Consider the following 57,671-nt stretch of genomic DNA (forward strand, 5'->3'; position numbering starts at 1 on the left):
ACGACAAGGTGTAGCAGCGCGACACCGTCTCCCCGTTGATCACTGGCGAGACGGTGAGGAACTGGCCCGGCTCGTAGGCCAGCGAAGGGTAGTCCGGGCAGTGGAAGGTAAACGTCTTCACGTCGTGGGTCTCGTCCACGACGCTCAGGCATTCGATGCGCTTGCTATCGCCGCTGGCCCATTGGGCGCCGTGGGCGGCCCAATGGTCGGTATCGGCGAAGCGTTGATCAGCGCGCAGGCTGGCGATATTTTCAAACATGCTCATCACCGTACTCACACGCCATGAGCCGCGAGGCGGGCCGCGTACCAACGGGAGAACTGATCGACGTAAGGCTCGGTGAAGGACGAGAAGGGGCCCGGGATGTAGCCTGGGTCCTGGGTGCCGCTGTGGGTGATGGCAACCAAGCTGGCATCCTGCTGGTTGGTGGCGATCCAAACCTCGGTCAGCTTCTGCAGATCGTAATCGACACCCTCCACGGCATCTTTGTGTACCAGCCATTTAGAGCGGACCAAGGTCTTGTCCGGGGCCAGCGGTATGATCCAGCTGATGATCGCGTGGTCGCTCATCACATGGGTCCAGGAACTGTGGGTCCACATGTGGGTATCGCCCAGGTCGCGGCGCGTCAGGTTGCCGAGCAGTTTGGTGCAAGCGACCTTGGTATCGAGAGTCTGCGACTCGCCGCAGCCGGCGATGATCATGCGCTGGGTGCGGAACTGGGTGACAGCGTCTTCATCCAAACGCTCGACGGTGGCATAGAGCAGACCTTCGCTCTCCCAGTTTTGTTCGATCTCGGCCTTGCGTTTCTTGTACTCGTCAAAGGCCAGCAGCGATTCTTCGTTCATCTCCTCCAGGCTGACGCCAAGGTCTTCGGATAGGAACGACACGATCAGCTCTGGGTGGGTACCCGCGCAGTGATAGCACTCGCGGTTGTTTTCCATTACCAGCTTCCAGTTGCCGTTTTCGATGATTTCGGACTCGTAGGCGACTTTGGTGTTGGTCAGGTCATACGGCGCGAAACGCGGCAGCATGGTTTCTTCCAGCAGCGCGATGTCTGCGGGTGGGTTGTCGCTCAAGCAGACAAACACGTGCGTGCCGACCACTTTGCAGTGCACGGGAATCAGGCTGCGGCATTCCGGGTCGAAGCTCTTGCCCATATGGCTTGCGTGCTTGAGGCTGCCATCCAAGTCGTAGGTCCATTGATGGTAGGGGCAGACCAGCATGCCGACGGTGGACTTGCCAGCGTCTTTCAAGCGGGCTCCGCGGTGGCGGCATACATTGCGGTAGGCGCGCACCTGATCATCATCATCGCGCACGACGATGATGGATGACTTACCAATGTCGATGGTATAGACATCACCAGGCTCGGCGACGTCGGCCGTGACGGCGACGACAATCCAATGTTTGGTGAAGAAGATATCCATGTCGTTGTCAAAGATATCCTGGCGACCGAAAAGTTCGGCATTCATGCCAAAACCCGGTTGACGCGAGGCAACTAAATCACCGTGGGATTTAATAGGCGCAATGTTCATTTCTACCTCAGGCACTTTCTTGTTAGGACATCGCGAGGATGGCGTGCCTAATTATTTAAGGGGCCTTAAATAGCGTCAATGCGCCTATTTCTACCAGGGGCATTACTTGAAGTTATGAAGCCCTGTTCAACTGTTTACTGGTGGTAACTTTTCCTGCAGCCAGCGCGTCAGCGCGCGAATTTCAGGCGTACTGCTTCGGCCATTTGGAATAACGATGTAATAAGCGTCCTCAGGGCGCACTACAAAGGGTTCCAACCGCACCAGTTCACCGGTTGCCAACGCATCTTCAACAAGCCTTCCCCAGCCCAGTGCGATGCCGAATCCGCGCATGGCGGCAAGGACATTATCGGTATGCACATTGCAACGCAGCGCAAAGTTGAGCTTGGGAGTGTTCAAGCCCAGTTCCCTGAACCAGCCCTGCCAGTCCATCCATCCTTCTGAAGTCGAACCGGCATCCAGCAGATCGGCACTTGCCAGCTCCTCCAGTGTTACCGGCTGTCGGTTTCTGGCCAGCCAAGACGGTGAACACACCGGAAAAATCTCCTCTTCAAACAGCAGCGTCGCGGAGCCATCGCTCCAGCGGCCGCTTCCATAACGTACTTCCAGATCAATTTCTTGCGCCCGCAGGTCGCCTGTGAACATCTGGGTAGCAAGACGCAATGTCACATTGGGCAATACGTCACGCAGCGTGACGAGCCTGGGCATGACGCGAAACTGGGAGAAAGCAGCGGTTGTCCCGAGCACGATTTCTTGCCTGCGCGGCCCTAGGGCCTTGCGGTCGAATACCGTGGCAATCTTCTGGAATGACTCGGATATCGCCGCATACAGATCATGACCGTCATCGGTGAGCTGTATGCCCTTGGGGGACCGGAGAAACAGCTGCATGTCGAAGTTTTCTTCAAGCATCTTGACCTGCTTGCTGACGGCCGCCTGGGTTACCCCCAGCTCCCTCGCTGCCTGGGTAAAGCTGTTCAGGCGGGCGACCGACTCAAACTGCAGTAGGGCTGTCATGGAGGGGATAATCCGACGGTATCCCTTGTGTTTGCTGCCGGTGCTTTGGCTCATCATTGTTATTCCGGAAACGAAGCTTCTCGCGATGCTGGCAGGAAAATTACTATGTTCTAGGCAGGAGCGCCTGCAAAAAGAAATCGGAGGGGTTAGGACCGTCCGCTAGCCCAGCTTGGGTAAAGTGCCTGAACTGGTTTTCGGACGCCGCCAGCCAGCAACCAACCGGGCAATATGGGCGGCCTCGCGATCATTAGTTCGAGCCAGCGCAGCTTGGTGGAACGCTCTTTGTCGGTCAGTGTGCGCCAGGCCGGCAGGGCCTTGTAGACGGCTTCGATGGTGCGACGGGCTTCCGCGGCGCTCTTCTTCGGCACTGTGCCAATGATTTCACCGGTGGCAGGGTTGGTCACGTTGATCGTCTGGACGCTGTCCGCATCCAGCCACTCACCGTTGATGAAGGCCTGCTGGTGGAACAACGTTGAGTCGTTCAATTGCATCGATTGGCTTCCTGTGCATGCATTGCTCGAACAATGCCTGGTGCAGCGGAACATCACCATTACAAGACAGACAATTGGCAGGAGAAATGCCAAGGCGCTAGACGCTGCTAAGGATTCGATTCAACAACAAGAGCAAAGCTCTTTCGGATAATAACTTAGCCTGCGAACAACTTTAAGGCCATACCCCATTACCTGGGCTCATAGGATTGTTGTCGGCGCATTCTTGTCATATAAATTGGCATAGATATCCAATGCGGCTTGCACTTATCGAGTTAAATTTCAATTATTGAAAGCTCGTCCTGCCCGTGCTCGCCGATGCGCCGCAAAAATAACGACGACGCGCGATAGCCAGGATTTTCATCCTATTGATCTGCCGTATTCCAAGACAACAACCACAAAAAGGTACGCGAAGATGTCGGATTCAAAGTTCAGCAATCTCTTTCTGCAGTGCGCCTCAACCGTAATGCTCACCTTGGCTTGCCTTCACGCCAGTGCTTCGGCTGAAAAGCCGGGGGAGGGCGTAAAGATCACGCCGGCTTTCCCGACCGTAGATGAAGAGCGCTTCCGTGGTGAAGTGGCTTTGGAGGGCCTGCGAGAACTGGGCTACAACGTCCAGCAACCCAAGGAAACCGAATACGCCACCATGGTGCTCGCAGTCGGCTTCGGTGATGCCGACTTCACCGTCAATTCGTGGGACAAGCTGCACGCGAGCTTCTACGAGAAGGCCGGTGGCGATGAAGCCATGATCAAGGCCGGCAACATAATACCGGGCATCCTGCAGGGTTATCTGATCGACAAGAAGACCGCCGATCAATACCACATCAAGTACATCACCGACCTGAAAAAACCCGAGATCGCCAAGCTCTTCGACGCCGACGGTGACGGCAAGGCCGACATGACAGGTTGTAACCCAGGCTGGGGCTGCGAGCTGGTCATCGCCCACCAGATGAAAGCCTACGACCTGGAGAAAAGCATTCATGTGAACCAAGGTTCGTACTTCGCGCTGATGGCCGACACCATTACGCGCTTCAAGGAAGGCAAGCCCGTCCTGTACTACACCTGGGTTCCGCAATGGGTGGCAGGGGTGTTGGTCGAAGGGCGTGATGTGGTCTGGCTGGAAGTGCCTAAGACCGACCTGCCAGACGGCAACAACGACGTCGATACGACCTATCAAGGCAAGAACCTTGGCTTTGCCCTGGACAAGGTCGAAGCACTGGTGAACCGCAAGTTCGCCGAGAAGAACCCGGCTGCCGTGAAGTTCCTGTCGCTGATGCAGATTCCGGCGGCGGATGAGAGCGCGCAAAACCTGAAGATGCAGAACGGTGAGAAATCACTCGTCGATATCAAGCGCCACACCAAGGAGTGGATCGCCGCGCACCGCGAGCAGTTCGATCAGTGGCTGCAAGCTGCGCGAACCGCAGCCATGCAAGCCAGCAACTGACCCGCCCAAATGTGGGCAAGGTGGAAGGGGAGGGGGACGGAATAAAGCTGAAAACCAGGCTGCCGGTCACCGGGACCGGCTGCGAGGTACTGATCCGCTAGCCGTTCGAAGAAAGCTTCCTGCGTGATTGAAGCGGTTGATGCCTCTGCGAAGATCGGCAGCCTGAGCATGCACTTGAGTTCGATGCAGGCGTATCGAAGAAATTCTTGATCGCCCCACACCGTACCTTCTCCTGAAACAGGCTAACCCCCACACGGGGCTGGACAGCGACAGCAGATGAAGAAATAGAGGTTCCAGTCGCGACGATAGCGGCGAACTGGAGCCTGTGTAGCCCGAGGAGATGAAATGAACGAGCAAGTCAGTTTTGCCGGGAGGCAGCCGCTGCATACCGCAAAAGCGCGGGTGCTGGTCAGCGGTAGCGCGCAAGCGCCTCTGCGTGCCACCCGCAACATGATCAGTTTCTGGGGCGGTTACGACCCGGCCAGCGGGGTGATCATCGACCGCCACCACCCGCTGAGTGGCGAGAACCTGACCGGTAAGATCTTCGCCCTGCCAAAGGGCAAAGGGTCGAGCACTGGCAGTGCGGTGCTGCTCGATGCATTGCAGTCGGGGCATGCTCCGGCCGCAATCATCCTTAACAAGGTCGATGAAATCATCGCGCTAGGCGTAGTGGTTTTCGAAGAGTTCTTTGGACAGAAAATTCCGGTGGTGCAACTGGACGATGCCGATTTCGAAGCGGTGTTCTCGGCCAGCGGTGCGAGCATTTCGGAAGATGGAACGGTGGCACTGTATGAATGACTTCATGAATCAGATCGAACTCTCCGAACGCGACAAGGCAATGCTGGCCGGTGAGGAAGGCCGCGCGGTGCAGATCGCCATGCGCATCGTGCTGCGGATCGCGCAGATGCAGGGCGCGAAGAAGCTTGTAGACATCACCAGCGTGCATGTGGGCGGTAGCATCTATACCGGCCAGGCGAGCCTCAAGGTCATCGAGGCCCTGGCCGAAATGGGCGCACGCGTGCGGGTGCCGACATCGATCAATGCAATTTCCATTGATCGCAAACGCTGGCAGGAGCAGAACATCGACCCCGAATTCGCAGGCTATGCCGACCGCCTGGCCCAAGGTTTCGAGCAGATGGGCTGCAAGCCTATCTTCTCTTGCACGCCTTATGTCTTCCCCGAAACCCCAAAAGTCGGTGATGACATTGTCTGGGCCGAGTCCAACGCCATTGTTTACTCCAACAGTGTGCTGGGCGCGCGGACCAACCGCCAGGGCGACTTCCTCGACATCTGCGCCGCAATCGTCGGCCGCGCGCCTTATTGCGGGCTGCACATGGAAGAGAACCGCAAGGGCAACTTCGTTATCAATATCCCTCGCCTAGCCAATGTGGACAGCTCGTTCTACACCGTTCTGGGTTACCTGATCGGCAAGCATGCCGGTACCGATATCCCCGTGATCTGTGGCGTCGAAGAAAAACCGACCCTAGAAGACCTGAAATACCTCAGTTCTACGCTGGCCACTTCGGGCGCGGTCGGTCTGTTCCACATGGTCGGCGTCACGCCTGAGGCGCCGACGCTGGAAGTGGCGCTGGGTGGTAAGGCACCTACCCGGACCTTGGACATCACCCAGGAAGAGCTGCTGTCGGTGTTCGAGAAACTCTCGACCACCCAAGAGGAGAAGCTGGACCTGGTGCTACTTGGCAGCCCCCATTTCACCCTCGGCGACTTCAGGGAACTGGCCGAACTGGTGGAAGGCCGACAGTCCAGCAAGGACTGCGACTTCCTCATCACCACCAGCCAGTATGCCTATGAGCAGGCTCAAGGGGCCGGGTATCTGGAACGGATCGAACAGTTTGGCGCGCGGGTCAGCACCGACATCTGCCTGTGCATGCTCAATGCCGACATGTTCCCTGCCAGTGCTAAAACAGCGATGACCAACTCGGGCAAGTTCGCGCACTACGGGCCAGGCCTGATTGGCAAGGGCGTGTCCTACGGCAGCCTGCTTGACTGCGTGAACTCTGCCGTGGAGGGCAGGCGCATCATTGGCAGACCTCGCTGGTTGTAGTAATCAACCTTGATCGGGATAGTGATCGCGCAGAAAGCGAAGGCCGCAAGCTCGACACTTACCCTGTGGGCGCGGGCCGAACCGCGAACAAGGGTGGAGCTTTCACCATCCTCCGCAGTGTGATCTTCGCGGGCAGCCCGCTCCCACAGGTTCCTGCTGAATCAAGTCTTTAGGATTTGCCCTAGAAGGTTGTGGGCACTGGGGAATGCTGTTGTCTTTCGCTAGTGCCCTGTCTATTCGCCGCACTACAGGACTACACATGAAAATCGTCTCAGCAGAACAGATACATGCCGTACTCAACTGGGAGGGCGTGCTCGACGCCCTACGGCACGTGCATCGGGGCGTTCGCCCGAGCATCGATGACTACTTCCTGGGCGATAGCGAGTACGGCTTGTTCAGCCGCGGGGTGATTCTTCCCGGTGTCGGTGCTGGCGTGAAGATAGCGTCGATCTTCCCCGCCAATCTGCAGGCCACCCCACCTCGCCCCGCCGAGCAAGCTGTGTTCGTGGTCATCGATGAACAGACCAAGGCCGTCAGTGCCATCTTCGATGGGCCAGCCATAACCGCGTGGAAAACCGCAGCCGATTCGGCACTGGCGGCCGAGAAGCTGAGCCGCGAAGACAGTGCCGTACTTCTGGTGCTCGGCGCAGGCCCTATTGCTCGTGCCTTGACTGAAGCCTACCTGCACATCAGGCCCAGCATTCGCGAGGTGCTGTTGTGGAACCGCACTGCGGCCAAGCTGCAGCACGTGGAGGAGGAGCTCGACCAGCGTGGCATCAACGCGCGCATCGTAACTGATCTGGACGGTGCCGTCGCACAGGCGGATATCGTCGTATCGGCCACGGCTTCGTCTTCACCCTGCGTGAAGGGTCAGTTTGTTCGTGAGGGTACGCATGTCGACCTGGTTGGAGGCTACCGGCCGGATATGCAGGAGGCTGACCAAGGCCTATTCGCCGTTGCCCGACTGTTCGTCGATGACCGGCAAAGTGCGCTGAATTCCGGCGACCTGCAAATCCCTCTGCAAGCCGGGATCATCAGCGAAGAAACCATCGAGGGTGATCTTTTCGAACTCTGCCAGTCGTCCTCGTTCGTGCGACAAGCGTCCGACATCACAGTTTATAAAAATGCCGGTGGTGCGCACCTGGACTTGACTGTTTGCCAGCACGTTCTGCGCCAGCTGAGTCACTGAATTCAAAGGCATGCAACCGATTCATGATCTTTGATGATCAGCGATCTGCAGCAAATGTTGATGCTTTTGTGCCATGGGAAAGCGGTGAATAGTGCCGATCGCCAGGGTTTACGTTGTCTTTTAGAGCATGGTGGATTGGTCTCTCGCCAGCCACCAGTTCTGTCGTAAGTTTTCCAGTTAAGTGGCACACAACCGGTTTGGGGGTTTGCGCTATCCGTCGATCCATGAACGCCGACTGCGCCGGGGGCGCGATCAGGACTTGTTGGATCAGCGCGTTCTGCTCCAGGTGCCGGGGCGTCGGATCGATTGCCTGCGTTGTGGGCGGGCGACTGAGCGGATCGACTGGCTCGAGAGCTTGCTGCAACTGTTCCCCACTAGTCATGTCAGCCGCCCCACCGGCCTGCATTAGCGCACCCTCAAGACCCCCGATAAACTCCGCTTGGAAGCTGAAGTAGGGACCTTCGAGCTGGGCGAAGTATGCCGCCAAGTCTTGGACGAGTTTGTCCTGCAAGGGCCATCGCCACGCTACGGGGATCATGGATACCGATCGGATGCGGGTGATGGGTGGCCAAGGCAACAGCCGTGGGGCGATCCGCCCATTGGGTTGCTAGGCAAACACTGCCAACGGATCGAGGCGGACGCGTCGGCTTTCGATCTAGAGGCGAAGCGGCATTGCCCGCAGGCCGAGGTGATATGCGACCTGTTTCATGTGGTGGCGCGTTACGGCCGCGAGGTGATCGACTGTATCTGCGTCGATCAGGCTAAGCTCCTGCGCGAGGACAAACCGACGCGCAAGGTGGTCAAGCAGAGCCGCTGGCTGTCGCTGCACAATCGCGAAACCTCAAGGACCGGCAGGCCGTGCAGCTGCAGGATCTGCTCGCGGCCAACCAGCCAAGCGTCCATACAGATAAGAAGAAGCCGCTGCGGGTCCAGGCGACCGGCAGCGGCTTAACAGGTGAAGCGATGAAGTTAGAGCTGGCCGAATGCCTGGATCTCAATCCGATATTCCGGCGTGGCCAGAGCCGCGCCGACACAGGCACGGACGGGGGGCTGGTCGCCCACCCAGGCGTCATACACTTCGTTCATCGTCGCGAACTCGGACATGTCCGCCAGCCAGATCTGCATCCGAGTCAAGTTGGCCTTGCTGGCACCGATTTGCGCCAGCCACTGCTCGAGTTGGTCGAGTACGCAACGGGTCTGCGCGGCAATGTCGCCTTGAGGTGCGAGAGCGACGATGCCGGAGGTCTCGATGCGGCCGTCCACCAACACCATCTGGCTGGCGCGGTGGCCGGGATTGATACGTTCGATCATCAATAGCTCCTTCAGAACAGCACGTAGGTCTTGCGCAGGGTTTCGCGGATGTCCCATACACCCTCACAGTTCTCCGGGAACAGCACGGCATCGCCGGCACGCAGCTCGACCGGCTCGCCGCCGTCAGGAGTGAAAGTGCACCAGCCGCTGACGATGTGGCTGAACTCGCGGTTCTTCAGATGGCGACGGAACACACCCGGGCTGCTTTCCCAGACGCCGATGCTGGCACCAACCGAGTCGTCGGTATGGTGCTGGCCAGTGGCGGCATGGGCGATGATCTCGCCGACTGGCAGGCGTGCCGGGGCAGTTTCGCCCAGCGGCGACTCGGCGGCGTTGCGGACGACGGTGAGTACTTGGCTCATAGGGGCTCCTTCAGGTTTTGCGAGCGAGAGATCGGGAAGTGGAGTTGGGCGCTGCTTGCTTGCCGCTGTCACCCAGGGCGGCGGCCTGTTGCAGGTCGAGCTTGCTGGTTTCCGGTGCCAGCCACCAGGAGATCAAGGCGCCGAACAGCGACACGCCGGCGGCGATGAACATGGTGTCGGCGATACCCAGGGTGCTCAGCGACATCGGCACTAAGTAGGTGCCCAACGCTGCGCCGACCCGCGATAGGGAGGTGGCCAGGCCCACTGCTGAGGCGCGGATCTCGGTGGGGAACAGCTCGTTGGGGTACACGTACGTCAGCACCTGGGCGCCGCCGATCAGCACCGCGTAGGCGCCAAAAATGATCAGCACGGTCATCGGCGCGCTATCCGGAAACTGTCCCAACAGCATCAGCGCCAGCCCCGACCAGAGGAAGCTGTGAATCAGCATCCGGCGCCGGCCCATGGCGTTGATCAGTTTGGTCGCACCCAGGCAGCCGATGGTGAACAGGAAGGTAATTGCCAGCGAACCGTAGCTTGCCCAATCACCTGTAAGATTCAGCGCCTGAAGCACCTTAGGTGCGAAGGCGTAGATGGCGAACAGCGGGACAATAGCGCAGGTCCAGAACAGAGTAATGAAGGCCATGCGCTTGCCATAGCCGGAGTGGAACAGTGACCACACCGAAACCTGGCGCTGGTTGGCTGGCTCGGGCAAGTCAGCGACCGAGTAGTTCGAGCCGTAGACCCGTTTGATTACCGCGTCGGCCTCAGCCACACGGCCCTTGCTCAACAGCCAGCGTGGCGACTCCGGGGTGCCACTGCGCGCCAGCAGGAACAGCCCACCGGGCACCACGGCACTGGCCAGTACCCAGCGCCAGGCATCGTCGCCGGCCACCCGCAACAGGATCTCACCGACCAGATAGGCTACCGCGGCACCGGCGAACCACATCAGCACCATAGCCGCCAGCAGCGGCCCGCGGTGCTTGCGCGGCAGGAACTCGGCCAGCAGCGAAGTGGCGATCGGATAATCGGCGCCGACCGCCATGCCGATCAGCAGTCGCCAAACAAGCAATAGCCACGCCGACTCGACCCAGAACTGCGCCAAGGAGAAACCGACGATGGCGATCAGGTCGACTAGGTAGAGGATCTTGCGGCCGTATTTGTCGGTGAACCATCCACCGAGGAAACCACCGAGGAACACGCCAACCAGTGCTGAGGCGGCGATCAGACCTTCCCATAAGGCCGACAGTTGTAGGGCGGAGCTGATCTGCATCATCACCACGCCGATGATGCTCAGGACGTAGCCGTCAAGGAACGGCCCACCGGACGAATAGACTGTGAGTTTGCGGTGAAACGCGTTCAGTGGAACATCTTCGATGGAGCGTTTGGAACTGGGCATTGAAGCAACCTCATTGTTGTTATTGCGCACACGCAGTCATCGTCAGCAACGGATCGCCGATTCGACGGTGAGACTAGGTGTTTGTCAGAAGGACGCCTATGCCCGATCGAGTCGCAGCGCCCCTGCTGTCAATGAGTATCGCATCGGATTTTACGGTTGATATATAACGTACGGGACGTGTCGTCTTATATTTTGCTTCGACAGAAAGGGCAAACGGAGCCAGAGTTTCGTCATTGACTATGCGTGGAGGACATCGACTTTGTTTGAATCCGACATGCAATTTGTAACATCTAGGATTTAGTCGGAAATTGAAAGGCCACGAGCAGAAAAAGGACGGAGCGCCTAACAGCGATCTAGGTCGCTGAGGGGGGCGTTCGAGTCGCACGGCGCTGACACCGAGAGACGGGGCGCCTCCTTTCTACGCTTGGCAGCCCCGGGTTATCTGGCTGCTGGGCCGGCTTTCCTTGGCCGCAGCGCCGAGGGCGCAAGGGGCGGGCGCCGAAATACTATAAATTGACGCTCTTATCCTATTCCGGCATGTGGTGGAGGGCTACAGTTCAGTTAGTCCTTCGATAATTACATCTACCTGTACTTTTATGTTGGCGTTGTTTGTTGGCTGTCCAGGCATATCAACAGGCATGATGCGAAGAGTAAGAAGAAGCGCCGTACATTAAATTTTACGGAGGCGGTCTTTGATTTCGCAGCCACCTAAAGAGGGTGCGGACTTGAAGAAAAAGATATTTCTATCCTGACTCGCTCAATTTTATGAGCGGCCTGCCAATTTGGTGTCAGCAGCTTTTTTCGAAAAAACGAAATGGGCGCTGAGTATTTATTGGTCATAAGTATAATAAAGAGGGTCGTATGAGCAATGCCGATGAAATTCTTTCGGTGAACCACATCTACAAGGTGTTCGGTCCCAAACCGGACCTAGCCATGGAGATGCTCCGCAAGGGTGCCGACAAGAACGAGATATTCAGCAAGACCGGCCACGTCGTCGGCGTGTTCGATGCAAGCTTTTCCGTCAAGCGTGGTGAGATCTTCGTGATCATGGGACTGTCCGGCTCGGGCAAGTCCACCATGGTGCGGCTGTTCAATCGTCTGATCGAGCCCACTTCCGGCAGCATCCACCTGAATGGGCGCGAAATCACCGGTCTGTCGGACAAGGCGCTGCTCGACGTCCGTCGCAAGGACATGGGCATGGTCTTCCAGTCCTTCGCGCTGATGCCTCACATGAGTGTCCTGGAGAACACCGCCTTCGGCCTGGAGATCTCTGGAGTGGGTGAGGGCGATCGCCATGCCCGAGCAATCGAGGCACTACGCCAGGTGGGTCTGGCCGGGCATGAATACAGCTACCCGCACCAGCTTTCCGGTGGGATGCAGCAGCGTGTCGGCTTGGCCCGTGCGCTGGCCAACGATCCCACCATCCTCCTCATGGATGAAGCCTTCTCCGCCCTCGACCCACTGATCCGCAGCGAGATGCAGGGCGAGCTGATCCGTCTGCAGGCCGAGCAGAAGCGCACCATTATTTTCATCTCCCACGACATCGAGGAAGCCATCCGCATCGGCCATCGCATCGCGATCATGGAAGGCGGCCGGGTGGTGCAGATCGGGACGCCTCAAGAGCTAATCAACCAGCCGGCGAACGACTACGTGCGCACCTTCTTTAAGAGCTTCGACAGCTCGCGGGTGCTCAAAGCCGGGGACGTGGCCCAGTTCGATCCGGAAGTGGTCTGCCGAGTCAACGGCAAGGCACCGCGGTTCAGGGCCGGCGTACCGTTCGGCTACCTGGTCGACGAGCACGGCCAGTTCCTCGGGGTGGTCGATACCGATCCCAGCGGTGCGTCCTCGAGCGACCGCTACAGCCAGCACGAGAAGCAGCCGGTGTACACCGACACGCCGCTGCACGACGTGCTGGGCATCGCTGCCGCGCTGCCCTACCCGGTGCCGGTGCTCGACCGTGCGGGTGCCCTCAAGGGAACCCTGTCGAAGAACCAGCTGCTGCAGACCCTGAGTCGCCACTGAGCGCGCCCGTCGCGTCGTTCACCAAGCGTTCGCGGTCTTTAGAAAGAGGTAAGCCACGATGTCCGAGTTCAATCTTCTCGATCCGTTCCAGGCCGCCACCATCCCTCTGGGCGACTGGGTAGAAAGCACCCTCAATTACCTGGTGCACAACTTCCGTGATGTATTCCGTGCCATCCGCTGGCCGATCGACCAGGTGCTCAATGGCATCGAGTTCGCCCTACAGAGCATCCCCCCGAGCATCGGCATCCTCCTGTCGACGCTGTTGGGCTGGCAGCTGGCCGGCAAGCGCATGGCGCTGCTGTGCTTCGTCACATTGACAGCACTCGGCCTGATTGGCGTTTGGTCCGAGTCCATGACCACCCTGGCCCTGGTACTCACCTCGGTGTTCTTCTGCGCCCTAATCGGCATTCCGCTGGGCATCCTCTGCGCCCGCAGCGACCGGCTGGAACGCATGATCCGGCCGCTACTTGACGCCATGCAGACGCTTCCTGCGTTCGTTTACCTGGTTCCGGTGGTGATGCTGTTCGGCATCGGCAACGTACCCGGCGTCCTGGTGACCATCGTCTTCGCCCTGCCACCGCTGGTGCGCCTGACCAACCTGGGTATCCGTCAAGTACCGGAAGACAAGATTGAGGCTGCCCGCGCGTTCGGCTGCACCCCGCGCCAGATGCTGATGCGCGTGCAGTTGCCGCTGGCCACCTCGACCATCATGGCCGGTCTCAACCAGACCCTGATGCTGTCGCTGTCGATGGTGGTAATCGCCTCGATGATCTCGGTCGGTGGTCTGGGCCAGATGGTCCTGCGCGGTATTGGCCGCCTGGACATGGGGCTGGCCACCGTCGGCGGTGTAGGGCTGGTACTGCTGGCGATCTTCCTCGACCGCCTGACCCAAGCCATGGGGGCACGCACCAGCGCCGACCCGAGCCTACGTTGGTACCACACCGGCCCCGTCGGCATCGTGCTGCGCCTGTGCGGTGTCGGGCGCACCGCAGGGCGGTCCAAGACCGCCTGAGGCATGCCGTTCTAACTGTTGCACTCCAAGACAAAAACCAGAAAAGGTACGCGAAGATGTCCGAGTTCAAGTTCTCCCGCAGTCTCCTGCAATGCGCCTCGGCCGTGGCGCTCACCGTGGTTACCTTGCATGCTGGCGCTTCTGCGGACAAACCGGGGGAGGGCGTGAAGGTCACGCCGGCGTTCCCCTCGGTGGCCGAAGAACGCTTCCGTGGCGAAGTGGCCATGCAAGGCCTGCGCGAGCTGGGCTACAAAGTCCAGGAACCGAAGGAAACCGAGTACGCCACCATGGTCCTGGCAGTCGGCTATGGCGACGCGGACTTCACAGTGAACGTCTGGGACAAGTTGCATGAAAGCTTCTATGAGCGGGCCGGTGGCGACGAAAGCATGGTCAAGGCCGGTGACATCCTGCCTGGTGTGCTGCAGGGGTACGCGATCGACAAGAAGACCGCCGAAGCCCACGGTATCAAGTACATCACCGACCTGAAGAAGCCGGAGATCGCTGCGCTGTTCGACACTGACGGTGACGGCAAGGCCGACCTGACCGGCTGCAACCCTGGCTGGGGCTGCGAACTGGTAATCGCCCACCATGTGAAGGCTTATGGCCTCGAGAAGACCGTCCATGTCAACCAGGGCTCGTACTTCGCGCTGATGGCCGACACCATTACTCGCTACAAGGAAGGCAAGCCAGTCCTCTACTACACCTGGGTACCGCAGTGGGTCTCAGGCGTACTCGTCGATGGCCGGGACGTAGTCTGGCTGGAAGTGCCCAAAACCGATCTACCTGACGGCAAAAACGATGTCGACACGATGTACCAAGGCAAAAATCTCGGCTTCGCCGTGGATAAGGTCGAGGCAGTGCTGAACAGGAAATTCGCCGAGGAGAACCCGGCCGCCCTGAAGTTCCTTTCTCTGCTGCAGATCAGCAGCGCCGATGAGAGCGCCCAGAACCTGAAGATGCAAGAGGGCCAGAACAAGCCCGCTGACATCAGCCGCCATGCTCAGGAGTGGGTGGCTGCTCATCGCCAGCAGTTCGACGAGTGGCTCAAGGCGGCCCGCGCCGCAGCAGCCCAGGCGAGCAACTGACCCGTCGGTTCTAGCGTCTGCCGCCCGCTCCGGCCGGGCGGCTCATAACAAAAATAAAATGGATGGCCGTTGATCATGATGACTTCACCGTTCTCAATACCTGCGCACTCCCGACGCATCGATCCTTCGCGGAATAGGGCGGCAGCGCTCAAGGCCGATGGCTCAGTCGATGACAACGACCGGGTGGAGATCGGCCCGACGCCCCTGGCCTTCGCTGAGTGGGCGCGCCTGGGTCTGCAGCCGCCGAACCTGCCGGCCATGCGCGAATACCGCCTGCAGCGCATCCGCGAGCAACTGGTGGCTCGGGACCTCGCCGGTGTGCTGCTGTTCGATCCGTTGAACATTCGATACGCCACCGACACCACTAACATGCAGCTGTGGACCACCCACAATCCGGCGCGGGCCTGCTTCGTTGCCGCCAGTGGCCATGTCGTGTTGTGGGACTTCCACGGTTGCGACCATCTGTCCAGGCACCTGCCTCTGGTCAGCGAGCTGCGTAGCGGAGCCTCGTTCTTCTACTTCGAGACTGGCAACCGCACTGACGAACATGCTCGACGCTTCACTGCCCAGGTCGATGACCTGCTGCGTACCCATGCCGGGACCAACCGGCGCCTGGCGGTGGACCGCATTGAGGTAGCCGGCCTGCGCGGCCTGGATGCGCTGGGCATTGAGGTGCACAGCGGCCAAGAGGTTATGGAGTTCGCTCGCCTGATCAAAGGCCCGGACGAGATCCTTGCCATGCGCTGCGCGGTGGCATCCTGCGAGGCGTCGGTAGCGGAAATGTACCAGGCCATGCGGGCTGGAGTGACGGAGAACGATGTGTGGGCAGCACTGCACGCTGGCAACATCCGGCGGGGCGGGGAGTGGATCGAGACGCGGATTCTCAACTCCGGGCCGCGTACCAATCCCTGGTATCAGGAGTCCGGTCCTCGCGTGCTCAGCGACGGCGATCTGCTGTCATTCGACACCGACCTGATTGGTGTCTACGGGTTCTGTGTGGACATGTCGCGCAGCTGGATCTGCGGCGATGTGGAGCCGACCGCAGAGCAGAAGCGTCTGTACCGAATCGCCCATGAGCACATTGCCTTCAACACCGAACTGATCCGCCCCGGCGTGCGCTTCACCGAGCTCACTACCAAGGGTCACCGTTTGCCTGAATCCTGCCGCGCCCAACGCTATGGCGTGATGTTCCATGGGGTGGGGCTGTGCGACGAATACCCGTGCATCCGCTACCCGGAAGACCTGCAATCCCATGGCTACGAAGGGGAACTGCAGGCCGGCATGGCCTTGTGTGTGGAGGCATATGTGGGCGAGGTGGGTGGTCGCGACGGGATCAAGCTGGAGAACCAGCTGCTGGTTACCGAGGAAGGCTATGAAGTGCTCACCCAATATCCTTTCGAGGCGTGCTTCCTGCGGGACTGAATTGCTCATTGCATTTATAGACACTCAGATTTTTCAACGGAGGTAAGCATGAGTGCAAGCAACAGAGGTGTAGTGTATCTCGGCGCTGGTAAGGTCGAGGTGCAGAAGATCGACTATCCGAAGATGCAGGATCCCCGCGGCAAGAAAATCGAGCACGGGGTGATCCTGAAGGTGGTCTCCACTAACATCTGCGGCTCGGACCAGCACATGGTGCGTGGCCGTACCACCGCGCAGGTCGGCCTCGTGCTCGGCCACGAGATCACTGGTGAGGTGATCGAGAAGGGCCGTGACGTGGAAAACCTGCAGATCGGCGACTTGGTTTCCGTACCCTTTAACGTCGCCTGCGGCCGCTGCCGCTCCTGTAAAGAAATGCACACCGGCGTGTGCCTGACCGTCAACCCGGCTCGCGCCGGCGGGGCCTACGGCTATGTCGACATGGGCGACTGGACGGGCGGCCAGGCCGAGTACGTGCTGGTGCCGTACGCCGACTTCAACCTGCTGAAACTGCCGAACCGCGACAAGGCCATGGAGAAGATCCGTGACCTGACCTGCCTCTCCGACATCCTGCCCACCGGCTACCACGGCGCCGTTACCGCCGGCGTTGGCCCGGGCAGCACCGTCTACGTCGCGGGTGCCGGCCCGGTGGGCCTGGCCGCTGCCGCCTCCGCCCGCCTACTGGGCGCCGCGGTGGTCATCGTCGGTGACCTCAACCCCGCCCGCCTGGCCCACGCCAAGGCGCAAGGTTTCGAGATCGCCGACCTGTCGCTGGACACCCCGCTGCACGAGCAGATCGCCGCGCTGCTGGGCGAGCCGGAAGTGGACTGCGCGGTGGATGCGGTGGGCTTCGAAGCCCGTGGTCACGGCCATGAAGGCGCCAAACACGAGGCCCCAGCCACCGTGCTGAACTCGCTGATGCAGGTCACTCGTGTGGCCGGCAAGATCGGCATCCCCGGCCTCTACGTCACCGAAGACCCGGGCGCAACCGATGCCGCGGCGAAGATCGGCAGCCTGAGCATCCGCTTTGGCCTCGGCTGGGCGAAATCCCACAGCTTCCACACCGGCCAGACCCCGGTGATGAAGTACAACCGCGCGCTGATGCAAGCGATCATGTGGGACCGCATCAACATCGCCGAAGTGGTGGGCGTGCAGGTGATCAACCTGGACGATGCGCCACGCGGTTATGGCGAGTTCGATGCCGGCGTGCCGAAGAAGTTCGTGATCGATCCACACCGCTCCTTCTCCTGAGCCTTCACAAGCGCTGGCTCGCCCCAAGCGTCGAACGGTGAAGACTGAAGAACGTCAACCTCCTCCCTGGCGGCGGAGGTTGACGCTTCCCCCGACAGCCCAGTTAGCAACTGACGCACGTACCGTCTCGCAGACAGTTCCGCGGGTTTGCATCAGCTTTGGTCCGCGGAGATGAAATGAACCATCAAGACAGTTTTGAATGCTGGCGGATCTTGCGGACAGTAAGAGGTCGAGGGGTGGTCAGTACCGAAGCAGGCAAATGCGCCACAAGCAGCATGCTGAGTTTCTGGGTCGGATCTGCCAGCACGTCTTGCGCAGATTAAAAGGTTGAAGCAGTACACCCGAGAGTGTGCTTCTCAATGGGGACACATCGGTGATCGACAGTCGATCGCCCCAGGGGAAAGAACCCATGCACACCAAAACGGCCATCAATAACGCACCCCATGCCGACACTACCCGACTGGGGATCGTGCTATGCCTGCTTTCCATGTTCATCTTCGCGTGCCAGGACGGCATCACCAAAACACTGGTCAAAGACCTTCCCGTTGTCGAACTGGTAATGGTTCGCTACTGGGTGTTCGTGGTGTTCGCGCTAATTCTCTGCAGCATCCGTGGCGGGGTAAGGCAAGCCATTAAGAGCACAAGCCCTTGGCTGCAAATCGTTCGCTCACTGCTCGGCATCCTTGAGATCGCCTTGTTCGGTCTGGCGTTACGCTACCTAGGCCTGGCCGAAACCCATGCCTTGTATGCGGTATTCCCGCTCATTACGTTGGCGCTGGCCAGGGCGTTTCTTGGCGAGCGGCTGGTGACACGCCAGTGGCTGGCCGCGACTGTCGGCTTTGCTGGGACCCTGCTAATACTGCGCCCTGGAATGGGCGTATTCGAACTGGCTGCGTTCATTCCGTTGCTTTGCGCGCTGACCTTCGCTTTCTTCAACATCCTGTCCAGGCGCATAGGTCAATCCGATTCGTTTGAAACCAACACGCTGTACATGGCGGTATTTGGAGCGATAGCGGTCAGCGTGTTCGGCATTCCTGCCTGGGTGACGCCGACAGTCAAGGAGTTTGCACTGATCGCCATTCTTTCCATCAGCGGTGTTCTGGCACAGCTGCTGCTGATCCAGGCCCTAAAGCATGCGGAGGCCTCGACGCTTCAGCCGTTCAATTTTTCCTTGCTGGCATTCGCCACCTTGATCGGGATATTCATATTTGGCGAGTCGCCCGATATCTGGACCATTACCGGTGCAATGTTCATTCTCCTCGCTGGGCTGTACGCCATAAGAACCAACTGATGGGATTCGGGGCTGAGACAGCCTCGAAGTGGTCGGCGCGCACGTCATCGATGGCAGGCGGCGCCATCCTTACCGACGTGTTCTGCGAGGCTGAATTGAGAGATTCCGGCCCGCGTGACGTCCGTTTTGCTCACCCCCGGCTGCATAACCTCACAAAACTCGTCTTGCCTGTTATATGTCGCTCCACTTGGGGCTGGGATAGTGACCCAGACTAAGTCATTTGGCTCATTCTCAAGCGGTTGCTTGGAGCCTGATCCCCGCCCTTGATCGCAGGCCCCGGTGCAAACTGATCTGGCCTGAGGTACTTCTGTTTATGTCTAGCCAGACCCAGTATGCATTTCACCTGACCGAGGATGCCAAGGCTCGCCGAAATCGCGGAATCGGATTGTGCTTGCTGGCTATGGCGGTATTTGCTTCCCAAGATGGGATCACCAAATTCCTTGTCAAGGATTTCACCATCGCGCAGCTTCTGATGGTGCGCTATTGGGTGTTTGCCGCGGTAGCCGTTGTCTTTCTGGCAGCGAGAGGAGGTATAGGCGCTGCAGCGCGAAGTACTACGCCCTGGCTTCAGGTTATTCGCTCACTGCTGGCAATTGCCGAAGCAGCCTTATTCGGTTGGGGGCTGAAGTATCTGGGGCTCGCCGAGAGCCACGCTCTCTTCGCGGTGTTTCCGCTACTGACGCTGGCATTGGCGGGGCTGCTCCTGGGGGAATTTATTAGTCTTCGCCATTGGATTGCAGCGATTGTGGGATTCGCCGGCACCTTGGTCATTTTGCGGCCTGGCGTTGGCATTTTTGATCCCGCCGCTTTGATTCCGCTGCTGGCTGCTTTGACTTTTGCTGCCTACAACCTGCTTTCTCGTCGGATCAGCCAGACCGATTCGTTCGGCACAAATGTGTTCTACATGGCAGTGGTCGGGATCGTTGCTTCCACCTGCTTCGGCCTTCCTGAGTGGGTATCGCCTACTCCTATGGAGTGGGGGTTGCTTGGTGCCTATTCACTCGCTGGGGTACTTGGGCACCTGCTTCTGATCAAGGCGCTGGAATATGCCCCTGCTACAGTCTTGCAACCCTTCAACTACACCCTCCTGGTTTTCGCTACGCTGGTTGGCTTCATTGTGTTCGACGAGGTCCCCGACAACTGGACTATGGCGGGGGCGACTCTGGTGCTTGCTGGAGGCCTATACGCCGTTAGAGTGAGGTAGGGGTGCATCCAGTACGCCGCTCCAGTTCATCAGTGCGGATATCTCCTGGGCCGTGATGATTCGCATCGTATTACCCCTTTTCGGCATGCTGCAGCTGTCGTGCAGTCATCCGAAACTAAAGAGCGCCACCGTATCAACCAGATGCGCGCTCGAAGGGGGCGGGGCGCAGCTCCATGTGGGAGCTGCGCCAAATGGTCGCAGTGATGCTTATGCCCAGATGTCACCGATGGTGAAGCCTTCCGGGAACGGATCATCGTGTTCCAGCACCAGGGTGTTGAGGCCGTAGATCCAACTCTTACCAGTGATGGTTGGGACAACCGCCTTCTTGTCGCCAATTCGCGTTTCCTCTACGAGGCGACCGGTGTAGATGTTGCCCATCAGGCCCTGATGCCGGAAATCCTGATTTATCGGCAACTCTCCTTTCGCATGGAGCGTGGCCATCTTGGCGCACGTACCGGTCCCGCATGGGCAGCGATCCAGCGCACCGGTCCAGGTCGCGGGGTCATCCCAGGAGAATTCGCCGGAAGCCATGGTCACGGCATTTTTCCAGTCGGCGTTGGGGTCATCACTCGGTCCAGACAGCTGAGAAATAGTGATGCCGACACCCGGGTAGTCAGGATGCGCGACCGGCAGTTGCTCAATGGCAGCCTGGCGAATCATCGAAGAAATGCGGGCAATTTCAGCGCCGTTCTGCGGGATCAGCTCCAGGCCCTTGAACTGACGGACGTCGGCGATGACGTAGAACATGCCGCCCCAGCCGACATCAACCTTTACCTTGCCGAGGTGCGGGACATCGATGGTCGCGTCCAGATGTGCGGCGAACGCCGGGACGTTCTGGAAGGTGACGCCCTTGACCTTGCCGTCCTTGCACTCTGCTTTGATGCGGATCAGGCCAGCAGGCGCTTCCAGGACAAGCTCGGTGACAGGTTCCTTCATTGGCAGCATGCCCATTTCGAGCAGCACGGTCACAACGGAGATCGTGTTACCACCAGACATCATCGGATACTCGATCTGCTCCAGGATAATGTAGCCAGCGTCTGCTTCCGGGTGAGTAGGCGGAACGATGATGTTGCAGCAGTGAGCCGGATAGCCCCGTGGCTCGCGCAGCAGCAGCTTGCGCAGCTGGTCGTCGTTTGCCTCCATCCATTTCATCTTTTCATGAACGGTGTTGCCGGGAATGTTGGGGATCCCACCGGTTACGACACGCATCGGAGTGCCGGCGTGGGTATCTACAGTATGAATCGTTCTTTTGAATGCCATATCTCTACCTACTCACAATGTGCGGAACCTGCAGGTAAGGCTTCCGGTTTGCTTATTGAGGCGCTGGCCACGCATGCCCGCTAGAGGTGCGGGTGGCCCTGCAGATGGACCATTTGGTGTGCACTCAAATGCTAAAGGCCGGTGATGGCGATACCTATCTCGCCACCACCGGCCTTTCAGACGATTTGGCTTATCAAGTCGTTAGACGCCAAGGCACAGGTACTTCACCTCCAGGTAGTCCTCGATGCCGTACTTGGAGCCCTCACGTCCCAGACCAGAGGCTTTGATCCCACCGAAAGGCGCCACTTCATTGGAGATCAGACCGGTGTTGATGCCCACCATGCCGTACTCCAGGGCTTCGGCTACGCGGAACACACGACCCAGGTCACGGGCGTAGAAATAGGAAGCCAGGCCGAACTCGGTATCGTTCGCCATGGCGATGACGTCGGCCTCGTCCCTGAAGCGGAACAGCGGAGCCAGCGGACCGAAGGTTTCTTCCTTGGCCACGGCGGCGTTCTTCGGTACGTCGACCAGGATGGTCGGCTCGAAGAAGGTGCCACCCAGGCTGTGCGGCTTGCCACCGGCAACCACTTTGGCGCCCTTGGAAACGGCGTCGGCGATGTGCTCCTGGACCTTGGCCACGGCCTTCTCGTCGATCAGCGGGCCAGTGGTGGTGCCATCTTCCAGGCCGTTGCCGATCTTCAGCTTGGCCACGGCGGCCTTCAGCTTCTCGGCGAAGGCTTCGTAGATGCCGTCCTGCACGTACAGGCGGTTGGCGCAGACGCAGGTCTGGCCGTTGTTGCGGTACTTGGAGATCAGCGCGCCTTCTACGGCGGCGTCCAGGTCGGCGTCATCGAAGACGATGAAGGGCGCGTTACCACCCAGCTCCAGGGACACTTTCTTGATGTCCTTGGCGCATTCGGCCATCAGTTGGCGACCGATTTCGGTGGAGCCGGTGAAGGACAATTTGCGCACCACCGGGTTGTTGGTCAGCTCGCCACCCACATCGCCGGCGCTGCCGGTGATCACACTGAATACACCCTTCGGAATACCGGCGCGAGAGGCCAGTTCGGCGAGGGCCAACGCGGAGTAGGGGGTCTGCGACGCGGGCTTGAGCACCATGGTGCAGCCGGCGGCCAGAGCAGGGCCGGCTTTACGGGTGATCATCGCGGCGGGGAAGTTCCACGGGGTGATCGCCGCAGTCACGCCGATCGGCTGCTTGATCACGATCAGGCGCTTGTCGGGCTGGTGGCCGGGAATCACATCGCCGTAGACGCGCTTGGCTTCTTCAGCGAACCATTCCAGGAACGAGGCGGCGTAGACGATCTCGCCCTTGGCTTCGGCCAGCGGCTTGCCCTGCTCGGTAGTCATGAGTCGCGCGAGATCATCCTGGTGCTCAATCATCAGTTCGAACCAGCGACGCAGCTTGTTGGCGCGTTCCTTGGCGGTTAGCGCACGCCAGGCCGGTAGAGCTCGCTCGGCAGCCTCGATGGCGCGGCGGGTTTCTGCGGTGCCCATCTTCGGCACGGTGCCGATGATTTCGCCAGTGGCCGGGTTGTTGACCTTGATAGACTGGCCGCTGTCAGCGCCCAGCCAGGTGCCGTCGATATAGGCTTGTTGACGGAACAGAGAGGAATCTTTCAGTTGCATACGGGCTCCTGAGAATTAGTGGCACAGCTGCTCCGCAGCAGTTTGATGTACTTGCTGCTGCAGAGCGCAGACTTGTCAGACTTGCGCGCTACGCGTCCTGAGTTCTGTGTTGAGGATTTGGTCGTTTTCGGAGTAGTCGACCGGACAGTCAATGACATGTACCCCGGGCGTGCTGAGACAGTCCAGCAGCAGCGGCAGGAAACCTTCGGCGCTTTCTACTCGATGGCCGTGGGCACCGTAGGATTGCGCGTACTGGACGAAGTCCGGGTTGCCGTAGTCCAGGCCGAAATCGCTGAAGCCCATGTTCGCCTGCTTCCAGCGGATCATGCCGTAGCCGTCGTCGCGCAGGATGATGACCGTGAGGTTCATCTTCAGGCGTACCGCGGTTTCGAGTTCCTGGCTGTTCATCATGAAGCCGCCATCACCGCACACGGAGATGACTGGACGATCCGGATGTACCAGGTGCGCCGCCATGGCCGATGGCAGGCCGGCGCCCATGGTCGCCAGAGCATTGTCCAGCAGCACGGTGTTGGGCTTATGGGCTTTGTAGTTACGGGCGAACCAGATCTTGTAGATGCCATTGTCCAGGGCAACGATGCCCTCAGACGGCAGTGCGCGACGGATATCGGCAACCAGGCGCTGCGGGTAGACCGGGAAGCGGTTGTCATCGGCGCCTTCGGCGATCTGCGCTTCGTTCGCCTCGCGGATCGCCATCAGGCGGGTGAAGTCCCAATGCGAAGTGTCATTCAACACTTCGCCGATCTGCCACACGGCGTTGGCGATATCGCCAATCACTTCGACCTGCGGGAAGTACACGGCATCGACTTCGGCGGAGCGGAAGTTGATGTGAATGACTTCGGTGCCGCCCCGGACCATGAAGAACGGCGGCTTTTCGATCACATCGTGGCCGATGTTGACGATGAGGTCGGCGGCCTCGATGGCGCGGTGCACGAAGTCGCCGGACGACAGCGCGGCGTTGCCCAGGAAGCGCGGGTGGCGCTCGTCGACCACGCCCTTGCCCATCTGGGTGGTGATGAACGGGATGCCGGTCTTGTCGATCAGTTGGTGGAGGACCTTGGCGGTCATCTTGCGGTTGGCGCCCGCGCCAATCACCAGGATCGGGCTGCGCGCGTTCTGCAGTTTCTCGACGGCCGCTTCGATGGCCTTGTGCTCGGCCAACGGGCGGCGGTGCAGGCTTGGTGGGATCGGCAGGCTGTCCGTCTGCTCGGCAGCGATGTCTTCTGGTAGTTCCAGGTGCACGGCACCCGGCTTCTCTTCTTCGGCCAGGCGGAAGGCTTCGCGCATACGGGCCGGGATGTTGTCGGCCGAGGCGAATTGGTGCGTGTACTTGGTGATGGGGGCCATCATGCCGCACACGTCGATGATCTGGAATCGGCCCTGCTTGGACTTCTTAATCGGCTTCTGGCCGGTGATCATTAGCATCGGCATGCCACCGAGATAAGCGTAGGCGCTGGCGGTCACCAGGTTGGTTGCGCCAGGACCCAGGGTCGACAGACTTACGCCGGTCTTACCGGTCAAGCGGCCGTAGGTGGCAGCCATGAAGCCCGCCGATTGTTCGTGGCGAGTCAGGACCAGCTTGATCTGCGACTTGCGCAGGGACTCCAGCAGGTCAAGGTTTTCCTCACCAGGAATGCCGAACACATACTCGACACCTTCGTTTTCCAGGCATTGCACAACGACATCGGCGGCCTTGGCCATCTTGCTTTCTACCTCGGTTTCTTGGGGGGTGGTTAAGGGCGTAAGTGCCACGGTCTGTAGATGAAAGCTGCGTGTTCAGCGTCAGCGAATGGTCTGGAGGAGGGTCTTCTCACTCTGGAAGCCGAAGTCCACAATGATTTGGCTTTCAGCAAGACCTTCAATCTAGTTTTCGAGCCTTCGGGGTGGACCAATGGGGTTCCAATCAAATTCTTTGCGCGCACGTGATCCCATCGGCCATCAACGACCGATTGGAACATCCTGATAAAGAGCTAGTGGCGCTGGCGGGTCGACTGCGCCTGCAATGCATCCAGCACTAGTTCACAAGCCGCTCCCCAAGAGGCGCCTGCTGGCTGGTGATTGAGAATGTCGAGACCAAAAGCAGTGAAGGTGCCTGGTGTGGCAATGGCTTGCCCCAAGGCCATTAGGCTAACGCTGGGCTGGCTTTGTGCGCTGGCCACACAATCCTGTACGTTGCCTAGGATCAGGTCCCTGGCCTTGTCGAAAGGCAGACCTCTATCTGTGAGCCACTGCTGCAGATCGTGAAGCAGAAAGTAAAACCAGCCATTCATGCATGCTGCGACGGTTGCGAGTTCGAAGGCCTCTTCATCGTCAAGCACCACCAGGGTCCCCAGTGAGCCCAAAATCTTTTCTGAGGCGGCGTCTGGCGGGCAAACCACGACCATTGACTGATTGATCTGGGCCGCATAAGACAGCATTACTCGAATGCTCCGAGTGCCGGGGAACAGCTCAGTCAGCAAAGACAAGCCTACTCCTGCGATAAGCGACATCACGAGCTTACCTGGCGGCACTGTCACCTCTCGAGCCAGAGCGTCCACATCCTGCGGGCGGACCCCCAGCAGCAAAAGGTCTGCACTATCGACAACAGCCTGATTGCTGTCCGATATCTGACAATGGCATTCGGCAGCCAGTCGAGCAGAGCGCTCGTGGTTTCGTGGCGAGAGAAAAATCACACCTTCGAAGCCACTGCGGCGGAGACCGCGGACCACTTTTTCGGTCAACTCACCGACACCCAGAATGCCTAGGCTTTGCATTATTTTTCCCTCGGCGGATCTGCGCCAGTTACGGCCTCGGGCCGATCGTACAGGCTAACAAAAACACACTCAGCTCCGTGGCGCCTCCGGTACGGAAGTAACGCAGAGCGCTGGGCTATGTAGTTCGTCGTACTTTTCAGCTGATGTAATGATTCACTGCCACGCCATTGGTGCGGAGGCAGCCGAGCTGCACGATGCATTCACTGTCTCACGGGCGGATCGCGGTGCCATATAACGGGCGGGACAAGTCATGTGAGGTTCTGGCTTGATCGCGTGAAAATGCGCCTATAGCTTCATACGAAGCTTTTCTGAGGTGGTGAATGACGCGGGCGCAGATCTTAAGGAGAGCAATTGAGATGCCGCGCTTGCGGCCGAGCAAAGTCGTTCGGCTCACGCTCATCACATGTGGGACTTTGCTGCGACTCGATGTCCGCGCGGGGTTTCGAGGCATACATGGCATAAGCTACTGCGGTGGCTTCATGCAGCCGGCTGCCGACAATGGTTGCCACGAGAATTGTTGCGAATAATTCACTGGTGCATCAGTTCGCTTGACCACACTCAATCAGCGACGGAAGGCATGAGCTGCCTGTTTCTTCAGGGGCCTACCTTAGATATTTGCCACCTAGAGCATGGCGCCTCGACAGGGTGGGGAATCCTGCTGGCAATCGTCATTTTCTTTATAGGCGTACAGTGCGCTCCGCCGCAAAATCGACTCACACCTTGGAGAGTTGAGCGTCGTGAAAATACAAGAACTCCCTGCTGACGATAATGGCTGCGGCTGGTTTCACCTCAGCAAGAAACGCCCCGTCCGTCCCGCCCACTCCGGCCATACTCGTGCCCGCTGGGCCGTTGTGGGGGCTGGCCTCACTGGCCTTGCGGCCGCGAGACAGCTCGCCCTGAATTTCCCTGATGACGAAGTTGCGTTGGTCGAAGCTCAGGTGGTGGGCTACGGCGCTTCGGGTAGGAACTCCGGATTCGCCATCGACTTGCCGCATGATATCGGCGCGCCCGATTACATCGGTGATCCGGCAACAGCTCGCATGAACCTGAAGCTCAACCTCGCCGCGCAAGCAATCATCAAACGACTGGTTTCCCAGCACGGGATCGATTGCCAACTGAGTCCGATTGGGAAGTATCAAGCGGCGATTGAGGACAAGGGACTGCGTGTGCTGGAAGCCTACAAGAGCGGCCTGGATAAGCTCGGGCAGGCATATGAAATCATCGAAGGCAACGACTTGCCTGATCATTTCGGTACATCGTTCTATCGCCGTGCCTTGTTCACCCCAGGCACAATCCTGCTGCAACCTGCAGCCCTCGTGAAGGGGTTGGCGGATAGCCTGCCAAGCAATGTTTCGCTGTTCGAAGAAACTCCCATCACCGAAGTCGAGTACGGCAACCCGATTGTCCTGAAGCACGCTAAGGGCAGCATCACTGTCGACAAGCTTGTGCTCGCAAACAACGCCTTCGCTTCAAATTTCGGCTTCCTCAAGGGGCGTCTGCTGCCTGTCTTCACTTATGCCAGCATGACCCGTCAGTTGACCGAAGAAGAGCAGTTCCGTCTGGGCGGCAAGCGTGCCTGGGGCATTATCCCTGCGGATCCTTTCGGAAGCACCCTGCGACGTACGCCCGATCAGCGCTTGTTGGTGCGCAATAGCTTCAGCTTTAACCCCAACGGCAAGACCACCAATAAGCTCCTGCGCAGAGTCGCCGCGACTCACCGCCAGTCCTTTGAGCGACGTTTCCCCATGCTTGCCAGCGTAGGGTTCGAATACACCTGGGGCGGGGCGATGTGCTTGTCGCGCAACCATACTTCGCACTTTGGGGAGCTGGCAAAGAACGTCTACGGCGCACTTTGCTGCAATGGGCTCGGTATTACCCGTGGAACCATCACAGGATCCCTGCTTGCTGACTGGCTGGCCGGCGACAGAAATGAACTCATCGATTTCCTTCTCTCTTCGAGAGGCCCCAACCAGAACCCGCCGGAACCGTTCCTTTCAGTTGGTGTAAACGCCAATTTGAGATGGGGACAGTATCGGGCAGGTCTGGAAAGCTAACGCAACCCCAAAAACATCAGGTGGTGCTGGAGTTAGAGGGCGGACGACCTGGCCCCAGGTTCTGCTGTCGTCGGTTTCTTGTCGCCCATTCAGTGCCGAAAACGCCTCGCATACTGGGCCGTATCCGCGTTCAACGGGAGGGCTTCGGGGCCCTCCAACTTCGCAGCATTTGCACTATCAGGAAGGGGGCTTTGCAACGAACCTTCCTTGGTAATTCGTAGGACACACAGCATGATTTCCCGCCTCTCTGCCCGACATCAGCTTGCCAAGGAATACTGCACATTCCTGGATCAGTTGCGTACTGCTGGCTTTCGGGGGGAGATAACCCCTGACTATGCAACGCGCACGGTTCTCTCCACCGACAACTCCATCTACCAGCGCCTGCCGCAAGCCGCGGTGTTTCCACTGGACACGGTCGATGTCGAGTGTCTGGCGGAGCTAGTTGCGCAACCTGAGTACCGCGGAATCGTCCTTACACCACGAGGAGGCGGAACCGGTACCAACGGACAATCGCTAACCGAAGGCATTATCGTCGACCTGTCTAGGCATCTGACGAAGATCCTTGAGATCAACGTGGAGGAGCGTTGGGCCCGGGTGCAAGGCGGTGTGGTAAAGGATCAACTCAATGCCGCGCTGCGTCCTCATGGGCTGTTTTTTGCGCCGGAACTTTCCACGTCCAACCGCGCCACTATCGGCGGCATGATTAATACGGATGCAAGCGGGCAGGGTAGTTGCACCTATGGTAAGACCAGGGATCATGTGCTCGAGCTGCAGACCGTGCTGTTGGGGGGAGAGGTGCTGCGCAGCCAGGTAATGGAGGAGCGCGAGTTGGAGTCGATTATGCTCCGCTCGGATCGGCGTGCTGCAGTTCATCGCTGCGCACGCGATATCGCCGACTCCCAGGCAGATCTGATCAAGGCTCGCTTTCCGAAACTGAACCGCTGCCTCACCGGCTATGACCTGGCCCATCTGCGTGAGACCGATGGGCGTTTTAACCTCAATAGTGTGTTGTGCGGTTCGGAGGGCACGTTAGGCTTCATCGTGGAGGCGAAGCTGAATCTGCTGCCCATTCCCAAGCATACGGTGCTGGTGAACGTACGCTACGCCAGCTTCATGGCCGCACTCCGGGATGCCAAAGCTTTGATGGAGCTGAAACCCCTTTCTATTGAAACGGTGGATTCAAAGGTGCTCCTGCTGGCCATGAAAGACATCGTCTGGCATGGCGTATCGGAATACTTCCCCGAGAACCCGGATACCCCGACCCTGGGCATTAACCTCATTGAGTTTTGCGGAGACGATTGGGCGGAGCTTGAACAGCGCGTGCACGACTTCGTCGAGCACTTGAAGTCCGATCCTGATGCTCAACGTTTGGGGCATACCCTTGCCATCGGCGAAGAGGCAGTAAAGCGTGTCTACGTCATGCGCAAACGCGCGGTCGGACTGTTGGGAAATGTCGAGGGGCAGGCAAGGCCGCAGCCATTTGTTGAAGACACAGCAGTGCCTCCGGAGAATCTGGCAGACTTCATCTCAGAGTTCCGTTCCCTGCTAGACGGGCTGAATCTGCAGTATGGGATGTTCGGCCATGTAGACGCAGGGGTGCTGCACGTCAGGCCCCTGTTGGATATGAAGGATCCGTTACAGGCTTCGTTGATCCGACCGGTATCCGATGCTGTCGCGGACCTGACCCTCAAGTACGGCGGTCTGCTCTGGGGAGAGCATGGGAAGGGACTCCGCTCAGAGTACGCGCCGACATACTTCGGGGAGCTTTACCCAGCGCTTCAATCCCTTAAAGCAGTGTTCGACCCTCACAACCAACTGAACCCAGGGAAGATCGCAACCCCTGCAAGCGTTCCCGCTGCGCGGCTGACCGGTGTGGACGAGGTAGTGCTGCGCGGTGAGCTGGACAGGAAAATCGACGAGCGCATCTGGCAAAGCTACGACACGGCGGTTCAGTGCAACGGCAATGGTGCGTGCTACAACTTCGATCCCAATGACGCCATGTGCCCGTCTTGGAAGGCAACACGCGATCGCACCCAGTCGCCAAAAGGCCGTGCATCACTGGTTCGCGAATGGCTGAGGCTCCAGGGGGAAGAGGGCGTGGATGTGCTCGCGGAGAGCACCAAAATACGTGAGCGTTTCAATCTTCTTGGGCCGCTGCGTCGACTCAGGAATACCCTGGGCAAGCAATGGGGCGAGGATGATTTTTCCCATGAGGTCTATGACGCCATGGCCGGGTGCCTTGCCTGCAAGTCTTGCGCGGGCCAATGCCCGGTCAAGGTCAACGTCCCTGAGTTTCGCTCGCGCTTCCTCGAGCTGTACCACGGACGCTACCTTCGCCCATTGAAGGATTACCTGATCGGCTCACTGGAGTTCAGCATTCCCTTTCTGGCCCGATTCCCCAGGCTGTACAACAGTTTGATCGAGTTCGCGCCAGTACGTTTCTGCCTGGAACGATATGCCGGAATGGTCGACAGTCCGACTCTCAGCTACGTGAATTTCCGCGCAGCTTGCAAGCAGTGGGGCGTCAAACTCGCTAGCCCCGACGCACTTGCCAAACTGACGGTTGAGGAACGCAAGCGGAGCGTGGTCTTCGTCCAGGACGCGTTTACACGCTACTTCGAAACGGGCGTGGCGATTGACTGGATCGAGCTAGTTACGCGGCTAGGCTTCCAGGTTTATCTGGCGCCGTTCGCGCCCAATGGTAAGCCGCTGCATGTTCAAGGTTTCCTCGGCGCTTTCGAAAAGGCAGCACGGAGAAATGGAAGAATGCTGGCGGCGCTGACCAAATCCGATGTGCCGCTGGTGGGCCTGGATCCTGCCATGACACTGGTCTATCGGCAGGAATATGCAAAGGTCATGGGGGCCGACGCTGCGCCGAATGTTGCATTGATCCAGGAATGGCTGCTCAGTGTGCTACCTCAGGCGCCAAAACCTGAAGGCGTGGCAGTGCAATCCTATCAATTGCTTGTGCACTGCACAGAGAAGACCAATGCACCTGCCAGCGTGGGGCAGTGGCAACAGGTCTTCGAGCGTCTAGGGCTCAAGCTTTCCGTTCTTGCCAGCGGCTGCTGCGGCATGTCCGGAACCTACGGCCATGAGACTCGCAACCTACAGACCTCCAAAGCGATCTATGCACAGTCGTGGGGACCCTTGGTCGACGCCGACAACGGCAGTGGTCGGCTATTGGCCGACGGCTACTCCTGCCGCAGCCAGGTGAAGCGAATGGAGGGTCGTCCCTTGCCCCATCCCTTGCAAGCACTACTTGGGCACCTGCGAGAAGTGCAAGCGGCATAAGGACTCGGATCACGATGACGGCCAATGCGCCGTTATCGTGGTTCAACACACGAGGATGGCGAATACGCCTTGCGCTGTTGGTCATTCCGGTGACCTGCTTGAGCGGCAGCCATTTGTTCGCCGGGCACTGGTACTGGTCGTTTTCTGCGTCGTAAGTAAAGGTCGTGACCGTGAGGAACGCTGTATGCCTGATGAGACGCTTCACCTGCCTCTGATTCACAGCGTGCTGGAGCGCGAGAAGGACACCCCCGGTGCCCTGCTGCCGATCCTCCACGCCATCCAGGAGGGCGCTGGGTACATACCCGACGTCGCCATCCCCGAGATCGCCCACGCCCTCAACCTCAGCCTGGCCGAGGTGCGCGGGGTGATCAGCTTCTACCACGACTTCCGCACCACGCCACCGGCGCGCCATACCCTGCGCCTGTGCCGCGCCGAGTCCTGCCAGAGCATGGGCGCAGAGGGCCTGGCCGCGCAGCTGCGCGAGCAGCTGGAACTGGACGACCACGGCACCAGTGCCGACGGGCGCATCAGCCTGCGGCCGGTCTACTGCCTGGGCGCCTGCGCCTGTTCGCCGGCCCTTGAACTGGATGGTCGCGTGCACGCCCGGCTTACCCCCGAGCGCCTGCGCTCCCTGGTGAACGGTTGCCTGGAGGACGGCTCATGCTGAGGCTGTGCATCCCCTGTGATTCCGTCGCCCGCGCTGTCGGGGCCGACGAAGTGGCGGCTGCGTTCGCCCATGAGGCCGACAAGCGCAACCTGCCGCTGGAAATCCAACGAACCAGCTCCCGAGGCCTGTATTGGCTGGAGCCGCTGCTGGAACTGGACAGCGCCAATGGGCGCCAGGGCTTCGGCCCGGTTGCACCGCAAGACGTGCCGTCGCTACTTGACGCGTTGCAAGGCGATGCCAGTGCCCATCCGCTGGCCCTGGGGCCGGTGGAGGAAATCCCCTACCTGAAGAGCCAGCAACGCTTGCTCTTCGCCCGTGCCGGCATCACCCGGCCGCTGTCGCTGGACGATTACCGCGCCCACGGCGGCTTCGAGGGACTGACCCGCGCGATCGGCCAGAAGGGCGAAGACATCGTCGCCGCCGTGCTGGATTCCGGCCTGCGTGGCCGGGGCGGCGCGGCCTTCCCGGCCGGCATCAAGTGGCGAACCGTGCGCGACGCCAAGGCCGAGCAGAAGTACGTGGTCTGCAACGCCGACGAGGGCGACTCTGGCACCTTCGCCGACCGTATGCTGATGGAAGGCGATCCCTTCCTGCTGATCGAAGGCATGGCCATCGCCGGCCTCGCTGTCGGCGCCACCAAGGGCTACATCTACGTCCGCTCCGAATACCCACAGGCTGTGGACAACTTGAACGCCGCGCTGGCCGTCGCCCGTGAGGCCGGCTTCCTCGGCGCCAACGTCGGCGGTAGCGGCCTGGCATTCGACCTAGAAGTGCGCGTCGGTGCTGGTGCCTACATTTGCGGTGAAGAAACCGCCCTGCTGGATTCGCTCGAGGGCAAGCGCGGCACTGTGCGTGCCAAGCCGCCGCTGCCAGCGCTGCAAGGCCTGTTCGGCCAGCCGACCCTGGTGCACAACGTGCTGACCCTGGCGTCAGTGCCGGCGATCCTGGCCCGTGGCGCGCAGTTCTATCGCGATTTCGGCATGGGCCGCTCGCTGGGCACCATGCCCTTCCAGCTCGCCGGCAACATTCGCCACGGCGGACTGGTGGAGCGCGCCTTCGGCCTGACCCTGCGCGAGCTGGTGGAAGGCTACGGAGGAGGCACCGCCAGTGGCCGTCCGCTCAAGGCCGCGCAGGTGGGCGGCCCGCTGGGCGCCTGGGTGCCGCCGTCGCAATTCGATACGCCGCTGGACTACGAGGCCTTCGCCGCCATGGGCGCGATGCTCGGCCACGGTGGCGTGGTGGTCGCTGATGACTCCCTCGACATGGCCCACATGGCCCGCTTCGCCCTGCAATTCTGCGCCGAGGAATCCTGCGGCAAGTGCACGCCGTGCCGCATCGGCTCCACCCGTGGGGTGGAAGTCGTGGACCGCCTTCTGGCGGCGACCGACGCCAAGGCGCGGGGCGAGCAGGTGATCCTGCTCAAGGACCTCTGCGACACCCTGACCTACGGCTCGCTCTGCGCCCTGGGCGGCATGACCGCCTACCCGGTGACCAGCGCTCTCAAGCATTTCCCCGCCGACTTCGGTCTGGAGACCTCGGAGGCCGACCAATGATCAACATCTTCGACCCCGCCAGTGACATCGACCTCGGCACCCCCGCCCGCGAAAGCGAGGTGCAGGTCAGCCTGACCATCGACGGTCGCGAGATCAGCGTGCCGGCTGGCACGTCCGTCATGCGCGCCGCCGCGCTGCTCGGCACCACCATTCCCAAACTGTGCGCCACCGACAGCCTGGAAGCCTTCGGCTCCTGCCGCATGTGCCTGGTGGAGATCGATGGCATGCGCGGCTACCCAGCCTCCTGCACGACGCCAGTGAGCGAGGGGATGGTGGTCCACACCCAGACGCCCAAGCTCGCCACGTTGCGCCGCAACGTCATGGAGCTGTACATCTCCGACCACCCGCTGGACTGCCTGACCTGCTCGGCCAACGGCAACTGCGAGCTGCAGACCGTGGCCGGCCAGGTGGGCCTGCGCGAGGTGCGCTACGGCTATGAAGGCGCCAACCACCTGGACGAACAGAAAGACGTCTCCAACCCCTATTTCGACTACGACCCGAGCAAGTGCATCGTCTGCAACCGCTGCGTGCGCGCCTGCGAGGAAACCCAGGGCACCTTCGCCCTGACCATCAGCGGCCGTGGCTTCGAGTCGCGGGTGAGCGCGGCGGGCGGCGAGAACTTCCTCGAATCCGAATGCGTCTCCTGCGGGGCCTGCGTACAGGCCTGCCCGACCGCCACCCTGATGGAAAAGAGCGTGGTCGAGCTGGGCCAGCCGGAGCGCAGCGTCATCACCACCTGTGCCTATTGCGGCGTGGGTTGCTCCTTCCGTGCCGAGATGAAGGGCGACCAGTTGGTGCGCATGGTCCCGGACAAGAACGGTCAGGCCAACCACGGCCATTCCTGCGTGAAAGGCCGTTTCGCCTTCGGCTACGCCACCCACCCGGATCGCATCACCAAGCCGATGATCCGCAAGCACATCGAGGCCCCCTGGCAGGAAGTCAGCTGGGACGAGGCGGTGACCTACGCGGCCAGCGAATTCCGTCGCATCCAGCTCAAGTACGGGCGCGACTCCATCGGCGGCATCACCTCCAGCCGTTGTACCAACGAAGAAACCTACCTGGTGCAGAAGCTGGTACGTGCCGGCTTCGGCAACAACAACGTCGACACCTGCGCGCGGGTCTGCCATTCGCCCACCGGCTACGGTCTCAAGCAGACCCTGGGCGAGTCGGCTGGCACCCAGAGCTTCGACTCGGTGATGCAGGCCGACGTGGTGCTGGTGATCGGCGCCAACCCCACCGACGCCCACCCGGTGTTCGGCTCCCAGCTCAAGCGCCGTCTGCGCGAGGGTGCGCGGCTGATCGTCATCGACCCGCGCCGTATCGACCTGGTGGATTCGCCCCACGCCCGCGCCGAGCTGCACCTGGCGCTGCGTCCGGGCACCAACGTGGCCATGCTCAACGCCCTGGCCCACGTGATCGTCAGCGAGGGCCTGGTCAACCAGAGCTTCGTCGACGCCCGTTGCGAGGCGGCGGACTTCGCCCGCTGGCGCGACTTCGTCAGCCTGCCGGAAAACTCGCCCGAGGCCATGGGGCCGATCTGCGGCGTACCCGCCGAACAGATCCACGCCGCTGCGCGCCTCTATGCCACCGGCGGCAACGCGGCCATCTACTACGGCCTCGGTGTGACCGAACACAGCCAGGGCAGTACCGCGGTGATGGGCATCGCCAACCTCGCCATGGCCACCGGCAACATCGGCCGCGAAGGCGTCGGCGTGAACCCGCTGCGCGGGCAGAACAACGTCCAGGGCTCCTGCGACATGGGCTCCTTCCCCCATGAGCTGCCCGGCTACCGCCATGTCTCCAACGACGCGGTGCGCCACCAGTTCGAACAGGCCTGGGGCGTGACCCTGCAGCCCGACCCGGGCCTGCGCATTCCCAACATGTTCGAAGCGGCGCTGGCCGGCAGCTTCAAGGCGCTCTACTGCCAGGGCGAGGACATCGCCCAGAGCGACCCCAACACCCAGCACGTCACCGCAGCCCTGGCGGCCATGGAGTGCGTGGTGGTGCAGGACATCTTCCTCAACGAGACCGCCAAGTTCGCCCACGTCTTCCTGCCGGGCAGCTCCTTCCTGGAGAAGGACGGTACCTTCACCAATGCCGAGCGGCGCATCTCCCGCGTGCGCAAGGTGATGGACCCGCTGGGCGGCAAGGCCGACTGGGAAGCCACCGTGGCCCTGGCCAACGCCCTGGGCTATCGCATGGACTACAAGCATCCGTCCGAGATCATGGACGAGATCGCGCGCCTGACCCCGACCTTCACCCGCGTCAGCTATGCCGAGCTGGACCGTCACGGCAGCCTGCAATGGCCCTGCAACGACGCCGCGCCGGACGGCACCCCGACCATGCACATCGAAGAGTTCGTGCGCGGCAAGGGGCGTTTCATGCTCACCGGCTACGTGCCCACCGACGAGAAGGTCAACAGCCGCTATCCGCTGCTGCTGACCACCGGGCGCATCCTCAGCCAGTACAACGTCGGCGCCCAGACCCGGCGCACCGACAACGTCGCCTGGCACGAGGAGGACCGCCTGGAGATCCACCCGACCGACGCCGAGAGCCGTGGCATCGCCGAAGGCGACTGGGTGGGCGTGGGCAGCCGCGCCGGACAGACGGTGCTGCGCGCCAAGGTCAGCGAGCGGGTGGCGCCCGGGGTGGTCTACACCACCTTCCACTTCCCTGAGTCGGGGGCCAACGTGATCACCACCGACAATTCCGACTGGGCCACCAACTGCCCGGAATACAAGGTGACGGCGGTGGAGGTTGCGCGGGTCTACCAGCCCTCCGAATGGCAGAAACGCTACCAGGAGTTCAGTGACGAACAGCGGCGCCTGCTCAAGGAACGCCGCAGGACCGAGAGAGCCGAGGTACGCCGATGAGCACCGACAACCTGATCAAGATGGCCAACCAGATCGCCCAGTTCTTCGCCTCCGAACCGGACCGGGAGCAGGCTATACGCGGCGTCAGCCAGCACCTGCAGAGCTACTGGACCCCGGCCATGCGCATCGAGCTGATGGCCTTTCAGGTGGAACACCGCGGCGCGGCCTTGCACCCCTTGGTGCAGGAGGCGCTGGTTGAGCAGGGGATCTGTTCGAGGCGGTAGAGCGGAAGGATCGAGGAACTTGCTGAACAGTACCCACGTTATCAGACCGGGAGCGACCAGGCCGCTGTCGATCACCGCTAGCGGCACCCGCACGGCGGTGATGCTTGCGCACCGGCGGCAGCCGTAGCTGTCTCGCGGAACAGATCCCACTGCGCCGGCAGAAGGGCTTCGGTTTTTACGTTTGTTTAATATTGGAGGAAATTATGAAGGGTTACTGGATCATTCTAGGTGCTGATGTCACTGACCCGCAGGCCCAGCAAGAATACGCTCGGTTGTGGGCTCCGATTGGCGAAAGATATGGCGCCGTCCTGAAAGTGCTGGACGCCGAGGCTTTAAAAGAGGCCCGCGATAGTAGAAGGGTACTCGCCGTGGAGTTTGCGTCTTATGCGCAAGCCAAGGCTTGCTACGAAGATCCAGCCTATACGGAGGCCAAGGCATTCGCGCTGCGCGCGGCAAACCGTCAACTGATCATCATAGAAGGGGTGCTTGCATAGCGCTGCAGCTGCTCTTATGCAGCTTTCCGTAGGCGGTTCCTGCTTCGTCGCCTTGCGATAGCTCAGCATCCGGTCATGCAGCATTTGATGATCGGAGTTGCCTTCTCTTACGTATTAACGTTGGAGCCTGGCCATCTCGGTGTTAATCGCTTTCGCTTGAAAACTCGCGGGCACGACAGCCCACGATGCTGGAACTCGGATGGACTCCCACGCCCATCGAGGCAGTGCAGAAAGTCAGCCACGACGAGCATCCTTGCTCGTCTTACGCATGCTGTCAGGAGGAGGGCGGACCTTAATGTCCGGTGTTGAGGAGCTTCTCGACGTCATGGCGACGCTTACGGAACGAGCTGGGGGTCTCGCCGAACTGTTTGCGGAACCAAAGGATGAAATGCGATGCATCCGAGAAACCAGTAGCGTACGCAATTTGGGTGACGTGCTGGCTGGTGTTCATCAACAATTTCTTCGCATGATCCAGGCGAAGCTTGCGCCAATACTGCGCAGGCGACTCATTGGTATTGGACATGAATGCGCGATGCAGCTGGCGTTCGTTGGTGCCAATGCTTTCTGCAACCTCCCGCAAAGAGCTGGGTGCATCCATGTGTGTGCACATATAGGCGATCGCGCGTTCGACCATATCATTCTTGTAGATGTGCAGCTCAGTCACGCGGGATTTTTCGTTAGGCGCCTGACGTTGGATTTCTTCATCGTCTACGAGCAAGTACTCGAGGCCTTTTTGCGCGCGAATCGCTCCGCAGTGACGACTGATCAGGTTCGCTGCGAGATCGATTGCTGTACCACCAGGGCAGGTAATGATGCCATCGTCGTCGACGTAACTCTTGTCCACCAGCACCTCAGCGCTCGGGTAGCGCTGCTTGAACTCGTCGCGGATGGTGAAGTGCACCGCACAGCGGCGTCCATCGAGCAAGCCGGCCTTTCCGAGGACAAAAGAGCCGGAGCAAAGCGCAATGATCGGAGTCTTCGCGGCATGAAGCTCGCGAAGGAGGTCGAGCAACCACTCCGGTGGATCGCGAGTCTCGTCAAGCAGTCCTCCGGCCAGCACTACATAGTCGTATTGCCCGATGACGCCCAAAGGCTTGGTCGGGGATACCGGCATTCCACAACTGGCCGTGACCGGTTGATCATTACAGGTCATCCAGTCCCATTTGCAGAAAATCTGCTGGCTGCGGAATGACTTATCGGCGGCGAAGCGGAGGGAGTCCACCAAACCGGCGACCGGGACAAGGGTGAAATGATTCATCAGGATGAACCCGACGCGAAGATCGGGTTTCACAGGGATTTCCAATCCCTCATCGGCCGGTGTTTCGTATGCGCTTGAAGTCTTCATTATTGTTGTCCTCGCGTCCTCGTGTTTCGGTGGGCGACGATGAGGGCTGGACCCGAACCGGCGCTACAGTGCGCATGTGAACGCCACATGACAGACTTTCCACATGCCCAGATTAGGCCGACTCCTCTGTCTTAAATATAACACCGGACACAGCCTTTATAAGGTTTAGGACAGGTAGTGCCCGGATTTCGGACAGCTGGCGTTTCCCAAGGAAAAATCGCGGATTTCTCCAGGCGATTGCACTGGAATTCCCTCATATGATCGGGCAAAAAGGCGTGCCGCGGCTGGGTAGCGGACTGCAAGCAGATGGTGGAAATGACCGTGACAAGCACAAGCAACAAGGGTTACCGCAGGCTGATCCCATCCCTGACAGCGCTGGTGGAGTTCGAGGCCGTTGCCAGGCTGAGCAGCTTCACGCTTGCAGCGAAGGAATTGGGAGTGACCCAGGCCGCTGTCAGCAAACAGGTGAGACTTCTGGAGGATACATTGGGCGTGAAGCTGTTCCACAGGCTCCACCGCTCAATAAAGCTCACTGTCGAAGGCGAGTCCCTCTTTTCGGTCGTAGCGGAATCCATGCAAAAGATAGCAGGGGTCTTCGAAAAGCTCTCCAGCGGAACGTCCGAACAGGAACTGGTACTTACGACGACAGCCGCGGTCTCCCAACTCCGAATATTGCCTAGATTGGCTGGGCTCAAGATGGTCCAGCCAGATCTAAAGTTACGCCTTACCACTCAGATGTTCACCGCAGATCTGCGTCACCATGATATTGACCTTGCCGTGCGTTATGGAGACGGAACCTGGAATGATGGAACTTCAATTTTCTTGTTCGACGAGGAAATATTCCCTGTCTGTTCGCCATCTTGGCTGGCTAACAATGAAATGCCGCAAGCCCTTGAGGAGCTCTCCTATAGCGAGCTCATTGACTATGACGCAACATCTGAAGGTTGGATGACCTGGGACTCATGGTTCAAGGAGCTTGGATTCAAACCGACCCGCTTGAAGTACGCGCTACGTTGCAGTCTCTATACCGATGCCCTGCAGGCGGCTCGACACGGACAGGGCGTGGCGCTCGGCTGGCGGCGTCTGATTGAGCCTCAACTGGAATCCGGCGAGCTTGTTCGCTTGACCAATTTTTCCCTAAAAGCCAAGGACTCATATTACGTTGTGCTACCCAGCGGCCGACTACTCACCCCAACAATCAGCAACTTGATCGACTGGCTACGGGGCGGCTCAGCCACCCCAGGGGGCAAAGTTTGAGAGTTGCAACCTCTTCGTACCGATGGCAGAGGCGGTCAGCTGCTTCCGGGTCTGCTAGCGAATGGAGCGGGAGGACTTTACCCGCGGTCCTCCCAGCTACATGGAGGTGGTGAAGCGGATGCTATTGGGTGCGGGCCATGGCCAGGAAAGCTTCGGCATTGGTGCTGTCGACGTACGGCACAACGGCTGCATTCGGCAGCGAGAAGTCGATAACGGCAAGCGTCTGTTCCGTTGCAGCCGCCCGATCTCCGATCTGGTGATCGATCCCTAGCTCCAGTCCGACACAGCCGTTTGCAAACGGTTGGCGTCTCATGACGCTTCAAGCTCACCGTCGCCCAAACCCGGCCCAAGCCTTTCTCGCCCCATCCCGTGCTCGCATCGAGCATCGAAATTTCTTACCTGACATGCCGTTAGCCTCTCCTGTCCAGGTTGGAGAGAGGAGTGCACTTGTCTTGGGGCGCGAGTTAGTACGTCCGGCATAAGGCTTCTAGCAATTGTCCTTAACCTGATAGTGACCACCAGGCCAACTGGGCACCATTGTCACGAACCATTCACTTTCACTTTGGGTGAACAAGACATGTACCGTGGCTTCTGGTATGCACAAGCTCTCGACCTCGACTCTCATCTCGCGCCTTCGCTCGAGGGCAACGAACACGCAGACGTATGCATCGTCGGTGGTGGGTACCTCGGGCTGTGGTCGGCTATCCGACTCAAACAAGCCCATCCCGAATGGCGAATTGTAATCGTCGAGCGTGATCGGTGCGGTTCCGGCGCCAGTGGACGCAATGGTGGGATTGCCACCAACTGGTGGGCCAAGTACCTGTCCGTGATGAGCATCTGCGGAGAGAAAGAAGCGCGCAGAATCTGTGAGGCAGCTGAGTCGGCGATCGACGAGATCGGCAGCTTTTGCCGCGAACATCAGATCGATGCGCAGTACCGCAAGGATGGCTGGTTGTGGACCGCGAGCAACCAGCGCCAGGTGGACTCCTGGAAAGTCCTCACTGACAACCTGGAACGTCACGGTGTGAATCCCTTCCAGCAGCTCACTCGCGAGCAGGTGCGCCAACGTACCGGCTCCCCACGGATGATGGGCGGCATCTTCGACCCTAACGCAGCTACCGTTCAACCGGCCATGCTGGCACGCGGCCTGCGCCGGGTTGCCCTCAAACTGGGTGTCGTGATCTATGAAAAATCGCCGCTGACCCATTTGGAGCGCTCTGAACGTCCGATCGTGCATACGGCCCGTGGCCAAATTCAGGCCAAGAAGGTCGTCGTGGCCATGAACGCCTGGGGTGCGCAGTTCCCCGAATTGCGCCGCATGATCGCGATCATGTCCAGTGACATGGTGGCGACTGCTCCCGTCAAGAACCGCTTGGACCAGATTGGCTTCAGCGGTGGCGAATGCATCACCGATTCACGCACCGTGCTGAACTATTACCGCAATACGCCGGATGGTCGGATTGTTTTTGGCAAGCCTCTGGGTCAATTCGGTTTCGCCGGCCAAATCGGCGATCTGTACGAGCGGCCGTCTCCCGCTGCCGAAAAGGTCGCCGCTGAAATGTACCGGTTCTATCCCCAGTTGGCTGACGTGCCGGTGGTTAGCAACTGGACCGGCCCGATCGACCGCGCAATGAAAGGTCTTCCGAACTTTGGTCAATTGGGTGGCCACCCGAACATCGTCTTTGGCATCGGCTTCTCCGGGAATGGTGTCGCCACCACCGTGTTTGCCAGCCGCATCATCAAGTCGCTGGTAGAAGAAGCCAACGATGAGTGGGCCAACTGTGGTCTCGTGAATCAGAAGATGAAACTGTTCCCGCCGGAGCCGTTCCGCTTCATCGGCGCTCACCTTGTTCGCGATGCCCTGGTTCGCAAAGAGTCTCTGGAGGATGCAGATCAGGATGCCAGCTTCGTCACTAGTCAGCTTGCCGCACTGGCGCCGGCTGGCTACGTCCCCGCGCAGAAGAAGTAGGAAATCACTAGATGAAGCATCGCGTCGTATTTCTCGATCACGAAGGCATTGGACCGAATGTCGTCATGCCAACGCTGCCCTTCAGGCACGATTGGGTTAGCTACCCTTATACCCAGCCGGAGGAAGTGGTGGAGCATCTGCAGGGGGCCACGATCGCCCTGACTTGTAGCGTTCCGTTGCGCAAGGAGCAACTGGCCCGATTGCCCGACCTGCAGATGATTTCACTGGCGCTGACGGGTACCGACATCGTCGACCTGGACTATTGCCGCGAACACGGCATCAAGGTCACCAACGTCCCAGGCTACGCGACCAATACTGTAGCCGAGCATTCCGTGGCCATGATGTTCGAGCTGTTCCGCAAGGTGTCCAGTTACGACCGTCTGATGCAACAGGTGCAAAGCGGCAGTCAGGTACCGAAGAACATCTACTTCGACTACCCCATTCGCGACCTTCGCGGCCGGGTCCTTGGCATCGTCGGTAACGGGCCTATCGCCAAGCGAGTCGCCGAGCTGGGCACAGGCATTGGCATGAACGTGATCATTCACGATCGCGGTGGGCGCTATGAAGGAACGGACTACGTTCCTTTAGACCTGCTGCTGCAGCGCAGCGACGTACTGATGATCAACTGCCCCCTGACCGAAGAGACTCGTGACTTGGTGGGCGCGAACGAACTGGCGCAAATGAAACATAGCGCCGTAATCGTGAACACCGGACGAGGGGGAGTAGTCAACGAGTCTGCTTTGATCGATGCCGTCAAGAGTGGACGAATCGGAGGTGCTGCTCTGGATGTGTTAGTAAACGAGCCAGCCAACCCCGATGACCCAATTTTCCAGCTCGTCGGTCAACACAATTTCATCCTCAATCCCCATGTTGCCTGGAGCAGTCAAGACGCAATGCAAGGCCTGATTGATCAGTCCGTTGGGAACATAGCGCAGTTCGTTCGCTCAACCAGTTCCGAAGTCCTGAACGTTGGGGGGGCACGATGAGCGTGGGCATCAAAAGCAGTTTCGTAAACGGTCAATTTGTCGAGGTCCGAGGTGACGAGCAAATCCTGGAGAACAGGAATCCCTCGAATCCGAGCGAAGTTGTCGATCGTTTTGCTCGTGCCGACGCGGCACTCGCTAGTTTGGCGGTAGAGGCAGCGCACGAGGCAGCCGTTGAGTGGGCCGTCAGTAACCCGCAATTTCGAGCTGATGTGCTGGATCGCATTGGCACCGAGATCTTGGAGCGCCGTGAAGAGCTAGCCAGATTGCTGGCTCGGGAAGAGGGCAAGGTGGTGCGCGAAGCACTCGGTGAGGTAGACCGAGCCGGCCGCTCGTTCAAGTTCTATGCGCAAGAAGCGCTTCGAACCGCGGGCGAGAAAATCGACTCGGTGCGCCCCGGCGTCGGCATCGATATCACCCGTCAGCCTGTTGGCGTGGTGGGGATCATCAGCCCTTGGAACTTCCCTATTGCTATCCCTGCCTGGAAGATCGCTCCGGCCCTGTGCTTCGGAAATTGTGTGGTCTTCAAACCAGCTGAACTTGTGCCGTCCTCTGCCTGGGCGCTGGCCGATATCATCTCCCGCTCGGGACTGCCCGCCGGTGTATTCAACATGTTGATCGGTCCTGGTCGCAGTGTCGGTGATACGGTTATGCGGCACCCGCTGGTCCAGGCCATCAGCTTCACCGGTTCTGAGCAGACTGGCCGCCAGATCGCCGCCATTGCGGTCGAGCGGATGGCCAAGGTGCAGCTGGAAATGGGTGGAAAGAATCCACTTATCGTTCTGGATGATGCAGACATTGAAGTGGCACTCGACGTAGCGATCCAGGGCTCGTTCTTTTCGACGGGCCAGCGCTGCACCGCCAGCTCGAGGCTGATTGTCACCGAAGGCATCTATCCCGAGTTTGTGGCACGACTGGTTGAGCGCACCCGAGCGCTGAAAGTGGGCGACGCCCTTGATCCGAAGACGGACATCGGCCCGGTAGTGGATGCGAAGCAACTGGAAGTTGACCTGGACTTCATTCAATCAGGTCTGGCTGAAGGTGCCACCTTGGTCTGCGGCGGTGAGGTCATCGTCCGCGAAGGGGGGTACTTCCTTGAACCGGCACTGTTCCTCGATGTGAAACCGACCATGCGCATCTATCGGGAAGAGATCTTCGGGCCGGTACTCAGTGTCCTCAAAGTACGAAACTACGAAGAGGCCTTTGCAGCCGCTGAGGACACCCAGTTTGGACTCTCAGCAGGGATCGTGACCACTTCACTCAAGCACGCCGAACACTTCAAACGGAATTCTTCGGCGGGCATGGTTATGGTGAATCTGCCGACCGCAGGCGTTGACTACCATGTGCCTTTCGGCGGGAACCGCGGCTCCAGTTACGGTCCGCGCGAGCAGGGTACCTATGCACGTGAATTCTTCACCAAGGTGAAAACGAGTTATCAGTTGAGTTGAATGCGTTAGGTTCCACGCGCTTTATGCTGCCATCCGAAAGGATGCGCAGCATTTTTTTTGCCCACACCCACCACAGCGACCCAACCGGGTTAGCGAGGCATAAAAATGAATCGTCCAGCACTGGGAAATTTTGAAGGCGAGATCTACGACGTGATCGTAATTGGTGCGGGGGCAGTGGGCTGTGCAGCTGCGCGTCAGCTTGCGGGGCGTAATTTCAGGACGCTTTTAGTCGACCGCGGGGATATTGGGGCTGGAACCTCTTCAAGATCAAGTCGAATGCTTTACTCGGGGCTGGGCTATCTCGCTGCTCGATATCCACTGTGGCAAATGGTCTTTCGCCCATTCGATATGCTGCAGAAATTACGCTATACGCGTGATGTGATGCAGTGTCGAGCTGAACTGGTTACCGAAATGCCTCAACACTTAACCAAACATCGCTTTCACTATCCGTTTCGAAAAGGCGATCGCTATCCCACTTGGTTAGTCGATCTGGGCTTTCGGCTTGTGGAGGCTCTCGGTGGCTGGAAGGTTCCATTGTCCTACCGCAGGCGCTCACATGCAGACGCCGCAAAGGACAGTGCCTTAGTGGCCGGCCTGGGTGGTTCACTGACAGGCATCGGTGTGTTTGAGGAGTACATGTACGCCTGGCCGGAACGCATTTGCGTGGACACCGCGTTGGACGCAGAGAGACGCGGCGCAACGATTCGCACTTATGCTGAGGTAGTCAACATTGGCCAGGTCAACGGCCTGTGGGAAGTCACTCTGAATGAACGTGCCCCCGAGAGCATTGGCCGTGCTCGTGTAAAGGCTCGTATCGTGATCAACTCCGCAGGGCCATGGGTTGATCGTGTGCCAGGGGCCGGGGGCGCCACTGCAAAAAGAGTGATAGGTATTAAGGGCGTCAATGTCATGGTTCGGCTACCTGATTCCTACAGAGGGCAGGGGCTCGAAGCATTTTCAAGCAAGAATGAACCTTTCTATGTGTTTCCCTGGCGGAATTACCACTTTATCGGCCCAACTGAGTCGGTATGTACCGATAATCCGGACGATGTCCGAGTTCAAGATTGGGAGATTGATTATATCCTGGGAGAGGCCAACCGGTTATTTCCGGACCTGAAGCTGACCCGTGCCCATGTACACCACTGCTGGTGTGGTGTTCGGCCTACTTCGACTAAGACTGGTCATTCAACTAGCCTGCCTGTCCGCCTATCCGAGGAACCTGGAAAAACAGGATTGCTAACGCTCACAGGCTCAACAATTATGTTGCATCGGCATGCGGCCAGAATGATCGCCGCAGCGGTCGAGTCTCGATTGGGGAGGAGGGGAGTTCCACCTCAAGGCTTGGTTGGCGGTAATAACGTGGACCTTTCGGATATTAAGCGGATCATTTCAGATGAACATATTGTGCGCCTTTCGGATCTGATTCGACGCCGACTGCGTGAGGGACTCGATCCGGATCTAGGCCGTGAGCGAGCTGAGGCTCTTTCCCAGGAAGCGGCTACAAACCTCGGCTGGTCAGAATCGCGCCGGCAGGAAGAACTCCGTCATTTCGAAGAGGACACCGCGAAGGTTTACCGTCAGCTGTAAGCTTAGATGAGGCACAGAGCACGATAAGAATCAGGGGCTTAGTAGCCCTTGATTTAACCACCTCCAGATGGGCCCGTGCCCGCTGCATACTGGAGGCGAGGGCAGGTGCAATTCGTAGAGATGAGTTTGTCATTGCACTGCCTTCCATTTGTCTGCCCCACACAACGGATTGGCTTGTATTCGCAATCATAGGCGCCATGCCTTCTAAGGGATTAGCTCCGGGATAACTCAAACTGCATGACCCCTTATGGCCAGCCATACTTCTTGTGAAGGATGATTTACCTATCAAATTCCGGAGAAGGTCCATGTCAAAACTTGTGGAATATCGCGCCTTGGAGCAGCAACTGTCGGAGCAGTTGGCCGAACTCGAAGCGATGAAGAACGACAAGCGCTTGAACCAGGAAATTGAGTTCGAACGCAAGCTGCGGCAGTTGATGGATGGTTACGGCAAAAAGCTGGGCGATATCATTTCCCTTCTGCAGCCGTCGACCGGGCGTACGAAGCTGCTAGCGCCGGCGAAGACCAAGCGGCGTGAACGCCAGGTCAAACGCTACAAGAATCCGCACACCAACGAAGTGGTTGAGACCAAGGGCGGCAACCACAAGGTGTTGAAGGCCTGGAAGCAGGAATACGGTGCGGCAATCGTCGACAGTTGGCTGCAATGAGCCACGACTTCGAGAGGGGGCGCATTAGACAAACCGCTCGGCGTCTCACTCTTCCAGAGGCTCGTCCATTTGAATGGAAGGGACCGCGGGGAACTCGCCGTGCGGGTGTTCCAGGATCTAAGGCGCCGGATTTAATCGCGGTGCTGGATCACCGCTCACCCTCGTCAAACAGGTGGCTTAGCTCGTGCTCTCGGCGGAGGGTGGCCATTGCGTAGTCGAAGCAGAGCTTGCACAGGCGTAGCCCTTCGCGCTCGCCATCTCGCCACTGCGCCTGAAGCACACCATGCCCGGTTTCGGCAGTGCTAGTTCCACACACGTCGCACAGAACCGTGTTCTTCAGTTGAATGGCGCCACCATTGGCCAGGTCGCCCTCCAGTTCCAGGATGTCGCCTGCCTTCCATCCAGCGGCCTGGAGTAGGTCGTCCGGCAGCTCCAGGATCAGGTCGCCGCTGCCGTCAGCAGCGTCACGGCACATCAATTTCCACCTCATCGGCCAAGCCTCCTATGGATATGGGTAGCCATGCTTTTCCTCGCTTCCGGCCCAAGCGGACGCGGGCGGATCAGGTTGGCTGTCAGTGCTCACGCCTAACAGACGAAGCGCAATCGGCGTCAGCACTGTCGTCGGCGACCACGTTTTATCGCTGTCAGCTTCCTCACCAGTGCGGTCGGCGTAGAATCCCCACGCCGCCCCAGTGAAGCCTCTGCCAGCGCCCATACTGGTGACGAAGCTAGGTCTGTGCCAGCCTACGTTGGGCGGCTGGCTTTATCGCTGTCTCGCCTTGAAGAGACAGGCGGCACCTCATGGGCCTCAGGGTGGGAGGGCAGGGCGCCAGCAGCGTACTGAGGACTAACAAGATGAATGTAGCTCGCGAGTCATCCATCAACCCACTGGAAGCCCTGGCGCAGCGAGCGGTCGAACAAGCATTGCAGGCTGGGCTTTCGGCAAAGGCTTTCGCAGTGCCCGGCACCAGTATGACGCTCAACGAGCTGCTTCACGCCGCGCGGCGAGCACCAATTCTTAGAAAGCGTCCACTGGTGTGCCGCGCGCTGGGCATTTCTGATCGAACATTGCGGCGCTGGCTGCACGAGCCTTCTGCGCAGTTGAAGCCCGCCCAAGGTGAGCGATTGCTCAGATTGATTGCCGTTTCCGCCCACGCAGAAGTTGTGTTTGGTTCTGGCGCCGCGGCAGAACGCTGGCTCACCGTTCCGGCAATGGGGCTTAACCGGCAGGTCCCGTTGGACCTGATCAAAGAGCCCGCCGACTACGAGCAGCTGGCCGCCTTTCTGGCGCGGATCGAGTACGGTGTATACCAGTAGAGGACAGGTTCGCCTGGCACGTCGGTTGCCTCAACGCGCAGTAACCAACGCCGGTGGCGGTCGAATCTCCGGCCCGGCGTTTGGCACTTGAGCCCGGCGAACAGGGAGCGAGGGGAGGGGAGCCAGCCTCAGCAGGCGGCGGTAGTCAGGTACGTCTGGATATGTAGGATAATTCCTGCCCTGTCGTTGGCCAGGACTGGGTCCTACCTTCACTAGCTCTATACAGGCTCCGTACATGTACCAGCCCGTCCTCAAAGCGTTACTCGACCAAGTAGTAGCTCAGGTGCTCCAGGCCGGGAAGCGGTTGGCGGCCGAATGGGCCCGAGCCGATGGGCCGCGCGGTTATGGCGACAAGGCACCCGTGGACGTGGAGATCGAGCAACAGCTGCGCGAAGCGTTATTACAGCTCTTGCCCTGCGACTTCTGGGGTGAGGAAACCGGGCATATCCTGACCGGGCATCCATGGTGTTGGGTGATCGATCCCAATGACGGCACCAGCGACTTCCTGAAGGGGCGAAAGGGCTCGGCCATCGCGGTCGGGCTCTTGCGAGATGCACTGCCGGTGCTGGGTGTCGTGCATGCGCCGGTTACGTCAGATCGCGGCGCTGACTGCATCGCTTGGGCCGAGGGATTACCGCACCTTTTGCGCAATGGCCAACCCGTCGTGAATGACCTCCGTCAGCAGCGACTAAGTGACCTGGCCGTGGTCATGGTGAGTGCGGCTGCCGAGACTAAACCTCAGGTAAACGCTGAGCTCTGTGCGCCCGCTCAGTTTCATGCGATGCCAAGTATTGCCTACCGCTTGGCGCGAGTCGCGGCCGGTGACGCCGTTTGCGCAGTCTCGCTGTATCCGGTGTCGGCCCATGACGTGGCGGCCGGGCACGCGTTACTGCGTGCCAGTGGCGGAGTCTTGCTCGACCAGGATGGCCAGCCAATCAGGTACGGGACTGAGAGCGAAATGGCCGTCGTGTCCAATCGCTGCTTCGGTGGTGCACCGCAAGCCTGCCAAGACTTGCTAACCCGGGATTGGGAGCGACTCCTGCGCACTGGCGAATGAATCGCCGTCAGCTGAGTCATTGCGTCTCCAGTGCGTGGAACTGAGGCGGTGACTAGGAGGTCTTTCGGGTTGCTTGCTACTTCCGATCCTGCGAGCAATTTCTGGATTCACCGAACGCATGCGGTCGTCCAACGATTACTTATCAATTTTTTTCTAGGCATTGGTTCTGCAGCCTAGAATCGGGGGGGGGGCGAATCAGACTTCACCCCGACTTCTGTCTTAGCAATACAAAGGAATCTTTGCTTTACAGAGTTGTTAGCTGGTTAACACAAAGAATTCTTTGCCTTAATTACGACGCAGACCATGAACACACATTGCGTGGAATGGACTAAGACTAGGCACGTGGCCTTACCGCTGGTCGGAGTGTCAAGGTTTCGGCGCAAACAAGCCGCAGCGACGACTAGCCTCTAAGAAGCGAGCCGTCTCGAGAGAGCGGTGCCGCTAATGTGAATGACGAGGACATTGATGAAAGCTTTAGATCAGAGCTTTATCGTGTTCCCCCGCAACGCGTTGAGTTCTCTCACAGGTTAGATACGGGCATGACTCCTGCTTCTGTCTTTAATGGATCGGTACATCAGTTTCAAGGGAAGTTGTTTGCGCATGCGCTAGCTCATGAGGCTAATGTAGGTTGCACCGGGTATCACCTTGCTAATTGGTGGCGGCGCACCCACTCGGAATTTCCTGAGCAACCACTCAAAGAAGAGTGGTTTCTTTTATTTGAAGGGCGTTTACCCAAAATACCCATTCAAAATGAACTGACTCGTCTCTACCCTGAGCTAGAACACATTCTTAAGAGTCCTTTATGGTTTTCTCTTAGTGAATCGTACGCTAACGGAAAATATTGGGATTCGTGTGCAGAAACGATACTAGTTAACAATTCTACCCTTGGAAGGTTTGACGCCTCTTTGATTGTCCGATTGTGCGGGCGTCCGTGCTGGTCGAGGCTGGCTTATATAATCATCTTGTTGCGCAGTCGAACGCCGAAATTTGCAAAGCATCGTCGCTGGCTGCGAGATAATTTTCTTTCGTACCTTTGCTTGTCTTGCATGAGTCCGCCACTTTTTTTAGTGCGCCACGAGCTTTTTTCCTTGCTTGACAAGCTCTACAGCAGGAAACGATTTGGCAATGAGGGAGTTGCTAACTGGCCTTCGTCTATAGATCTGTTTGATTGGGAGCTTATGTCCCTAAAAACTGCAGCGGCGGCGTCACTAGCGTTTCATGGCTGGATCAGTCACCCTGAAGATGAAGAGGCTCCTACGCTAATTTGGGTGTTGATGCAAGAGAAAGAGACTTTGCAAAGACTGCTTCTGTTTTCAATGATGCATCATAAATATCCTATGGAAAATGATGTTAAGGTTTCACTGCAGCGATCCAAACAGGAATTAATTCTCACAAGCGTTGCGATGGATTATTCAAAGACACCGCCTATGGGTAGATACTTGTCTAGGTTGGGATGTGACCAGAGAGACCGAAATCCCCAGTAACTGATGAAGTATCTTTTTTTTCAAATGCAGCAGACTCGCTGTCATTAGGTGTTATCTGAAGTCTCCCAACGATCGAGTCGCATATCCACTTGGTATTGGACGTAACTTCAATCGTTATAACTCATCCGAAAGTTGAGACGAGTGTCGATCCAGCGGCTGTTCTGGTAGCCGCCTATCTGCGAAAAGACAATGGGGCAGGGCGGCGCGGCAGTATTAGACGGATGCAAGCGCACATACTGGTGATTTGACCAGGCCTTGGCGAGTCAAGCTTTCGTGTGCCGCAATGCCACTTCCTGCCCCGAGCCTTGTGCGCTCGATTTAAGTCCTGCTTTCCACAAAAACACCGTTCTCACGCGTTAGGTCTCAGCTGGCGGAGCAGGAATTACTTGCAGTCCAGCGCGATGGCTGCGGTCACCTTGGCTCCAACCGCTGTGCCCGGGCGTCGCCAAACTAAATTAAAGCATTGCTGGTCGCGTGAGCCGGGCCTATGGTCAAAACTCGTCACCTTCCGCAGAGATTGAACATGGCTCAGCGTTTAGCCGCCAAATTGCGCAGCAGCACCGATGCAGCGAATTCGGTGAAAGGCTTCTTGAATGGGCGGCTCGACCCAGGCAATCCGCCCAGGATCGCCGGCGTGACCGAACGATCATTGCGGCGGCAGACTATGACTCAGCAATTCGTCTTGACGTCCGAGCAAAGCGCCAAGGTTTGGCGCTTTGCTGAGATCCTCTCGAAGGCCGAGGATGTGCTGGGCAGCACCCCGCAGCCCAGGCAACTAAAGTTTTACGAATGTGCGGCAAGCGAATTTTCAAAGAATTAGTTCTCGAAATTTCAACTTTTTAGTTCGGAGCGCTGAACAGTAGAAGAGCACTTCAATCGTTCGGGCGCCCAACATGTGATTTAACATAATATAGATTATACGTACTAATGGATTTGCCAGTCGGTACGCTTCCCAGCACATCTCGACGTCAGCCCTCTGACCGAATTCCTGTCCTTTGATAAACCTGAGCCTTCTCTTTGCGCGTTCAGACTCTTTGCGCGTTCGGCTCTCTTCAAACTCGCGCTCAAATCTGGTCCGACTTGCTTGAGGTATCCACGCAACGGATAGATTTCCTGTTCGCTTCATTCTCGTACTCGTCTTCGTTGCTTTGGCTGCGTGCGAGTTTCTTTCGTCGAGACTTTCTATTGGGACCCAAGGTTCAGACGCCGGCGATCTTGAGTTGGTGAACGGCGCACTCGTGATCAGTTTCATTTCCAGCGCGTGCTCCCTGACAACGCCCGCAGTCCGGAGACAATGGCTCATCGCGCGGCGTTCAAATTGGAATTCGGTTGCCTGAAACGCTCATCCAGCACACAAAACAGTGCGCACAGGAAAAGTCGCATCCCAGTCTCATACCTGGAATCCTGCCGCAACCGTCCAGCCGGAACCGTAAGCGGTTGATTAATGGAGATAAATGAAAACGGATCAAGGTAGAGTTCTTCACGGCTTACTCTGTATTCGATCGTTGAATGATCCGTGCTTTGAAGCACTTGAATTAAACGCTGGAATCCCAGGCGGTTGCTTAGAAAGCAGCTGACGCCTTCCCGCCCGAAGTTGGGTGTTCATCCATGTTATATCCGATAATCACCAGACCCGGATATTGCATAATGCCCCCTGAAAGTCTCATGCTAGACACCTCCGTTTAAACTTCCTCCAGGACCATCTTTCAGCATGGCGCATTTTCCGCAGCCGCTCTTCGAGACCTTCGATCGCTTCCACGACCTTAACTTCCTGCATCTGAGTGGCGAACTTCCCGTGGTGCGCGACTTTCTTCAGGACTTCCCCGAGGAAAGCCAGGCTATTGAGGGCTATCGCGCTGTCCGATCCTTTCTCAAGTCCTATGCCGGCAACGAAGCGACGTTCAGCTCCTATCGGACTCACGTCGAGCGCCTGCTGCTGTGGTCGCTCCTGGTTGCGCGCAAACCCCTGCTGGAGCTACGTCGCCGGGACGCCGAGGCCTTTATGGAGTTCTGCCTCAACCCCCCGGCCGACTGGATTGGCCCGGTGGTGAAGTCCCGTTTCCTGCGAACCGGCGGCAGGAAAAAGCTGGAATCGGATACCTACACTCTCAACAGCGAATGGCGTCCATTCAGCACCACCATCGCCAAGCGCGAGCGCAAGATCGCCGCTGAATCGGTGACCGCCCTTCCCTCCCGCGCCTACCGAATGTCCCAGGGGTCGGTCGCCCAGGTCTTCGCCGTCTGCGGAAGCTTCTTCCAGCACGCCATCGATGAAGGGCTCACCGAGGTCAATCCGTTCCGCGCCGTGAAGCAGAAATCCATCTACAAGCAGCGCAATACCCTGGATGTCGCCTCGCGCTCGCTGACCCAGTTGCAGTGGAGCTACGTCATCGAGACGGCGGAAATCATGGCCACGGAAGACACAGTGCATGAGCGCACGCTGTTCATCGTCGCCACGCTGTTCGCCATGTACCTGCGGGTTTCCGACCTGGTCGGGCGGGACAACTGGACGCCGACCATGGGCGACATTCGCCGTGATAGCACCGGCAACTGGTGGTTCCATGTGGTGGGCAAGGGCAACAAGGCGGCGAAGATCAGCATCCGGGACGAGTACATCCAGACCTACCTGGTGCGGTACCGCCAGCACCTGCAGCTCCCTCCCCTGCCCTCCGCTCATGAGAAGACGCCGCTGATCAGTACCCTGAAGGGCCGCGCCGGGCTGTCCGATCGACATATCCGCTTGCTGTTGCAGGACGTATTCGACCGTTCCCTGGCGCGGATGGCCGAGGAAGGCTGGAGCGATGACGAAATCGACCAGTTGCGCTCGGCGTCCCTGCACTGGCTGCGCCACACATCCGCCACTTTCGATGCGCCCCACCGGGACATGAAGGACCTGCAGGCCGACCTGCGGCACAACAGCCTAAGCACCACCCAGAATACGTACTACAACTCCTTGGATGAGCAGCGTGCGCATTCGGTCAAGCACCTCAAGCTCAAAAATTAAGAGTTGCTGGCCTTGGACAATGTCGGCGACGAAGACGTGTCGCCAAGCGCCTGGTCGAAGCCGGCGCCTCCGTGGTGATCGGCGGCCGCGATGCCGCCAAGCTCGCCCATGCTGCCTGGGATCCAGCTCATCGGCAGCGAGGCTGGTGGCGATCTAGCCGGTTATTTGGAAGGGGCCTTGCTTGCAGCGGATGCTGCTCTACGGCAAGTAACGTGAAGACTCGTACAAAGCAAACTTTTCACGGCTTCCCTCCCGTGCCGATGGTGGGAGACTTTCAATCTGCCCTGAACCCTTCAGCGCTGGCCAGCTACCTTATTCAGAGGGATTCGTCTCTTCCTGGCAAACCGGATGTTCCCGGGATGATCCGCACAACGAGATAGCGCGATCTGCGTCTCGGGTGCGACGACATTTTTTTTACGCGCGCGCCAGTACGCTTGCGCCGGAATTGACTACCCCGGCTGGCAAGACCAAGGAGTAATCATGGACGAGGTTTCCTTCCTCCCCTTTTCCCGGCCCAGTATTGGCGAGTCGGAGATCGAGGCCGTCGCCGCGGTCCTTCGTTCCGGCTGGATCACTACCGGCCCGAAGAACCAGGAACTGGAACAGCGCTTCTGCGAGGGGATCGGCTGCCGGCACGCGGTGGCCATTTCGTCTGCCACCGGCGGCATGCACCTGGCGCTGCTCGCCCTCGGGATCGGCCCCGGTGATGAGGTGATCACGCCTTCGCAGACCTGGGTCTCCACCGCGAATATGATCTGCCTGCTCGGCGCCACGCCAGTGTTCGTCGACGTCGACCGTGACACCCTGATGACCGATGCCGCGCGCATCGAGGCGGCCATAACACCGCGCACCAAGGCTATCGTGCCGGTGCACTACGCCGGCGCCGCCGCCGATATGGACCCGATCTACAGCGTCGCCGCGCGCCACGGCATTCCGGTGATCGAAGACGCCGCCCACGCCGTCGGTACCGTCTACCGTGGCCGGCCGATCGGCCAGAAAGGCACCGCGATATTCTCGTTCCACGCGATCAAGAACATCACCTGCGCCGAAGGGGGCATGTTCGTCACCGACGACGCGGCGCTGGCCGAGCGCGTGCGCACCCTCAAGTTCCACGGCCTCGGCGTCGATGCCTACGATCGCCTGACCCACGGCCGCAAGCCGCAGGCCCAGGTGATCGAGCCCGGCTTCAAGTACAACCTCACCGACATCAATGCCGCGATCGCCCTGGTCCAGCTCGACCGGCTGGAAGCGATCAACGCCCGCCGCGCCGAACTCGCAGCTGCATACTGCGAACGCCTGGCGCACCTGCCAGTGCAGCCCCTGGCACTGCCGGTCTATCCGCAGCAGCACGCCTGGCACCTGTTCATCCTGCGCATCGACCCGCAGCGCTGCGGCATCGACCGCGACGGATTCATGCAGGCCCTGCAGCAGCGCAACATTGGCAGCGGCATTCACTTCATCGCCAGCCATCTGCACACCTATTACCGCCAGCGCTTCCCCGGCGTCAGCCTGCCGGACACCGAGTGGAACTCGGCGCGCCTATGCTCCATCCCGTTGTTCCCCGACATGACCCCCGCCGATCTCGACCGCGTGGTCGGCGCCATCGAAGCCATCATTGGTGACGCACCGTGAAACCCTACCCGATCCGCTGCGTGTCCATCGTCATCCCGGTTTACAACGAGGAGGCGAGCCTGCCCGAGCTGTTGCGGCGCACTGCCGGCGCCTGCCAGCAGCTCGGCCGCGACTACGAGATCATCCTGATTGACGACGGCAGCCGCGACCGCTCCGCGGAAATCCTCATGGAAGCCGCCACGGCTCCCGGCAGCCGGATAGTCGCGGTGATCCTCAATCGCAACTATGGCCAGCACGCGGCGATCATGGCGGGTTTCGAAGAATGCCGCGGCGACCTGGTGATCACCCTGGACGCCGACTTGCAGAACCCCCCGGAGGAAATCCCTCGCCTCGTCGCGCAAGCTGCGCTGGGCTACGACGTGGTCGGCAGCGTGCGCGAAAATCGTCAGGACTCGACCCTGCGGCGCTGGCCGTCGCGGCTGATCAATTTCGCCGTGCAGCGCTCCACCGGGGTCGCCATGAGTGACTATGGCTGCATGCTGCGCGCCTACCGCAACACCATCGTCAAGGCGATGCTGGCCTGCCCCGAACGCAGTACCTTCATTCCGATTCTGGCCAACAGCTTCGCCCGCCACACCAGCGAGATTCCGGTCGGCCATGCCGAGCGCGAGCATGGTGAGTCGAAGTACGACTTCCTGCGGCTGATCAACCTGATGTTCGACCTGGTCACCTGCATGACCACCACGCCGCTGCGCCTGCTCAGCCTGATCGGAGGCGGCATGGCGCTGCTCGGTTTCTGCTTCGGCGCCCTGCTGATCTTTCTGCGCATGGTGTTCGGCGCGGCCTGGGCGGGGGACGGCGTTTTCGTTCTGTTCGCCGTGCTGTTCATGTTCACCGGCGTGCAGTTGGTCGGCATGGGCCTGCTCGGCGAGTACCTGGGGCGCGTCTACAACGACGTCCGCGCACGCCCGCGCTTTTTTGTCGAACGCATTCTCCGCAATGCACCCTCGCCGCTTGCCGAGTCGCCTGCCTCGCCCCCCACTTCCGCCACCGAGTCCATCCGGCCATGACCCATAACTGCATCGTTTTCGCCTACCACGACATCGGTTGCACCGGCATCGAAGCGTTGCTCGCCGCCGGCTATGAAATCGCTGCCGTGTTCACCCACGCCGACGATCCGCGCGAGAACCGTTTCTTCGCCTCGGTGGCGCAGCTCTGCGCCCGCCACGGCATCGCCGTGCATGCCCCGGAAGACGTCAACCACCCGCTGTGGATCGCGCGCATTCGCGAGTTGCAGCCGCAGTTCATCTTTTCCTTCTACTACCGCCACCTGCTTGGCACGGAGTTGCTCGCCTGCGCTTCGGCCGGCGCCTTCAACCTGCATGGTTCACTGCTGCCACGCTACCGTGGCCGCGCACCGGTGAATTGGGCGCTGGTCAACGGCGAGAAGGAAACCGGCGTCACCCTGCACCGCATGGTCGAACGCGCCGATGCCGGTGCCATCCTCGCCCAGCGGCGCATCGCCATCGCCGACAGCGATACCGCCCCGAGCCTGCACGGCAAGCTGCGCGAAACGGCGCGGGCGCTGCTCGACGACGCGCTGCCGAAACTGGTACGCGGCGAACTGCCGGAAGTCGCCCAGGACGAATCCCGTGCCAGCTATTTTGGCCGCCGTACCCCGGCCGATGGCGCCATCGACTGGCAGCGTCCGGCACAGGAGCTGCACAACCTGGTGCGCGCCGTCACCCTGCCCTACCCCGGCGCCTTCTGCTCGGTAGGCGAGCGCAAGATGACCGTCTGGAGCTCGCAGGTGCAAGCCGGCAACGGCGGCCGCCTGCCGGGCAGCGTGATCAGCGTTGACCCGCTGCGCATCGCCTGCGGCAAGGACTCGCTGGTGATCCATGCAGGCCAGCAGGGCGACACCGGGCTCTACCTGAGTGGCCCGCAACTGGCGCGGGAAATGGGTCTGGTGGAAGGCTCGCTGCTGCACGGCAGCCAGGCGCGCCGCCCGGGCCGGCGTACCCGCGTGCTGATCCTGGGGGTCAATGGCTTCATCGGCAACCACCTCTCCGAGCGCCTGTTGCAGACCGACGAGTACGAAGTATTCGGGCTGGACATCGGCTCCGATGCCATCGAACGGCTGAAGAGCAACCCCAACTTCCACTTCGTCGAGGGCGACATCAGCATCCACACCGAGTGGATCGAGTACCACATCAAGAAGTGCGACGTGGTCCTGCCCCTGGTGGCCATCGCCACGCCCGTCGAATACACGCGCAACCCGCTACGGGTGTTCGAGCTGGACTTCGAGGAGAACCTGAAAATCGTCCGCTACTGCGTGAAGTTCGGCAAGCGGGTGATCTTCCCATCGACCTCCGAGGTCTATGGCATGTGCAGCGACCCGACCTTCGACGAGGACAAGTCGAACCTGGTGGTCGGGCCGATCAACAAGCAGCGCTGGATCTACTCGGTGTCCAAGCAGTTGCTCGACCGGGTCATCTGGGCCTATGGCCAGGAGGGCCTGCGCTTCACGCTGTTCCGGCCGTTCAACTGGATGGGCCCGCGCCTGGACCGTCTGGATTCGGCGCGCATCGGCAGCTCCCGCGCCATTACCCAGTTGATCCTGCATCTGGTCGAAGGCACGCCGATCCGATTAGTAGACGGCGGCGCGCAAAAGCGCTGCTTCACCGACGTGGTCGACGGCATCGAGGCGCTCGCACGCATCGTCGAAAACCGCGACGGCCGTTGCGACGGACAGATCATCAACATCGGCAACCCGGATGGCGAAGCCAGCATCCGCCAGCTTGGCGAAGAGCTGGTGAGGCAATTCGAGGCCCACCCGTTGCGCCGGCACTTCCCGCCCTTTGCCGGCTTCCGCGCGGTGGAAAGCCATACGTTCTATGGCAACGGCTACCAGGACGTGTCGCACCGCCGGCCGAGCATCGCCAACGCCCGGCGGCTGCTCGACTGGCAGCCGACTGTCGAGCTCAGCGAGACCATCGCCAAGACCCTCGACTTCTTCCTGCGCGAGGCGCTGGCCGACCAGCAACGTGCCGTCACCCTGAGCGT

The 57,671-nt window shown here is 59.5% G+C and carries 45 protein-coding genes and 3 pseudogenes (1 of these 48 running past the window's edge); 33 read left to right on the forward strand and 15 right to left on the reverse strand.

Annotated features, from left to right (window positions below; genetic code table 11):
* From ACFW0H_RS26865 to ACFW0H_RS26880, 4 genes and pseudogenes are all read right to left on the reverse strand, one after another.
* Nucleotides 1-265, reverse strand: a 265-nt coding sequence (locus tag ACFW0H_RS26865) for an FAD-binding oxidoreductase (protein ID WP_422916898.1), incomplete at its 3' end; no start/stop codon positions are given.
* A gap of 8 nt (nt 266-273) precedes the next feature.
* The gene (locus ACFW0H_RS26870) at nt 274-1,530 is read right to left on the reverse strand and encodes an aromatic ring-hydroxylating oxygenase subunit alpha (RefSeq protein WP_422916899.1); all 1,257 of its coding nucleotides are present in this window, start codon (nt 1,528-1,530) and stop codon (nt 274-276) included.
* 126 nt (nt 1,531-1,656) lie between these two features.
* Nucleotides 1,657-2,595 (reverse strand): LysR substrate-binding domain-containing protein, encoded by a 939-nt coding sequence (locus ACFW0H_RS26875; protein ID WP_422916900.1) that lies wholly within the window; start codon nt 2,593-2,595, stop codon nt 1,657-1,659.
* Nucleotides 2,596-2,783: 188 nt separating this feature from the next.
* A pseudogene (locus ACFW0H_RS26880) lies at nt 2,784-3,032 on the reverse strand (aldehyde dehydrogenase family protein); the annotation flags it as partial.
* A gap of 412 nt (nt 3,033-3,444) precedes the next feature.
* Between ACFW0H_RS26880 and proX (ACFW0H_RS26885) the strand changes: the two are divergent.
* From proX (ACFW0H_RS26885) to ACFW0H_RS26905, 5 genes and pseudogenes are all read left to right on the forward strand, one after another.
* Nucleotides 3,445-4,473, forward strand: a complete 1,029-nt coding sequence (proX, locus tag ACFW0H_RS26885; protein WP_422916901.1) for a glycine betaine/L-proline ABC transporter substrate-binding protein ProX — start codon at nt 3,445-3,447, stop codon at nt 4,471-4,473.
* 345 nt (nt 4,474-4,818) lie between these two features.
* Nucleotides 4,819-5,271 (forward strand): aconitase X swivel domain-containing protein, encoded by a 453-nt coding sequence (locus tag ACFW0H_RS26890; protein WP_422916902.1) that lies wholly within the window; start codon nt 4,819-4,821, stop codon nt 5,269-5,271.
* A complete protein-coding gene (locus ACFW0H_RS26895; protein ID WP_422916903.1) occupies nt 5,264-6,538 on the forward strand; it encodes an aconitase X in 1,275 nt (424 codons plus the stop codon). The genes ACFW0H_RS26890 and ACFW0H_RS26895 overlap by 8 nt, the downstream gene beginning before the upstream one ends.
* A gap of 259 nt (nt 6,539-6,797) precedes the next feature.
* Nucleotides 6,798-7,727 (forward strand): ornithine cyclodeaminase family protein, encoded by a 930-nt coding sequence (locus tag ACFW0H_RS26900; RefSeq protein ID WP_422916904.1) that lies wholly within the window; start codon nt 6,798-6,800, stop codon nt 7,725-7,727.
* Between the two features lie 214 nt (nt 7,728-7,941).
* Nucleotides 7,942-8,621, forward strand: a pseudogene (locus ACFW0H_RS26905) (transposase); the annotation flags it as partial.
* Between the two features lie 75 nt (nt 8,622-8,696).
* Here ACFW0H_RS26905 and ACFW0H_RS26910 read toward each other — a convergent pair.
* From ACFW0H_RS26910 to ACFW0H_RS26920, 3 genes are read right to left on the reverse strand one after another with little or no spacing between them, the layout of a single operon-like run.
* A complete protein-coding gene (locus tag ACFW0H_RS26910) occupies nt 8,697-9,038 on the reverse strand; it encodes a RidA family protein (RefSeq protein WP_422916955.1) in 342 nt (113 codons plus the stop codon).
* A gap of 11 nt (nt 9,039-9,049) precedes the next feature.
* Nucleotides 9,050-9,400, reverse strand: a complete 351-nt coding sequence (locus ACFW0H_RS26915) for a cupin domain-containing protein (RefSeq protein WP_422916905.1) — start codon at nt 9,398-9,400, stop codon at nt 9,050-9,052.
* Between the two features lie 10 nt (nt 9,401-9,410).
* Complete coding sequence (locus ACFW0H_RS26920; RefSeq protein WP_422916956.1) at nt 9,411-10,796, reverse strand: MFS transporter; 1,386 nt, start codon at nt 10,794-10,796, stop codon at nt 9,411-9,413.
* An 861-nt stretch (nt 10,797-11,657) separates the two neighbouring features.
* Between ACFW0H_RS26920 and ACFW0H_RS26925 the strand changes: the two genes are divergently transcribed.
* From ACFW0H_RS26925 to ACFW0H_RS26955, 7 genes are all read left to right on the forward strand, one after another.
* Nucleotides 11,658-12,818, forward strand: a complete 1,161-nt coding sequence (locus ACFW0H_RS26925) for a quaternary amine ABC transporter ATP-binding protein (RefSeq protein WP_422916906.1) — start codon at nt 11,658-11,660, stop codon at nt 12,816-12,818.
* A gap of 58 nt (nt 12,819-12,876) precedes the next feature.
* Entirely contained in the window at nt 12,877-13,830 is a 954-nt protein-coding gene (gene proW / locus ACFW0H_RS26930) for a glycine betaine/L-proline ABC transporter permease ProW (protein WP_422916907.1), read from the forward strand.
* Between the two features lie 56 nt (nt 13,831-13,886).
* Nucleotides 13,887-14,915, forward strand: a complete 1,029-nt coding sequence (gene proX, locus ACFW0H_RS26935; protein ID WP_422916908.1) for a glycine betaine/L-proline ABC transporter substrate-binding protein ProX — start codon at nt 13,887-13,889, stop codon at nt 14,913-14,915.
* A 75-nt stretch (nt 14,916-14,990) separates the two neighbouring features.
* Complete coding sequence (dddP, locus tag ACFW0H_RS26940) at nt 14,991-16,337, forward strand: dimethylsulfonioproprionate lyase DddP (protein WP_422916909.1); 1,347 nt, start codon at nt 14,991-14,993, stop codon at nt 16,335-16,337.
* Between the two features lie 48 nt (nt 16,338-16,385).
* Nucleotides 16,386-17,582 carry a formaldehyde dehydrogenase, glutathione-independent gene (fdhA, locus tag ACFW0H_RS26945; protein WP_422916910.1) on the forward strand — a complete coding sequence of 399 codons (1,197 nt, stop codon included), beginning with the start codon at nt 16,386-16,388 and terminating at the stop codon, nt 17,580-17,582.
* A gap of 409 nt (nt 17,583-17,991) precedes the next feature.
* Nucleotides 17,992-18,873 (forward strand): DMT family transporter, encoded by an 882-nt coding sequence (locus tag ACFW0H_RS26950; RefSeq protein ID WP_422916911.1) that lies wholly within the window; start codon nt 17,992-17,994, stop codon nt 18,871-18,873.
* A gap of 313 nt (nt 18,874-19,186) precedes the next feature.
* Complete coding sequence (locus tag ACFW0H_RS26955; protein ID WP_422916912.1) at nt 19,187-20,077, forward strand: DMT family transporter; 891 nt, start codon at nt 19,187-19,189, stop codon at nt 20,075-20,077.
* A gap of 207 nt (nt 20,078-20,284) precedes the next feature.
* Here the strand turns inward: ACFW0H_RS26955 and ACFW0H_RS26960 are convergent, their stop codons facing one another.
* The 4 genes from ACFW0H_RS26960 to ACFW0H_RS26975 all read right to left on the reverse strand — a co-directional run bounded on the left by ACFW0H_RS26960 (nt 20,285) and on the right by ACFW0H_RS26975 (nt 25,758).
* The gene (locus tag ACFW0H_RS26960; RefSeq protein ID WP_422916913.1) at nt 20,285-21,337 is read right to left on the reverse strand and encodes a proline racemase family protein; all 1,053 of its coding nucleotides are present in this window, start codon (nt 21,335-21,337) and stop codon (nt 20,285-20,287) included.
* Between the two features lie 201 nt (nt 21,338-21,538).
* Nucleotides 21,539-22,987, reverse strand: coding sequence for an NADP-dependent succinate-semialdehyde dehydrogenase (gene gabD, locus ACFW0H_RS26965; protein ID WP_422916914.1), 1,449 nt, complete (start codon nt 22,985-22,987; stop codon nt 21,539-21,541).
* 75 nt (nt 22,988-23,062) lie between these two features.
* On the reverse strand, nt 23,063-24,706 hold the full coding sequence (locus ACFW0H_RS26970; RefSeq protein WP_422916915.1) for an acetolactate synthase large subunit: 1,644 nt from the start codon (nt 24,704-24,706) through the stop codon (nt 23,063-23,065).
* A gap of 269 nt (nt 24,707-24,975) precedes the next feature.
* Nucleotides 24,976-25,758 carry an NAD(P)-binding domain-containing protein gene (locus ACFW0H_RS26975; RefSeq protein WP_422916916.1) on the reverse strand — a complete coding sequence of 261 codons (783 nt, stop codon included), beginning with the start codon at nt 25,756-25,758 and terminating at the stop codon, nt 24,976-24,978.
* A gap of 737 nt (nt 25,759-26,495) precedes the next feature.
* Between ACFW0H_RS26975 and ACFW0H_RS26980 the strand changes: the two genes are divergently transcribed.
* The 6 genes from ACFW0H_RS26980 to ACFW0H_RS27005 all read left to right on the forward strand — a co-directional run bounded on the left by ACFW0H_RS26980 (nt 26,496) and on the right by ACFW0H_RS27005 (nt 36,423).
* A complete protein-coding gene (locus tag ACFW0H_RS26980) occupies nt 26,496-27,812 on the forward strand; it encodes an NAD(P)/FAD-dependent oxidoreductase (protein WP_422916917.1) in 1,317 nt (438 codons plus the stop codon).
* 231 nt (nt 27,813-28,043) lie between these two features.
* Nucleotides 28,044-31,106, forward strand: a complete 3,063-nt coding sequence (gene ydiJ / locus ACFW0H_RS26985) for a D-2-hydroxyglutarate dehydrogenase YdiJ (RefSeq protein ID WP_422916918.1) — start codon at nt 28,044-28,046, stop codon at nt 31,104-31,106.
* A 184-nt stretch (nt 31,107-31,290) separates the two neighbouring features.
* On the forward strand, nt 31,291-31,773 hold the full coding sequence (locus ACFW0H_RS26990; protein WP_422916919.1) for a formate dehydrogenase subunit gamma: 483 nt from the start codon (nt 31,291-31,293) through the stop codon (nt 31,771-31,773).
* Nucleotides 31,767-33,326 (forward strand): formate dehydrogenase beta subunit, encoded by a 1,560-nt coding sequence (locus ACFW0H_RS26995; protein ID WP_422916920.1) that lies wholly within the window; start codon nt 31,767-31,769, stop codon nt 33,324-33,326. The genes ACFW0H_RS26990 and ACFW0H_RS26995 overlap by 7 nt, the downstream gene beginning before the upstream one ends.
* Nucleotides 33,323-36,199: a formate dehydrogenase subunit alpha gene (fdhF, locus tag ACFW0H_RS27000; RefSeq protein ID WP_422916921.1), complete on the forward strand. Its 2,877-nt coding sequence runs from the start codon at nt 33,323-33,325 to the stop codon at nt 36,197-36,199. The genes ACFW0H_RS26995 and fdhF overlap by 4 nt, the downstream gene beginning before the upstream one ends.
* Nucleotides 36,196-36,423 (forward strand): formate dehydrogenase subunit delta, encoded by a 228-nt coding sequence (locus ACFW0H_RS27005; RefSeq protein ID WP_422916922.1) that lies wholly within the window; start codon nt 36,196-36,198, stop codon nt 36,421-36,423. Before fdhF ends, ACFW0H_RS27005 begins: the two co-directional genes overlap by 4 nt.
* On the opposite strand, the pseudogene ACFW0H_RS27010 reads toward ACFW0H_RS27005, so the two are convergent.
* A pseudogene (locus tag ACFW0H_RS27010) lies at nt 36,405-36,558 on the reverse strand (IS66 family transposase); the annotation flags it as partial. The gene ACFW0H_RS27005 and the pseudogene ACFW0H_RS27010 sit on opposite strands and share 19 nt — an antisense overlap.
* Nucleotides 36,559-36,626: 68 nt before the next feature.
* Between ACFW0H_RS27010 and ACFW0H_RS27015 the strand changes: the two are divergent.
* Nucleotides 36,627-36,917, forward strand: a complete 291-nt coding sequence (locus ACFW0H_RS27015; protein WP_422916923.1) for a DUF1330 domain-containing protein — start codon at nt 36,627-36,629, stop codon at nt 36,915-36,917.
* A gap of 292 nt (nt 36,918-37,209) precedes the next feature.
* On the opposite strand, the gene ACFW0H_RS27020 is transcribed toward ACFW0H_RS27015, so the two are convergent.
* Complete coding sequence (locus tag ACFW0H_RS27020) at nt 37,210-38,262, reverse strand: GlxA family transcriptional regulator (RefSeq protein ID WP_422916924.1); 1,053 nt, start codon at nt 38,260-38,262, stop codon at nt 37,210-37,212.
* Nucleotides 38,263-38,577: 315 nt separating this feature from the next.
* Between ACFW0H_RS27020 and ACFW0H_RS27025 the strand changes: the two genes are divergently transcribed.
* Nucleotides 38,578-39,519 carry a LysR substrate-binding domain-containing protein gene (locus ACFW0H_RS27025; protein WP_422916925.1) on the forward strand — a complete coding sequence of 314 codons (942 nt, stop codon included), beginning with the start codon at nt 38,578-38,580 and terminating at the stop codon, nt 39,517-39,519.
* Between the two features lie 121 nt (nt 39,520-39,640).
* On the opposite strand, the gene ACFW0H_RS27030 is transcribed toward ACFW0H_RS27025, so the two are convergent.
* A complete protein-coding gene (locus ACFW0H_RS27030) occupies nt 39,641-39,832 on the reverse strand; it encodes a hypothetical protein (protein ID WP_422916926.1) in 192 nt (63 codons plus the stop codon).
* 264 nt (nt 39,833-40,096) lie between these two features.
* Here ACFW0H_RS27030 and ACFW0H_RS27035 point away from each other — a divergent pair, with 264 nt between their 5' ends.
* The 5 genes from ACFW0H_RS27035 (at nt 40,097) to ACFW0H_RS27055 (ending at nt 46,171) form a co-directional block, all read left to right on the forward strand.
* Nucleotides 40,097-41,488 carry an NAD(P)/FAD-dependent oxidoreductase gene (locus ACFW0H_RS27035; RefSeq protein ID WP_422916927.1) on the forward strand — a complete coding sequence of 464 codons (1,392 nt, stop codon included), beginning with the start codon at nt 40,097-40,099 and terminating at the stop codon, nt 41,486-41,488.
* Nucleotides 41,489-41,499: 11 nt separating this feature from the next.
* Nucleotides 41,500-42,474 (forward strand): NAD(P)-dependent oxidoreductase, encoded by a 975-nt coding sequence (locus tag ACFW0H_RS27040; RefSeq protein ID WP_422916928.1) that lies wholly within the window; start codon nt 41,500-41,502, stop codon nt 42,472-42,474.
* Nucleotides 42,471-43,919, forward strand: a complete 1,449-nt coding sequence (locus ACFW0H_RS27045; RefSeq protein ID WP_422916929.1) for an aldehyde dehydrogenase family protein — start codon at nt 42,471-42,473, stop codon at nt 43,917-43,919. Before ACFW0H_RS27040 ends, ACFW0H_RS27045 begins: the two co-directional genes overlap by 4 nt.
* A gap of 105 nt (nt 43,920-44,024) precedes the next feature.
* Entirely contained in the window at nt 44,025-45,506 is a 1,482-nt protein-coding gene (locus ACFW0H_RS27050) for an FAD-dependent oxidoreductase (RefSeq protein WP_422916930.1), read from the forward strand.
* Nucleotides 45,507-45,811: 305 nt separating this feature from the next.
* Nucleotides 45,812-46,171, forward strand: a complete 360-nt coding sequence (locus ACFW0H_RS27055; protein WP_422916931.1) for a histone-like nucleoid-structuring protein, MvaT/MvaU family — start codon at nt 45,812-45,814, stop codon at nt 46,169-46,171.
* Between the two features lie 148 nt (nt 46,172-46,319).
* Here ACFW0H_RS27055 and ACFW0H_RS27060 read toward each other — a convergent pair whose 3' ends face one another.
* On the reverse strand, nt 46,320-46,661 hold the full coding sequence (locus ACFW0H_RS27060) for a hypothetical protein (RefSeq protein WP_422916932.1): 342 nt from the start codon (nt 46,659-46,661) through the stop codon (nt 46,320-46,322).
* Between the two features lie 365 nt (nt 46,662-47,026).
* Here ACFW0H_RS27060 and ACFW0H_RS27065 point away from each other — a divergent pair, with 365 nt between their 5' ends.
* The 8 genes from ACFW0H_RS27065 to arnA form a co-directional block, all read left to right on the forward strand.
* Nucleotides 47,027-47,488 carry an antitoxin Xre/MbcA/ParS toxin-binding domain-containing protein gene (locus ACFW0H_RS27065; protein ID WP_422916933.1) on the forward strand — a complete coding sequence of 154 codons (462 nt, stop codon included), beginning with the start codon at nt 47,027-47,029 and terminating at the stop codon, nt 47,486-47,488.
* A gap of 235 nt (nt 47,489-47,723) precedes the next feature.
* On the forward strand, nt 47,724-48,545 hold the full coding sequence (locus ACFW0H_RS27070) for an inositol monophosphatase family protein (RefSeq protein ID WP_422916934.1): 822 nt from the start codon (nt 47,724-47,726) through the stop codon (nt 48,543-48,545).
* Between the two features lie 446 nt (nt 48,546-48,991).
* Nucleotides 48,992-50,029, forward strand: a complete 1,038-nt coding sequence (locus tag ACFW0H_RS27075) for a hypothetical protein (RefSeq protein ID WP_422916935.1) — start codon at nt 48,992-48,994, stop codon at nt 50,027-50,029.
* 523 nt (nt 50,030-50,552) lie between these two features.
* The gene (locus ACFW0H_RS27080) at nt 50,553-50,849 is read left to right on the forward strand and encodes a hypothetical protein (RefSeq protein WP_422916936.1); all 297 of its coding nucleotides are present in this window, start codon (nt 50,553-50,555) and stop codon (nt 50,847-50,849) included.
* Nucleotides 50,850-51,740: 891 nt separating this feature from the next.
* Nucleotides 51,741-53,033, forward strand: coding sequence for a tyrosine-type recombinase/integrase (locus ACFW0H_RS27085; RefSeq protein ID WP_422916937.1), 1,293 nt, complete (start codon nt 51,741-51,743; stop codon nt 53,031-53,033).
* Between the two features lie 480 nt (nt 53,034-53,513).
* Nucleotides 53,514-54,665: a UDP-4-amino-4-deoxy-L-arabinose aminotransferase gene (gene arnB, locus ACFW0H_RS27090; RefSeq protein WP_422916938.1), complete on the forward strand. Its 1,152-nt coding sequence runs from the start codon at nt 53,514-53,516 to the stop codon at nt 54,663-54,665.
* A complete protein-coding gene (arnC, locus tag ACFW0H_RS27095) occupies nt 54,662-55,675 on the forward strand; it encodes an undecaprenyl-phosphate 4-deoxy-4-formamido-L-arabinose transferase (RefSeq protein ID WP_422916939.1) in 1,014 nt (337 codons plus the stop codon). The genes arnB and arnC overlap by 4 nt, the downstream gene beginning before the upstream one ends.
* Nucleotides 55,672-57,671 carry the 5' portion of a bifunctional UDP-4-amino-4-deoxy-L-arabinose formyltransferase/UDP-glucuronic acid oxidase ArnA gene (gene arnA / locus ACFW0H_RS27100; RefSeq protein WP_422916940.1) on the forward strand. 16 nt of this gene lie beyond the right edge of the window, so the window shows 2,000 of its 2,016 coding nt (coding positions 1-2,000); its start codon is at nt 55,672-55,674; its stop codon lies off the right edge, out of view. Before arnC ends, arnA begins: the two co-directional genes overlap by 4 nt.

Source organism: Metapseudomonas cellulosilytica, assembly GCF_049334135.1.
Classification (GTDB): domain Bacteria; phylum Pseudomonadota; class Gammaproteobacteria; order Pseudomonadales; family Pseudomonadaceae; genus Metapseudomonas.

Coding starts and splice junctions, on each gene's coding strand:
- ACFW0H_RS26955 (WP_422916912.1), top strand. CDS start 19,187: ATGTCTAGCCAGACCCAGTATGCATTTCACCTGACCGAGGATGCCAAG.
- proX (WP_422916908.1), top strand. CDS start 13,887: ATGTCCGAGTTCAAGTTCTCCCGCAGTCTCCTGCAATGCGCCTCGGCC.
- ACFW0H_RS27040 (WP_422916928.1), top strand. CDS start 41,500: ATGAAGCATCGCGTCGTATTTCTCGATCACGAAGGCATTGGACCGAAT.
- ACFW0H_RS26995 (WP_422916920.1), top strand. CDS start 31,767: ATGCTGAGGCTGTGCATCCCCTGTGATTCCGTCGCCCGCGCTGTCGGG.
- ACFW0H_RS27085 (WP_422916937.1), top strand. CDS start 51,741: ATGGCGCATTTTCCGCAGCCGCTCTTCGAGACCTTCGATCGCTTCCAC.
- ACFW0H_RS27020 (WP_422916924.1), bottom strand. CDS start 38,262: ATGAAGACTTCAAGCGCATACGAAACACCGGCCGATGAGGGATTGGAA.
- ACFW0H_RS26910 (WP_422916955.1), bottom strand. CDS start 9,038: ATGATCGAACGTATCAATCCCGGCCACCGCGCCAGCCAGATGGTGTTG.
- dddP (WP_422916909.1), top strand. CDS start 14,991: ATGATGACTTCACCGTTCTCAATACCTGCGCACTCCCGACGCATCGAT.
- ACFW0H_RS26920 (WP_422916956.1), bottom strand. CDS start 10,796: ATGCCCAGTTCCAAACGCTCCATCGAAGATGTTCCACTGAACGCGTTT.
- ydiJ (WP_422916918.1), top strand. CDS start 28,044: ATGATTTCCCGCCTCTCTGCCCGACATCAGCTTGCCAAGGAATACTGC.
- ACFW0H_RS27035 (WP_422916927.1), top strand. CDS start 40,097: ATGTACCGTGGCTTCTGGTATGCACAAGCTCTCGACCTCGACTCTCAT.
- ACFW0H_RS27030 (WP_422916926.1), bottom strand. CDS start 39,832: ATGAGACGCCAACCGTTTGCAAACGGCTGTGTCGGACTGGAGCTAGGG.
- ACFW0H_RS26895 (WP_422916903.1), top strand. CDS start 5,264: ATGAATGACTTCATGAATCAGATCGAACTCTCCGAACGCGACAAGGCA.
- proX (WP_422916901.1), top strand. CDS start 3,445: ATGTCGGATTCAAAGTTCAGCAATCTCTTTCTGCAGTGCGCCTCAACC.
- proW (WP_422916907.1), top strand. CDS start 12,877: ATGTCCGAGTTCAATCTTCTCGATCCGTTCCAGGCCGCCACCATCCCT.
- ACFW0H_RS26870 (WP_422916899.1), bottom strand. CDS start 1,530: ATGAACATTGCGCCTATTAAATCCCACGGTGATTTAGTTGCCTCGCGT.
- ACFW0H_RS27080 (WP_422916936.1), top strand. CDS start 50,553: ATGGCTCAGCGTTTAGCCGCCAAATTGCGCAGCAGCACCGATGCAGCG.
- ACFW0H_RS27015 (WP_422916923.1), top strand. CDS start 36,627: ATGAAGGGTTACTGGATCATTCTAGGTGCTGATGTCACTGACCCGCAG.
- fdhF (WP_422916921.1), top strand. CDS start 33,323: ATGATCAACATCTTCGACCCCGCCAGTGACATCGACCTCGGCACCCCC.
- gabD (WP_422916914.1), bottom strand. CDS start 22,987: ATGCAACTGAAAGATTCCTCTCTGTTCCGTCAACAAGCCTATATCGAC.
- ACFW0H_RS27060 (WP_422916932.1), bottom strand. CDS start 46,661: ATGAGGTGGAAATTGATGTGCCGTGACGCTGCTGACGGCAGCGGCGAC.
- ACFW0H_RS26915 (WP_422916905.1), bottom strand. CDS start 9,400: ATGAGCCAAGTACTCACCGTCGTCCGCAACGCCGCCGAGTCGCCGCTG.
- ACFW0H_RS26975 (WP_422916916.1), bottom strand. CDS start 25,758: ATGCAAAGCCTAGGCATTCTGGGTGTCGGTGAGTTGACCGAAAAAGTG.
- ACFW0H_RS26890 (WP_422916902.1), top strand. CDS start 4,819: ATGAACGAGCAAGTCAGTTTTGCCGGGAGGCAGCCGCTGCATACCGCA.
- ACFW0H_RS26960 (WP_422916913.1), bottom strand. CDS start 21,337: ATGGCATTCAAAAGAACGATTCATACTGTAGATACCCACGCCGGCACT.
- ACFW0H_RS27070 (WP_422916934.1), top strand. CDS start 47,724: ATGTACCAGCCCGTCCTCAAAGCGTTACTCGACCAAGTAGTAGCTCAG.
- ACFW0H_RS26970 (WP_422916915.1), bottom strand. CDS start 24,706: ATGGCCAAGGCCGCCGATGTCGTTGTGCAATGCCTGGAAAACGAAGGT.
- ACFW0H_RS27025 (WP_422916925.1), top strand. CDS start 38,578: ATGACCGTGACAAGCACAAGCAACAAGGGTTACCGCAGGCTGATCCCA.
- arnB (WP_422916938.1), top strand. CDS start 53,514: ATGGACGAGGTTTCCTTCCTCCCCTTTTCCCGGCCCAGTATTGGCGAG.
- ACFW0H_RS27045 (WP_422916929.1), top strand. CDS start 42,471: ATGAGCGTGGGCATCAAAAGCAGTTTCGTAAACGGTCAATTTGTCGAG.
- ACFW0H_RS27050 (WP_422916930.1), top strand. CDS start 44,025: ATGAATCGTCCAGCACTGGGAAATTTTGAAGGCGAGATCTACGACGTG.
- ACFW0H_RS26990 (WP_422916919.1), top strand. CDS start 31,291: ATGCCTGATGAGACGCTTCACCTGCCTCTGATTCACAGCGTGCTGGAG.
- fdhA (WP_422916910.1), top strand. CDS start 16,386: ATGAGTGCAAGCAACAGAGGTGTAGTGTATCTCGGCGCTGGTAAGGTC.
- ACFW0H_RS27005 (WP_422916922.1), top strand. CDS start 36,196: ATGAGCACCGACAACCTGATCAAGATGGCCAACCAGATCGCCCAGTTC.
- ACFW0H_RS27055 (WP_422916931.1), top strand. CDS start 45,812: ATGTCAAAACTTGTGGAATATCGCGCCTTGGAGCAGCAACTGTCGGAG.
- ACFW0H_RS27065 (WP_422916933.1), top strand. CDS start 47,027: ATGAATGTAGCTCGCGAGTCATCCATCAACCCACTGGAAGCCCTGGCG.
- ACFW0H_RS26925 (WP_422916906.1), top strand. CDS start 11,658: ATGAGCAATGCCGATGAAATTCTTTCGGTGAACCACATCTACAAGGTG.
- ACFW0H_RS26875 (WP_422916900.1), bottom strand. CDS start 2,595: ATGAGCCAAAGCACCGGCAGCAAACACAAGGGATACCGTCGGATTATC.
- ACFW0H_RS26950 (WP_422916911.1), top strand. CDS start 17,992: ATGCACACCAAAACGGCCATCAATAACGCACCCCATGCCGACACTACC.
- ACFW0H_RS26900 (WP_422916904.1), top strand. CDS start 6,798: ATGAAAATCGTCTCAGCAGAACAGATACATGCCGTACTCAACTGGGAG.